This is a genomic window from Streptosporangium carneum (genome assembly GCF_027922005.1).
Taxonomy (GTDB): Bacteria; Actinomycetota; Actinomycetes; order Streptosporangiales; family Streptosporangiaceae; genus Streptosporangium; species Streptosporangium carneum.
In genome coordinates this window covers 170,200-226,525 of record NZ_BSEV01000011.1, presented here as the reverse complement: position 1 = coordinate 226,525, position 56,326 = coordinate 170,200, and the positions used below count along the sequence as shown (strand labels likewise).

55 protein-coding genes (2 of these 55 running past the window's edge) are annotated in these 56,326 nt (G+C 70.3%); 33 read left to right on the top strand and 22 right to left on the bottom strand.

Annotation, left to right across the window (positions count from 1 at the left end):
* The 4 genes from PKF00_RS24115 to pdhA form a co-directional block, all read right to left on the bottom strand.
* On the bottom strand, positions 1–936 hold the 5' end (the start) of the coding sequence (locus tag PKF00_RS24115; protein ID WP_271219897.1) for an ABC transporter ATP-binding protein. 963 nt of this gene lie to the left of the window's left edge; the window shows 936 of its 1,899 coding nt (coding positions 1–936); it begins with the start codon at positions 934–936; the stop codon falls past the left edge of the window.
* Between the two features lie 611 nt (positions 937–1,547).
* On the bottom strand, positions 1,548–3,041 hold the full coding sequence (locus PKF00_RS24110) for a 2-oxo acid dehydrogenase subunit E2 (RefSeq protein ID WP_271219896.1): 1,494 nt from the start codon (positions 3,039–3,041) through the stop codon (positions 1,548–1,550).
* Positions 3,042–3,057: 16 nt separating this feature from the next.
* Positions 3,058–4,041: an alpha-ketoacid dehydrogenase subunit beta gene (locus PKF00_RS24105; protein WP_271219895.1), complete on the bottom strand. Its 984-nt coding sequence runs from the start codon at positions 4,039–4,041 to the stop codon at positions 3,058–3,060.
* Positions 4,038–5,129, bottom strand: coding sequence for a pyruvate dehydrogenase (acetyl-transferring) E1 component subunit alpha (pdhA, locus tag PKF00_RS24100; RefSeq protein ID WP_271219894.1), 1,092 nt, complete (start codon positions 5,127–5,129; stop codon positions 4,038–4,040). Before pdhA ends, PKF00_RS24105 begins: the two co-directional genes overlap by 4 nt.
* Before the next feature lie 393 nt (positions 5,130–5,522).
* Between pdhA and purS the strand changes: the two genes are divergently transcribed.
* The 4 genes from purS (at position 5,523) to purL (ending at position 9,663) form a co-directional block, all read left to right on the top strand.
* A complete protein-coding gene (gene purS / locus PKF00_RS24095) occupies positions 5,523–5,768 on the top strand; it encodes a phosphoribosylformylglycinamidine synthase subunit PurS (RefSeq protein WP_271219893.1) in 246 nt (81 codons plus the stop codon).
* A gap of 174 nt (positions 5,769–5,942) precedes the next feature.
* Positions 5,943–6,386: an ATP-binding protein gene (locus tag PKF00_RS24090; protein WP_271219892.1), complete on the top strand. Its 444-nt coding sequence runs from the start codon at positions 5,943–5,945 to the stop codon at positions 6,384–6,386.
* Positions 6,387–6,700: 314 nt separating this feature from the next.
* Positions 6,701–7,384: a phosphoribosylformylglycinamidine synthase subunit PurQ gene (gene purQ, locus PKF00_RS24085; protein ID WP_271219891.1), complete on the top strand. Its 684-nt coding sequence runs from the start codon at positions 6,701–6,703 to the stop codon at positions 7,382–7,384.
* Positions 7,381–9,663 carry a phosphoribosylformylglycinamidine synthase subunit PurL gene (purL, locus tag PKF00_RS24080; RefSeq protein WP_498073062.1) on the top strand — a complete coding sequence of 761 codons (2,283 nt, stop codon included), beginning with the start codon at positions 7,381–7,383 and terminating at the stop codon, positions 9,661–9,663. Before purQ ends, purL begins: the two co-directional genes overlap by 4 nt.
* A 1,215-nt stretch (positions 9,664–10,878) precedes the next feature.
* Here the strand turns inward: purL and PKF00_RS24075 are convergent.
* Positions 10,879–11,499, bottom strand: a complete 621-nt coding sequence (locus tag PKF00_RS24075; protein WP_271219890.1) for a TetR/AcrR family transcriptional regulator — start codon at positions 11,497–11,499, stop codon at positions 10,879–10,881.
* A 67-nt stretch (positions 11,500–11,566) separates the two neighbouring features.
* On the opposite strand from PKF00_RS24075, the gene PKF00_RS24070 reads away from it, so the two are divergent.
* Both PKF00_RS24070 and PKF00_RS24065 read left to right on the top strand, forming a co-directional pair.
* Positions 11,567–11,857 (top strand): hypothetical protein, encoded by a 291-nt coding sequence (locus PKF00_RS24070; RefSeq protein ID WP_271219889.1) that lies wholly within the window; start codon positions 11,567–11,569, stop codon positions 11,855–11,857.
* Complete coding sequence (locus tag PKF00_RS24065; RefSeq protein ID WP_271219888.1) at positions 11,854–12,039, top strand: hypothetical protein; 186 nt, start codon at positions 11,854–11,856, stop codon at positions 12,037–12,039. The genes PKF00_RS24070 and PKF00_RS24065 overlap by 4 nt, the downstream gene beginning before the upstream one ends.
* Positions 12,040–12,456: 417 nt before the next feature.
* On the opposite strand, the gene PKF00_RS24060 is transcribed toward PKF00_RS24065, so the two are convergent.
* Entirely contained in the window at positions 12,457–13,410 is a 954-nt protein-coding gene (locus PKF00_RS24060; RefSeq protein WP_271219887.1) for a collagen-like domain-containing protein, read from the bottom strand.
* 245 nt (positions 13,411–13,655) lie between these two features.
* Here PKF00_RS24060 and PKF00_RS24055 point away from each other — a divergent pair, with 245 nt between their 5' ends.
* Complete coding sequence (locus PKF00_RS24055) at positions 13,656–15,755, top strand: adenylate/guanylate cyclase domain-containing protein (protein WP_271219886.1); 2,100 nt, start codon at positions 13,656–13,658, stop codon at positions 15,753–15,755.
* Between the two features lie 19 nt (positions 15,756–15,774).
* Here the strand turns inward: PKF00_RS24055 and PKF00_RS24050 are convergent, their stop codons facing one another.
* The gene (locus PKF00_RS24050; RefSeq protein ID WP_271219885.1) at positions 15,775–16,032 is read right to left on the bottom strand and encodes a hypothetical protein; all 258 of its coding nucleotides are present in this window, start codon (positions 16,030–16,032) and stop codon (positions 15,775–15,777) included.
* A gap of 210 nt (positions 16,033–16,242) precedes the next feature.
* Between PKF00_RS24050 and PKF00_RS24045 the strand changes: the two genes are divergently transcribed.
* Together PKF00_RS24045 and PKF00_RS24040 are read left to right on the top strand one after the other, a co-directional pair.
* Positions 16,243–16,911 (top strand): Crp/Fnr family transcriptional regulator, encoded by a 669-nt coding sequence (locus PKF00_RS24045; RefSeq protein WP_271219884.1) that lies wholly within the window; start codon positions 16,243–16,245, stop codon positions 16,909–16,911.
* Positions 16,912–17,224: 313 nt separating this feature from the next.
* Positions 17,225–18,853, top strand: coding sequence for an MFS transporter (locus tag PKF00_RS24040; RefSeq protein WP_271219883.1), 1,629 nt, complete (start codon positions 17,225–17,227; stop codon positions 18,851–18,853).
* A 96-nt stretch (positions 18,854–18,949) separates the two neighbouring features.
* On the opposite strand, the gene PKF00_RS24035 is transcribed toward PKF00_RS24040, so the two are convergent.
* Complete coding sequence (locus tag PKF00_RS24035) at positions 18,950–19,606, bottom strand: TetR/AcrR family transcriptional regulator (RefSeq protein ID WP_271219920.1); 657 nt, start codon at positions 19,604–19,606, stop codon at positions 18,950–18,952.
* An 82-nt stretch (positions 19,607–19,688) separates the two neighbouring features.
* Here PKF00_RS24035 and PKF00_RS24030 point away from each other — a divergent pair, with 82 nt between their 5' ends.
* The gene (locus tag PKF00_RS24030; protein ID WP_271219882.1) at positions 19,689–21,221 is read left to right on the top strand and encodes an MFS transporter; all 1,533 of its coding nucleotides are present in this window, start codon (positions 19,689–19,691) and stop codon (positions 21,219–21,221) included.
* 94 nt (positions 21,222–21,315) lie between these two features.
* On the opposite strand, the gene PKF00_RS24025 is transcribed toward PKF00_RS24030, so the two are convergent.
* Positions 21,316–23,415, bottom strand: a complete 2,100-nt coding sequence (locus PKF00_RS24025) for a PhoX family protein (protein WP_271219881.1) — start codon at positions 23,413–23,415, stop codon at positions 21,316–21,318.
* A 178-nt stretch (positions 23,416–23,593) separates the two neighbouring features.
* On the opposite strand from PKF00_RS24025, the gene PKF00_RS24020 reads away from it, so the two are divergent.
* Entirely contained in the window at positions 23,594–24,040 is a 447-nt protein-coding gene (locus PKF00_RS24020; protein WP_271219880.1) for a sterol carrier family protein, read from the top strand.
* Positions 24,041–24,046: 6 nt separating this feature from the next.
* On the opposite strand, the gene PKF00_RS24015 is transcribed toward PKF00_RS24020, so the two are convergent.
* Positions 24,047–25,612, bottom strand: coding sequence for a DUF4190 domain-containing protein (locus PKF00_RS24015; protein ID WP_271219879.1), 1,566 nt, complete (start codon positions 25,610–25,612; stop codon positions 24,047–24,049).
* Positions 25,613–25,782: 170 nt separating this feature from the next.
* Here PKF00_RS24015 and purF point away from each other — a divergent pair, with 170 nt between their 5' ends.
* Positions 25,783–27,219 (top strand): amidophosphoribosyltransferase, encoded by a 1,437-nt coding sequence (gene purF, locus PKF00_RS24010; RefSeq protein ID WP_271219878.1) that lies wholly within the window; start codon positions 25,783–25,785, stop codon positions 27,217–27,219.
* A 43-nt stretch (positions 27,220–27,262) separates the two neighbouring features.
* Positions 27,263–28,288, top strand: a complete 1,026-nt coding sequence (gene purM, locus PKF00_RS24005; RefSeq protein ID WP_271219877.1) for a phosphoribosylformylglycinamidine cyclo-ligase — start codon at positions 27,263–27,265, stop codon at positions 28,286–28,288.
* Positions 28,289–28,760: 472 nt separating this feature from the next.
* On the opposite strand, the gene PKF00_RS24000 is transcribed toward purM, so the two are convergent.
* Together PKF00_RS24000 and PKF00_RS23995 are read right to left on the bottom strand one after the other, a co-directional pair.
* Positions 28,761–28,994 (bottom strand): DUF3073 domain-containing protein, encoded by a 234-nt coding sequence (locus PKF00_RS24000; RefSeq protein ID WP_271219876.1) that lies wholly within the window; start codon positions 28,992–28,994, stop codon positions 28,761–28,763.
* 150 nt (positions 28,995–29,144) lie between these two features.
* Positions 29,145–30,248: a Leu/Phe/Val dehydrogenase gene (locus PKF00_RS23995; RefSeq protein WP_271219875.1), complete on the bottom strand. Its 1,104-nt coding sequence runs from the start codon at positions 30,246–30,248 to the stop codon at positions 29,145–29,147.
* A 189-nt stretch (positions 30,249–30,437) separates the two neighbouring features.
* Between PKF00_RS23995 and PKF00_RS23990 the strand changes: the two genes are divergently transcribed.
* Together PKF00_RS23990 and bldC are read left to right on the top strand one after the other, a co-directional pair.
* The gene (locus PKF00_RS23990; RefSeq protein WP_271219874.1) at positions 30,438–31,295 is read left to right on the top strand and encodes a DUF8083 family protein; all 858 of its coding nucleotides are present in this window, start codon (positions 30,438–30,440) and stop codon (positions 31,293–31,295) included.
* A 319-nt stretch (positions 31,296–31,614) separates the two neighbouring features.
* Positions 31,615–31,818: a developmental transcriptional regulator BldC gene (gene bldC, locus PKF00_RS23985; protein WP_013133571.1), complete on the top strand. Its 204-nt coding sequence runs from the start codon at positions 31,615–31,617 to the stop codon at positions 31,816–31,818.
* Positions 31,819–31,999: 181 nt separating this feature from the next.
* On the opposite strand, the gene PKF00_RS23980 is transcribed toward bldC, so the two are convergent.
* A complete protein-coding gene (locus tag PKF00_RS23980; RefSeq protein ID WP_271219873.1) occupies positions 32,000–32,689 on the bottom strand; it encodes a TetR/AcrR family transcriptional regulator in 690 nt (229 codons plus the stop codon).
* 138 nt (positions 32,690–32,827) lie between these two features.
* On the opposite strand from PKF00_RS23980, the gene PKF00_RS23975 reads away from it, so the two are divergent.
* The 4 genes from PKF00_RS23975 to PKF00_RS23960 all read left to right on the top strand — a co-directional run bounded on the left by PKF00_RS23975 (position 32,828) and on the right by PKF00_RS23960 (position 36,903).
* Entirely contained in the window at positions 32,828–33,913 is a 1,086-nt protein-coding gene (locus tag PKF00_RS23975; RefSeq protein WP_271219872.1) for a LacI family DNA-binding transcriptional regulator, read from the top strand.
* A 120-nt stretch (positions 33,914–34,033) separates the two neighbouring features.
* Positions 34,034–34,282 carry a hypothetical protein gene (locus PKF00_RS23970; protein WP_271219871.1) on the top strand — a complete coding sequence of 83 codons (249 nt, stop codon included), beginning with the start codon at positions 34,034–34,036 and terminating at the stop codon, positions 34,280–34,282.
* Positions 34,283–34,351: 69 nt separating this feature from the next.
* Complete coding sequence (locus tag PKF00_RS23965; protein ID WP_271219870.1) at positions 34,352–35,218, top strand: N-acetylmuramoyl-L-alanine amidase; 867 nt, start codon at positions 34,352–34,354, stop codon at positions 35,216–35,218.
* Positions 35,219–35,253: 35 nt separating this feature from the next.
* On the top strand, positions 35,254–36,903 hold the full coding sequence (locus PKF00_RS23960; protein ID WP_271219869.1) for a beta-N-acetylhexosaminidase: 1,650 nt from the start codon (positions 35,254–35,256) through the stop codon (positions 36,901–36,903).
* A gap of 289 nt (positions 36,904–37,192) precedes the next feature.
* On the opposite strand, the gene PKF00_RS23955 is transcribed toward PKF00_RS23960, so the two are convergent.
* From PKF00_RS23955 to PKF00_RS23940, 4 genes are all read right to left on the bottom strand, one after another.
* Complete coding sequence (locus tag PKF00_RS23955) at positions 37,193–37,396, bottom strand: heavy-metal-associated domain-containing protein (protein ID WP_271219868.1); 204 nt, start codon at positions 37,394–37,396, stop codon at positions 37,193–37,195.
* Between the two features lie 51 nt (positions 37,397–37,447).
* A complete protein-coding gene (locus PKF00_RS23950) occupies positions 37,448–38,515 on the bottom strand; it encodes a quinone-dependent dihydroorotate dehydrogenase (protein ID WP_271219867.1) in 1,068 nt (355 codons plus the stop codon).
* 329 nt (positions 38,516–38,844) lie between these two features.
* Complete coding sequence (locus PKF00_RS23945) at positions 38,845–39,552, bottom strand: GAF and ANTAR domain-containing protein (protein ID WP_271219866.1); 708 nt, start codon at positions 39,550–39,552, stop codon at positions 38,845–38,847.
* A 45-nt stretch (positions 39,553–39,597) separates the two neighbouring features.
* Positions 39,598–40,065, bottom strand: a complete 468-nt coding sequence (locus tag PKF00_RS23940; RefSeq protein WP_271219865.1) for a GAF domain-containing protein — start codon at positions 40,063–40,065, stop codon at positions 39,598–39,600.
* Between the two features lie 191 nt (positions 40,066–40,256).
* Between PKF00_RS23940 and PKF00_RS23935 the strand changes: the two genes are divergently transcribed.
* The 6 genes from PKF00_RS23935 to PKF00_RS23910 all read left to right on the top strand — a co-directional run bounded on the left by PKF00_RS23935 (position 40,257) and on the right by PKF00_RS23910 (position 44,966).
* Entirely contained in the window at positions 40,257–40,640 is a 384-nt protein-coding gene (locus PKF00_RS23935) for a hypothetical protein (protein WP_271219864.1), read from the top strand.
* Positions 40,641–40,733: 93 nt separating this feature from the next.
* A complete protein-coding gene (locus PKF00_RS23930) occupies positions 40,734–41,480 on the top strand; it encodes a phosphatase PAP2 family protein (protein WP_271219863.1) in 747 nt (248 codons plus the stop codon).
* Between the two features lie 22 nt (positions 41,481–41,502).
* Positions 41,503–42,225 carry a phosphatase PAP2 family protein gene (locus PKF00_RS23925; RefSeq protein ID WP_271219862.1) on the top strand — a complete coding sequence of 241 codons (723 nt, stop codon included), beginning with the start codon at positions 41,503–41,505 and terminating at the stop codon, positions 42,223–42,225.
* 443 nt (positions 42,226–42,668) lie between these two features.
* Positions 42,669–42,881, top strand: coding sequence for a hypothetical protein (locus tag PKF00_RS23920; protein WP_271219861.1), 213 nt, complete (start codon positions 42,669–42,671; stop codon positions 42,879–42,881).
* Between the two features lie 295 nt (positions 42,882–43,176).
* Positions 43,177–43,974: a signal peptidase I gene (lepB, locus tag PKF00_RS23915; protein ID WP_271219860.1), complete on the top strand. Its 798-nt coding sequence runs from the start codon at positions 43,177–43,179 to the stop codon at positions 43,972–43,974.
* Between the two features lie 134 nt (positions 43,975–44,108).
* Positions 44,109–44,966, top strand: coding sequence for a universal stress protein (locus PKF00_RS23910; RefSeq protein WP_271219859.1), 858 nt, complete (start codon positions 44,109–44,111; stop codon positions 44,964–44,966).
* Between the two features lie 119 nt (positions 44,967–45,085).
* Here PKF00_RS23910 and PKF00_RS23905 read toward each other — a convergent pair whose 3' ends face one another.
* The 4 genes from PKF00_RS23905 to PKF00_RS23890 form a co-directional block, all read right to left on the bottom strand.
* The gene (locus PKF00_RS23905) at positions 45,086–47,005 is read right to left on the bottom strand and encodes a glycoside hydrolase family 15 protein (RefSeq protein WP_271219858.1); all 1,920 of its coding nucleotides are present in this window, start codon (positions 47,003–47,005) and stop codon (positions 45,086–45,088) included.
* Positions 47,006–47,171: 166 nt separating this feature from the next.
* Positions 47,172–47,654: a hypothetical protein gene (locus PKF00_RS23900; protein ID WP_271219857.1), complete on the bottom strand. Its 483-nt coding sequence runs from the start codon at positions 47,652–47,654 to the stop codon at positions 47,172–47,174.
* Complete coding sequence (locus PKF00_RS23895; protein ID WP_271219856.1) at positions 47,651–48,037, bottom strand: hypothetical protein; 387 nt, start codon at positions 48,035–48,037, stop codon at positions 47,651–47,653. Before PKF00_RS23895 ends, PKF00_RS23900 begins: the two co-directional genes overlap by 4 nt.
* Positions 48,038–48,311: 274 nt before the next feature.
* Positions 48,312–49,235 carry a hypothetical protein gene (locus PKF00_RS23890; RefSeq protein WP_271219855.1) on the bottom strand — a complete coding sequence of 308 codons (924 nt, stop codon included), beginning with the start codon at positions 49,233–49,235 and terminating at the stop codon, positions 48,312–48,314.
* Positions 49,236–49,723: 488 nt separating this feature from the next.
* Between PKF00_RS23890 and PKF00_RS23885 the strand changes: the two genes are divergently transcribed.
* From PKF00_RS23885 to PKF00_RS23855, 7 genes are all read left to right on the top strand, one after another.
* Entirely contained in the window at positions 49,724–50,218 is a 495-nt protein-coding gene (locus PKF00_RS23885; protein ID WP_271219854.1) for a methylated-DNA--[protein]-cysteine S-methyltransferase, read from the top strand.
* 93 nt (positions 50,219–50,311) lie between these two features.
* A complete protein-coding gene (locus PKF00_RS23880) occupies positions 50,312–50,797 on the top strand; it encodes an RNA polymerase sigma factor (RefSeq protein WP_271219853.1) in 486 nt (161 codons plus the stop codon).
* A complete protein-coding gene (locus PKF00_RS23875) occupies positions 50,794–51,417 on the top strand; it encodes a methylated-DNA--[protein]-cysteine S-methyltransferase (protein ID WP_271219852.1) in 624 nt (207 codons plus the stop codon). Before PKF00_RS23880 ends, PKF00_RS23875 begins: the two co-directional genes overlap by 4 nt.
* Complete coding sequence (locus PKF00_RS23870; RefSeq protein WP_271219851.1) at positions 51,414–52,211, top strand: 2OG-Fe(II) oxygenase; 798 nt, start codon at positions 51,414–51,416, stop codon at positions 52,209–52,211. Before PKF00_RS23875 ends, PKF00_RS23870 begins: the two co-directional genes overlap by 4 nt.
* The gene (locus PKF00_RS23865) at positions 52,208–52,687 is read left to right on the top strand and encodes a type 1 periplasmic-binding domain-containing protein (protein ID WP_271219850.1); all 480 of its coding nucleotides are present in this window, start codon (positions 52,208–52,210) and stop codon (positions 52,685–52,687) included. The genes PKF00_RS23870 and PKF00_RS23865 overlap by 4 nt, the downstream gene beginning before the upstream one ends.
* 75 nt (positions 52,688–52,762) lie before the next feature.
* The gene (locus PKF00_RS23860; protein WP_271219849.1) at positions 52,763–53,479 is read left to right on the top strand and encodes an HAD family hydrolase; all 717 of its coding nucleotides are present in this window, start codon (positions 52,763–52,765) and stop codon (positions 53,477–53,479) included.
* Positions 53,480–53,723: 244 nt separating this feature from the next.
* Positions 53,724–55,148 carry an alkaline phosphatase PhoX gene (locus tag PKF00_RS23855; protein ID WP_271219848.1) on the top strand — a complete coding sequence of 475 codons (1,425 nt, stop codon included), beginning with the start codon at positions 53,724–53,726 and terminating at the stop codon, positions 55,146–55,148.
* 250 nt (positions 55,149–55,398) lie between these two features.
* Here the strand turns inward: PKF00_RS23855 and purN are convergent, their stop codons facing one another.
* Positions 55,399–56,007, bottom strand: a complete 609-nt coding sequence (gene purN, locus PKF00_RS23850) for a phosphoribosylglycinamide formyltransferase (protein ID WP_271219847.1) — start codon at positions 56,005–56,007, stop codon at positions 55,399–55,401.
* Positions 56,008–56,085: 78 nt separating this feature from the next.
* Between purN and PKF00_RS23845 the strand changes: the two genes are divergently transcribed.
* A protein-coding gene (locus tag PKF00_RS23845; protein ID WP_271219846.1) for a hypothetical protein crosses the window boundary here: on the top strand, positions 56,086–56,326 show its 5' portion. The gene runs 14 nt beyond the window's last position; the window shows 241 of its 255 coding nt (coding positions 1–241); the start codon lies at positions 56,086–56,088; the stop codon falls past the right edge of the window.

Genomic DNA, 56,326 nt, shown 5'->3' with positions numbered 1-56,326 from the left:
GACCTGGACGACCGGCCCGTACAGCGCGGAGAGCCTGGCCTGGGCCACGTTGGCCCGCAGCCAGGTGCCGCCTTCCGCGTGCAGCCGTTCCGCCTCGGCCTCCTGGCGGTTGAACGCCTGGACGAGCGACTGGTTGGCCAGCCCCTCCTCGATGACGCTGTTCATGCTTCCGCTGCTGAGCCGTTCACGCGCCGCGGCGTTCCTGAACCTCGACGCGAAGGCCTTGGACGCGATCAGGAACGCGGGGATCATCGCGAACGTCACCAGCGCGAGGTCCCACCGGATGTAGAGGGCCGCTCCGGCGAAGAAGACGACGCTGGCGATCGACGTGAGGAGCCGCACCACACCGGAGCCGACCAGTTCCTCGATGGCCTCGATGTCGTCGGTGAGCCGGGCCATCAGGTCGCCCAGCCTGCGGTTGTCGAAGAAGTCGGGGGTCAACGTCTGCATGTGCGAGAACACCGTGTCGCGTAATCGCAGCAGGAAGCGCTCTCCTCCCAGGGAGGTGGCGTAGGCGCCGGTGAAGGAGGCCAGGCCCGCGACGACCACCAGGCCGAGCCAGGCGAACGCGGGATCCCAGAACGCCCCCAGGTTCTGACCCGCGAGAACCTCGTCCGTGATGTAGCCGAACAGCCTGATCGCGCCGATCTCGCAGAGGGCCGCGACGACCGCCAGCAGCACGCCGAGTGCGAAGAGCCCGCGGAGGCCGCGGGTGTACGGCCAGAAACGCCGGAAGGCCTCCCTGATGGAGACCATGGGCGCGATCTGGGGTGAGGGGTCGGCCTCCGGCTCCGCCCCGTTCGGCGAGGGGGCGGAAAACGAGAACCGGCGGGTGACCCGCCGGTTCCTGTCAGAGGGGGTTACCACCACCAGCCGCCGCCCCAGCCCCAGCCGCCTCTCCAGCCGCCGCATCCGCAACGACGACGACGGCGGCATCCGCCCCAGGCGATCGGAGCGTGGCTTACCGGGAAGACCTTGTCGAGTCTCATCGATTTTCCCTTCTGGCCGACCTTTCGTGAACTTTCAATTTCCGACAATAGCACTCATATGTGTATTAACCACTAAAAACAGGGCGTATTGAAAATGTTTTAACCGGCCGTTCCACAACCTCCTCGAAGAGGATCCGGACGCCTCTCACCGCTACCTCCCAGCAGGTCACGGACATCGCAAAGCAACGAGGCCTTCCCTGAAGCCAAACCCAGGAAAGCCCAAAGACAGAGCATGCGAGCCCCATGGAATCGTCATCGGCCCGAACGGCCGGCGCGCCGCCCCAAACTCCCCGCGAACCTCATAAGTTCTTCATAAGAGAACCCTGAAAGGGCGGTACGGCAAATGAGAAGTCAAAGGAGGACGGTGCGCTCACGCCCTCGACGCGGCCCCCGCCGGAACAGAACGAGCCCGCTCCCCTGTGGGGGGCGGGCTCGTCCGGACAGCGGACCCGCGCGGAGCAGCGGGCTCGCTCGGACACATGGGCCCGCTCAGGGAGCGGGCCCACATGGAAGACAGGCTCACCGTGTTCGCGCGCCGGTCGGGGACGCGCTCACACCTCAGCCCCAGGCGAGCATGCGAAGGGGGTCCTCCAGCATGGCTCCCACGTCGCGCAGGAAGAGCGAGCCCAGCTCGCCGTCCACGATCCGGTGGTCGAAGGAGAGCGCGAGCGTGCACACCTTGCGCGGCACGATCTGCCCGTCCACCACCCAGGGCAGGTCCCTGATCTGCCCGAAGGCCAGAATCGCGGACTCACCGGGGTTGAGGATCGGAGTTCCGGCGTCCACCCCGAACACGCCCACGTTCGTGATCGTGATCGTGCCGCCCGCCATGTCCGACGGTTGCGTGCGGCCCGCCCTCGCGGTCTCGACGAGCGCCCCCAGAGCCCCCGCGAGCTCCGGCAGGGACAGCGCGTGGGCGTCCTTGACGTTGGGGACGAGCAGGCCTCTCGGGGTCGCGGCGGCGATGCCCAGGTTCACCCGGTGCTTGACCACGATCTCCTGGTTCGCCTCGTCCCACGCCGAGTTGATCATCGGGTAGCGGCGGGCGGCGACGAGCACCGCCTTGGCGACCAGGAGCAGCGGCGAGACCTTGACCTCCGCGAAGTCGGCGAGCGCGCGGAGCCGTACGACCGCCTCCATGGTTCCGGTCACGTCCACCTGGAGGAACTCGGTGACGTGCGGCGCGGTGAACGCCGACGCCACCATCGCCTGCGCGGTCGCCTTGCGCACCCCCTTGACGGGGATCCGCTCCTCGTCGGGCTGCGCCGCCCACGCCGCCGGGACGGCGGACGGCGCCGCCTGGCCGGGGGAGCCGACCGCGGAGTGGACGTCGTCCCGGGTGATCGTCCCCTGCGGGCCCGTCCCGCTGAGCGTGCTCAGGTCGACCCCGAGGTCCTTGGCCAGCTTCCGCACCGGAGGCTTGGCCAGTACGGCGACCCGCTCCGCCCGCTGGACCTGCGGCTCGGCGGAGAGCCCGTTGGAAGGCCCGGCGGATGACACGGTGGGGGACACGGCGGGTGATGCGGCGGGCCTGACCGGCGCCTCTGCCTGGGGCCGGGCGTGCGGCTGGACCTGGGGCCGGGCGGGCGGCTCCGCGGAGGGGCCGGCGGGCTGTCCGGCGGCCCCCGCCGACGTCGGCTTGCGGGGGCGGCGCTTCGCCGTTCCCGGCTTGACGCCGTAACCCACCAGGACGGGCTGTCGTTCCTGCTTGGGGACCGTGGGCACCATGTCGTCGGCCAGGGCCTGCCGGTCGTCGGAGACGGTGTCCGCCCCGACGCCCGCGCCCGTGTCCGGGGCGGTCCCCGGGGCCGGGCCGCTGCCGTCGTCGACGGTGATGATCGGCCTGCCGACGTCCACCGTCTCGCCCTCGTCGGCCATCAGGGCGGCGACCACCCCCTCGAACGGGCAGGGCAGCTCGACGACGGCCTTGGCGGTCTCGATCTCCACGATGATCTGGTTGACCTTGACCGTGTCCCCGGGCTTCACGTGCCAGCGGACGATCTCGGCCTCGAGCAGGCCCTCTCCCACGTCGGGGAGCTTGAACTCCTTCATCGTCGCCTCCCCTCCTCTAGAACGCGAACACGCGGTCGACGGCCTCGAGAACCCTGTCCAGGTCCGGGAGGTAGTGGTCCTCGAGCCTTGAGGGCGGGTAGGGCGTGGAGGGCCCGCCGACGCGCAGCACCGGGGCCTCCAGCTTGTAGAAGCACCGCTCGGTGACGCGGGCGGCGATCTCCGCGCCGAACCCGTTGTAGATCGGGGCCTCGTGGACCACGATGCAGCGCCCGGTCCCGCCTACCGACTCGACGACGCGGTCGACGTCCAGCGGGTTGAGCGAGCGCAGGTCGATCACCTCGAGGGACCTGCCGTCCTCCTCCGCCGCCGTCGCGGCCTCCAGGCAGGTCTTCACCATGGGCCCGTAGGCGAGCAGGGTCGCGTCCGTGCCCGGCCGCACCACCTTGGCCTGGTCGAAGGGCGTCCAGTCCGCGGGGGCCGAGGAGGTGTCGACCTCGGCCTTCTCCCAGTAACGCCGCTTCGGCTCGAAGAAGACGACCGGGTCGTCAGAACGGATCGCCTGCTGGAGCATGGTGTAGCCGTCGGCGGGGTTGGAGCAGGCCACGACCCGCAGACCCGCGGTGTGGATGAAGTAGGCCTCCGGCGACTCGCTGTGGTGCTCGACCGCGCCGATGCCTCCGCCGCACGGGATGCGGACCACGACGGGCAGCCTCAGCTTGCCCAGGGAGCGCAGCGGCATCTTGGCGAGCTGGGTGATGATCTGGTCGGCGGCGGGGAAGACGAAGCCGTCGAACTGGATCTCGCAGACGGGGCGGTACCCCCGCAGCGCGAGTCCGATGGCCGTGCCGATGATGCCCGACTCGGCCAACGGGGTGTCGATGACCCGCTGCTCGCCGAAGTCCTTCTGCAGCCCGTCCGTGACCCGGAACACGCCGCCGAGCTTGCCGACGTCCTCGCCCATGACGAGAACCTTGGGGTCGTCCTCCATGGCCCTGCGCATGCCCTCGTTGAGGGCCTTGGCCAGCGTGAGAGTCGTCATCCCTCGAACCCCTCCAGGTAGGCGGCGAACTCGGCTCGCTCCTCGTCCATCAGCCGGTGCGGCTCCGCGTAGACATGGTCGAAGATCGCCAGTGGCTCCGGATCGGGTAGTGCCAGACAGCGTTTGCGCACGTCCTTGCCCAGTTCGTCGGCCTCGGCGTCGACGGCGTCGAAGAAGTCCTGGTCGGCGATCTGGTTCTTGAACATGTAGGCGCGGACCCGCTCGATCGGATCCTTGAGCTTCCACGCCTCCAGCTCGCTCGCCACGCGGTAGCGGGTGGGGTCGTCCGAGGTGGTGTGCGCGCCCATCCGGTAGGTGAACGCCTCGATCAGCATCGGCCCCTGCCCCGACCTGGCGTCGGCCAGCGCCTTGCGGGTGACCGCGAGGCAGGCGAGGACGTCGTTGCCGTCGACCCGGATGCCGGGGAAGCCGAACCCGCTGGCCCTGCGGTACAGCGGGATGCGGGACTGCTTCTCCAGCGGCTCGGAGATGGCCCACTGGTTGTTCTGGCAGAAGAACACGATGGGGGCGTTGAAGACCGAGGCCCAGATGAACGACTCGTTCACGTCGCCCTGGGAGGTGGCGCCGTCGCCGAAGTAGACGATCGTGGCGGCCTCCGCGCCGTCGCGCTGGACGCCCATGGCGTAGCCGACCGCGTGCAGGGTCTGGCTGCCGATGACGATCGTGTAGAGGTGGAAGTTGTGCTCAGCCGGGTCCCATCCGCCGTGGTTGACCCCGCGGAACATGCCTAGCAGGTTCACCGGGTCCACACCCCGGCACCAGGCCACGCCGTGCTCGCGGTAGGTCGGGAAGGCCATGTCGGCGTCGGTCAACGCCCGTCCCGAGCCGATCTGCGCGGCCTCCTGACCGAGCAGGGAGGCCCACAGGCCCAGCTCGCCCTGACGCTGCAGCGCCACGGCCTCCAGGTCGACACGACGCACCAGGACCAGGTCGCGGTAGAGGCCGCGGATTTCCTCGTGGGTCAGATCGATGTCGTAGTCGGGATGCTCGACCCGTTCCCCCTCGGGGGTCAGCAACTGGACGAGTTCCGCAGGTGCTTCCGCACCACGAGGGGCCTCGGCTGTCACGTGCCACTCCTGTGTGCTCGGGGCCGTAGAGACGGGTTCACCACCTCTGTTCGGCCAGTTAGCAGCGCATCCGATCCGACTGGTGGTGGTTCGTCTGCGTTTGTGGACATCGTGGCAGAGGGCACATACCTGTGCGCAAGCCCTGCCCCGGTACCCTTACCGCTCCCCTGTTCCCCGCCTGATCTCCTTTCACCCTCGCACGAACCCCCCGCGGATCCCAGGTGGATACGCACGAACCCTCGCGGATCCCAGGTGGATACGCACGAACCCGCGGGTCCCGGCGGATCGCCGACGGGCCTGTCGCGGACGCGCCGGGACCCGGAGACGAACAGCCCCCGGAGCCCGTTACCCTTGATGCGCCGAACCGTCCCCGCTGCAACCAGGAGGAACACCGTGGCGCGCGTCATCGTCGAGGTCATGCTGAAGCCCGAGATTCTCGACGCGCAGGGCCAGGCGATCGCCCGTGCTCTGCCGCGGCTCGGCTTCTCGGGTGTCTCAGCGGTACGGCAGGGCAAGCGGTTCGAGGTCGAGCTCGAAGGCCCCGCCGACGAGGAGGCCCTCGCGGAGGTGCGGAAGATGGCCGAGACCCTGCTGGCCAACACCGTGATCGAGGACTACCGGGTTACCGTAGAGTCCTAAATTCTCACTTATCACGTAGGTAGATTCCCTACGTCCGGGTAGATCACCCTCTGAGCGTGTCGCAATCCCACAGCTTGACCAACACTAAATAACATTAAGGTTATTTTGCGGTTAGCCCGGATTCCGCGGGGAAACCTTGACAGGGTGACGTCTGACCTCGGGAGGGGGATCCCGGTGGATATCGAGTTCTCGCTGGCTCTGCCAAGAGAGGCCGTCGGCATTCCGATGGTCCGCAAAGCCCTGGGCGACTCGCTGCGGTCACTCGGCGTCACGGAAAGCTGCGTGTCCGACATCCTGCTCGCGGTCACCGAGGGATGCGCGAACGCCGTCCGCCACGGCGGCCCCGCCAACCGCTACGAGGTCGACGTGGCGATCGGGTACGGCCGCTGCGACGTCCGCATCATCGACAGGGGGCAGGGCCTGCTGCGGGTTCCCGAGCAGTACCCTCCCGCCGACACGGAGAACGGCAGAGGCATCCTGATCATGCAGGCCGTGGTCGACGAGATCTTCTTCGGCATCACCCCAGGGCGGGGCACCACCGTGCACCTGCGCAAGCACCTCGACTGGGACGAGGACGCCGCCTTCCTCCGCGACGAGCGCATGCTCGCCGCGGTGTGAAACCCCCCACAGCGCACCGCGCGACACTCCCCGGAAGCGGGCCGCACGACGTGCTCCCCGGGCGTGAGCCGTACGGCGTCCGCCGTCCGCCGCATCGCCCCGCCGCCGTGGCCTCGCAGGTCAAGGCCATCGCCCCGGCCCGCGGGGCAGGACGTCCCGCCGGGACGGTGAGCTGTGCGATCGGCCGGATCCACGCGTGACCTCCCTGTTGTGTCCTCCCTGTCAGGAGCGGATAGCCTGGGCGCACCGCCGCAGACCGATGTCCGACGTGTGAGATGCCGGCGCGGCGCTCGTTTGTGGAGGGGAACGCTGTCATGAGTGCTGCCCGCGTGGGCGTCGTCACTTTTCCCGGAACTCTTGACGATCAGGACGCGGCCCGTGCCGTGCGCCACGCGGGGGGCGAAGCCGTCCCGCTGTGGCACGCCGACCCCGATCTCAAGGGTGTGGACGCGGTCTTCCTGCCCGGCGGGTTCTCCTACGGGGACTACCTGCGGTGCGGGGCGATCTCCAGGTTCGCGCCGCTGATGGAGGAGCTGATCCCCGCGGCGAGGGCCGGGCTCCCCGTTCTGGGCACCTGCAACGGCTTCCAGATCCTCTGCGAGGCCCACCTGCTGCCCGGCGCGCTGATGCGCAACGCCGGACTGCACTACGTCTGCCGTGACCAGGGCATCCGGGTGGAGAACACCGCCACGCCCTGGACCTCCGACTTCGCCGAGGGCCAGGAGATCGTGCTGCCGGTCAAGCACGGCGAGGGCCGCTACGTCGCCGACGAGGCGACGCTGAACGCCCTCGAGGCGGGCGGGCAGGTCGTCTTCCGCTACGTCGGGGGCAACCCCAACGGCTCGCTGAACGACATCGCGGGCATCCGCAACGAGGCGGGCAACATCGTCGGCCTCATGCCCCACCCCGAGCACGCGGTCGAGGACCTCACCGGCGCCCCGAGCACGGACGGCCGAGGGTTCTTCTCCTCCATCCTGAAGAAGCTGGTGACCCTGTGAGCGAGCACGAGGCCCGGGAGCGGGCGACCCTGGACACCGTCAAGCGGGCGCAGGACACCCCGGACGAGCGGCAGCCGTACGCCGAGCTGGGCATGAAGCTCGACGAGTACGACCGGGTCCGCGAGATCCTCGGCCGCAGGCCGACCAGCTCCGAGCTGGCCATCTACAGCGTCATGTGGAGCGAGCACTGCTCCTACAAGTCCTCCAAGGTGCACCTGCGCCAGTTCGGCACCAAGGCCCCCAAGTCGGAGGCCCTGCTGGTCGGCATGGGTGAGAACGCGGGCGTGGTCGACATCGGCGACGGCTGGGCGGCCACCTTCAAGATCGAGTCGCACAACCACCCGTCGTACGTCGAGCCGCACCAGGGCGCGGCGACCGGCGTCGGCGGGATCGTCCGCGACATCATGTCGATGGGCGCCAGGCCGATCGCGGTGATGGACGCCCTGCGCTTCGGCGCGGCCGACGCCCACGACACGCGGCGGGTGCTGCCCGGCGTGGTCGAGGGCATCAGCCACTACGGCAACTGCCTGGGGCTGCCCAACATCGGCGGCGAGGTCGTCTTCGACCCCTGCTACATCGGCAACCCCCTGGTCAACGCGCTGTGCGTCGGCCTGCTCCGCAAGGACCAGATCAAGCTGGCCACCGCTCCGGGGCCGGGCAACAAGGTCGTGCTGTTCGGCGCGCTGACCGGCCCCGACGGCATCGGCGGCGCGTCCGTCCTGGCCTCGGCCACCTTCGAGGACGAGTCGCACGCCAAGCGCCCCAGCGTCCAGGTGGGCGACCCGTTCATGGAGAAGCTGCTGATCGAGTGCTGCCTGGAGCTCTACCAGGCCGACGTGGTCGTGGGCATCCAGGACCTCGGCGCGGCCGGCGTGTCGTGCGCGACCACCGAGCTGGCGGCCAAGGGCACCGGCGGCATGGACGTCAGGCTGGACCTCGTACCGCTGCGCGACCCGTCGCTGCGGCCCGAGGAGATCCTGATGAGCGAGTCGCAGGAGCGCATGATGGCGGTCGTCACGCCCGACGACATCGATGCCTTCATGGCGATCTGCGCCAAGTGGGACATCCCCGCGACCGTGATCGGCGAGGTCACCGACGGCGGACGCCTCGTGATGACCTGGCACGGCGAGACCATCGTCGACATCCCGCCGGGCACGGCGGCCGACGAGGGACCGGTCTACGAGCGGCCCTTCCACGAGCCCGCCGGTCAGGCCGCGCTCAACGCCGACGACCCGGCGCGCCTCCCGCGCCCCGAGGACCTGCGGGCGACGCTGCTCCAGCTGCTCGGCTCGCCGAACCTGGCGTCCAAGGAGTGGGTCACCTCCCAGTACGACCGTTACGTCCGGGGCAACACCGTGCTGGCCCAGCCGGCCGACGCCGGAGTGCTGCGGATCAGCGAGATCATGCCGGGAGCCGAGGAGACGGCCAGGGGCATCGCGCTGTCGACAGACGGCAACGGCCGCTACGCCAGGCTCGACCCGTACGCGGGCGCGCAGCTCGCGCTCGCCGAGGCCTACCGGAACGTGGCGGTGACCGGCGCGACCCCGCTCGCGGTGACCAACTGCCTCAACTTCGGCTCTCCCGAGGACCCCGAGGTCATGTGGCAGTTCGCCGAGGCCACGCGCGGCCTCGCCGACGCCTGCAAGACCCTCGGCGTGCCGGTGACCGGCGGAAACGTCTCCTTCTACAACCAGACGGGATCGACCCCGATCCACCCGACCCCGGTGGTCGGCGTGCTGGGCGTGATCGACGACGTGGCCGGGCGGGTCCGCAGCGGCTTCACCGCCCCGGGCCAGAAGGTCCTGCTGCTCGGCGAGACCGAGGAGGAGTTCGGCGGCTCCGAGTGGGCCCACGTGGCCCACGGCCACCTCGGCGGCCTGCCGCCCAAGGCGGACCTGGAGGCCGAGCGCGCCCTCGCGCTCGTGCTCACCGAGGCCGCCTCCCGCGGCCTGCTGACCGGCTCCCACGACCTGTCCGACGGCGGCCTGGCCATCGCCCTGGCCGAGTCCGCGCTCGCCCAGGGGATCGGCGCGACGGTCGTCCTGCCGGACGGCGACGCGTTCGTCGAGCTGTTCAGCGAGTCGTCCGCCCGCGCGCTGGTGACGGTGGACCCCGAGTCCTTCGACGCCTTCGCCGAGCTGTGCGCCGCCAACGAGCTGCCCTGCCAGTGCCTGGGCACCACCGGCGGCGACGCCCTGGTCGTGGAGAACGTCCTGGAGATCCCGGTCGCCGAGCTCCGGGAGACCCACACCTCCACCCTGCCGGGCATCTTCGGCTGACCCACGTCACGACGAACGCGAGAGGCGTGAGGGGAACGGCTCACCCCGTACCCCTCACCGGCTCCCTCCGAGCCTCTCGCGGGAAGTGGCTCACCATGCCGGCCGGGACACCCCGGCCGGCACGCACACCCCTGGCGTCGTCATGTGATCCGTGGACCATTCCACGGGAGACGCACGACGGGCGAGACCGTCACCGAGTGCGGTATCCGCGAGTGTCGCGAGGAAGCCGGCCCTGAGATCGGAGCCACGGGTTTCGCAGGGGGCTTCCCCGACCTCGGGCGCGTGATCGTCCACATGCGCGGAGACAGGGTCGACGAAGCACGGCCGGCGGCCGCCGGCGCACAACCGAATTCGGCCTTTTCAGTTCACGCAGGACAGAGAAGGATCACCTACCCGGGCAGGCGTTCTGCGGGATCCTCGTGTTGTCCGGGCCGAACGGAGATCCTTCGAATCCAAGGCCTGTCCAGTAGACGCCGAAAGCCGCCTGAGGCTGCTCGTTCCCGGCTCGGACCACGAACAACTCCGAAACATACTGCTGACCGTCCATCGTCCTGCCGCGAAGCTCCAGCAGCCACCCGCCTTCGGACGGACCTTTCCGAGGGATGCGCGCCGCTCGTGCCACTTGGGGCTTGTCGCCGGGAAGCAGACACCATTTGAGAGCGTCGTTCAAGAGTGTCGCGCACGTCCCGGCACCGATTGGTCCACCGGGGACAGCCGTCACTCCGCGCGACCTTCACCGAAACCTGACGCCCGGTAGTGCGCGGGGAACCCGTCTCCCCTTTCCAGTGGGTGCTCACCTTAACGACTTCAGGGCAGCCGTAGACGCGCTGTTCTTCGCAGTGGTCGCAGCACTGCCGACCGCGTAAACTCTGTCAGCTTGAATTTCCGTCGTTCTTCAGCACGAAACGCTTGCGGCAGGGCTCTTCCCAGAAGTCGCCGCAGGTCTTCCTTGCCGCACGGTGATTGTGATACCGCTCGACCGCCGAAGGGCCGGCGGTCCGTTCGGCGCGAACACTTGACGTCATCCCGCGAATACCGGCTGGTCGATGTCCAGGTTCTGATCCTGAAGGACGAGCTCGACCATGGGACCGCCACGCACGACCATCGAGGTTGATCCTGTGGCGTCATAGGCCCTGACTGCACTGACTGTCGCGGCAAACCGACTCACGAGATCAGAGCGACGCTCGCCGCGGCCGTTGCCGTAACGGGCCTCGATCAGCCGGTCAGGTCGTCGAGGTGGGCCTGAAGGACCCGAACGCACTTTTCCGGGCTGAGCACCTCGGGATGCAGCACCGTGTTGAGGCTGAGGCCGTCCAGCAGCGAGCTCAGCCGTTCGGTCTCGACGTCGGCGTCCAGGCCGGGCCGAAGCGCTCCCGTGTCCTCCATGCGGACGAGGATCCGCCTGACGAGGGCTCTCGTGCCGACGGCGGACCTGCGCGCGAGCTCGGCGTCGATCGCGGGGTGGGTCCTGGCGGCCGCGACGAAGTCGATGAAGACGGCGACCTCGGCACGGCGGGTCTCGTCGAGGGGGAGCAGTTCGGAGAGCAGGCCGGCGGTCAGGCTTCGCCGCTGTTCGCGGGTGAGAGCGCTCACGTCCCCCATTTCGTCGACACGGCGCAGCAGCCGGTCGCTCACCCGGTCGAGCATCGCCTGCATCGCGAAGCTCATGAGCTCCTGCTGGTTGGCGAAGTAGTGCCGGAGCGAACCGATGTTGAGTCCGGCCTCGTCCGCGACGGCGCGCAGCGACGCCCGCTGGAGGCCGTCGCGGAGGACGACTCTGAACAGCGCGTCGACCACGTCGTTCCGCCGGGCGACCGGATCCACCTGCTTGGGCACGACCTCTTTTTATCACACCTGTGATACCTTCTATTTATCACAGCCGTGATAAATAGAAGGAGGAGCCGTGGAAACGGTGCTCAACCTGCTGCTCATCAGATTCGGCGTGATCGTCGGCGCCCTCGTGGTGCTCGCCCTGATCCTGTTCGCCGTCGCCGTGGCGCTCAAACGCCGGGGCGGGATCGACCGGGCCCGCCGGTACGCCGAGCCGGTGGCCCGGGCCGTCGCCCGGCGTCTGGCCGACCGCGACACCGCGCGCCCCGGTCGCGGCGCGTCCCGCGGAGGCCTGGCCGGGGACGTGGTCCGAGCCGTCGCCCGACACCTCGACGACGATCGACGCGGGAACGGTGACCGATGACCGACCACCTGCCGCACACGCTGACGGACGGGGACGAAGGCTCCGAGCTCCTTCGCCACCTGCTCTCCGATTTTCTGATCAAAGGGGTCATCGTGGTCGTCGCCCTGCTCGTCCTGGCAGTGGGCATGGCGGCCATCTGGAAGGCGGTCGGGAAGGGCGGCGCCCGTGACGGCGACCGATGAGACGCCGAAGCCCTGGACGGACCCGTAGACGGACCCACGGATGGACCCGTGGACGAACCCATGGACGGACCCATGGACGGAGACAGCCGGGGCGAGTGACGACCTCGCCGAGGAAGGTGAACGCGCCGCGGACGAGGAGGATCGTTCCGTCCCGCGCGGCCGGTTCGGGAAAAGCGAAAGGCCCCTCCCGGAGTGCGGCCCGGGGAGGGACCTTTCTGGTCTCACGTACGGCACACGCCGTACGGCTTCTTCGCGCGTCCGCGAGAGCTCGTTCGCCTCGGGCTCGCCCTCACACGCACGAGCCCACGCGGGCTTCACCCGCCCGGCCCACGGACAGGGACAGGGACGGGGACGGGGACGGGGACGGGAGGGCCTCCCGGGGCTGGCCGGGAGGCCCTCCGTGGCACGTTCCCGGGGTCAGGAAAGGCAGATCACGTAGACGGTGCCGCTGAAGTTCTTGCCGGACACGGTCCAGCCGGTCGGAGCGCCGCTGGAGGCGTTGGGAGCGCTCGCGTAGATCTGCCCCGAGCCCGAGTAGCCGCCGGACTCGCCGCTGTAGCCGCCGCCGGTGGCCTTGCCCGAGGAGCAGGTCACGCTCTTGGAGCCGCCCTGGCCGCCGAAGTTGAAGGAGGCGGTGCTGACGCTGACGGTGCCGGCGCCGCCGGACTCACCCTTGGGTCCCTGAGGACCCTGCGGACCCGCCGGGCCCTGCGGACCGGTGGCACCCTTCTCGCCCTGCTTGCCGGGAGCGCCGTCCTGGCCGTCCTTGCCGTCCTTGCCGGGGAGGCCCGGCTTGCCGTCGTGGCCGTCGTGGCCGTCCTTGCCCGGAAGACCCGGCTTGCCGTCGTGGCCGTCCTTACCGGGAAGACCCGGCTTGCCGTCCTGGCCATCCTTACCAGGGAGACCCGGCTTGCCGTCGTGGCCGTCCTTACCGGGAAGACCCGGCTTGCCGTCCTGGCCATCCTTGCCCGGAAGACCCGGCTTGCCGTCCTGGCCATCCTTACCGGGAAGACCCGGCTTGCCGTCCTGGCCATCCTTACCGGGGACGCCCTGGTCGCCCTTCGGGCCCTGCGGACCGGTCTGGCCCCGGACGCCGTCCTTGCCCGGCGCGCCCTGCGGCCCGCGGGGGCCGGGGCCGCTGATGGTCTCGCTGCTGCTACCGCTTCCCCAGGTCACCCGGACCTCGGTTGGCTTGCACACCGCCGACGGATTCACGATCCGCGCGTAGCGCGTCTTCTTGTTCACACAAGCGTGAATCTCGGAGCCGGCCGTGGCGGCGACGGCGCTGCCGCCCACGGTCAACATGGTTCCGGCCAGCACTCCGACGGCCACGACACTGAGCGTGCGGGCGCCCGGCAACTTGAAAGCCACGGGGCTTTCCTTTCTGCAACACCAGAGTCTGGTGTGATGAGAGTGGTACGCGTAGTACACGTTTCAATCGTTCCAAGGGTTGTCCTGCGAAACATCACGTTTCGGCCTCAGAACGCTGTATACGAACCTCCTGACCGTGTCAGCTGTCTGCGGGATAATCGGATCCGTTCGGGGGAACCCCGCCCGCCGGGCGTGGGCGGACGCGTTGAGGAGCCCCGCGGGGTTCCCATGACACGGAGGACGCCGTGCCGAGGAACGACCCGAGGACCACGCCGTTCGAAGACCGGGTGAGGAACGGGGAGCCCGCGAGGGTCCGGCCCGTCGGCGCGGGACCCGCCGGACGGCGACCGTACCTCCCTCCGGCCACCCATCCGGTCCGCGCCCTGGTCTGGGCGATCCACCTGGCACTGCCCCTGGCCGGGCTGTGGCTGCTGCTCGCCAGGCCCGCCCTGAACGCGAAATGGCAGGACAACCTCAGTCACTTCTGGCTGATCCTCGTCGTGGCCGGGGTCAACGTGGTCCTCGGCACCATGATCGGTCAGGCCTCGGCCAGGCGGGCGGACGCCCGGCTGCTGCTGGTCTCGCTGGTCTTCCTGAGCACCGCCGGATTCTTCCTGATCCACGGGCTGACCACGCCGAAGGTCATCATCCAGTGGCCCAACTACGGGTTCGAGCTGTCCCAGCCCGTCGGACTGCTCATGGCCTCGGTGTTCGCCTTCGCCTCCGCGCTGCCGTTGAACGAGCGGGCGGCCCGTGCCGTGCTGGCGTCGCAGGCCTGGCTGCGCGGCGGCCTCGTCCTGTTGCTCGCCGGCTGGACGGCCGCCTCGCTGCTGCCTGACCTCACCCCGCTGAGCGCCCGGTCCCCCGCGCACGGGGCCGGGCTCGGCGGCCTCGAACTGCTCGGGATCGCGCTGTACGGCGCGGCGACGGCGTTGATGTTCCAGCTGCACCGAAGACGTCCGGCGGCCATGCTGATCAGCCTGGTCACCGCGTACGCCCTGCTGGCCGAGGCGATGGCGGCCGGGATGTCCCACCTCAACTGGCACCTGTCATGGTGGTTGTGGCACGTGCTGCTGACCCTGGCCTTCCTGTTCGTCGCCTACAGCGCCCACCTGCAGTTCAGGCGCGAGGGCTCCAGCGCGGGCCTGTTCGACGCGGTGGCGCTGGCGGAGACCGTCCAGCGGATCAGGGACGAGTACGAGGACGCGCTCGAGGAGCTCGTCGGCCACCTCCGCCGCAGGGCCGACACAAGGGTCCCGGTCGCGACCAGACTGGCGGGCAAGTTCGGGCTCACCGAGGGCCAGGCCGCGGTGCTCGACCGGGCGGGCGAGGCGCTGGCCGACGAGCGGGAGGTCTCGGAGCGGCTCGCCGCGCTGGTCGAGCTGGGCAACACGGCCCGCGTCGGCCTGCCGGAGCGCGAGCTGCTCACCCAGGGCCTGGAGCGGGTACGGCGCGCCTACGGGGACGTGCGCGTCGCCCTGGTCTCCGACGGGCGGATCACCCTGCGCTCGGGGGAGTACGGCGCGCGCGACTTCTCGGGCGACGCCCCCGTACGGCTCGGCGGGACGGTCGTCCACCCGTTGACCGTGAAAGGGCGGCTCGCGGGCGCGCTGGAGGTGCCGGTCGGCAGGACCAGACAGGACGAGGCACTCGCCGCCACGCTCGCGAGCCAGCTGTCCATCTCCCTGGAGAACGCCAGGCTCTACCAGGAGTTGTCGACGCTGTTCCGCCAGTACATGTCCCCGGACGTGGCGAACGCGCTGCTCGCCGACCCGAGAACGGCCGCGCTCGGAGGGGAGCTGGTCGAGCTGACCGCGCTCTTCGCCGACCTGAAGGGGTTCACGAGCTTCTCGGAGCGGGCGACGCCGGGGGAGATCGTCGAGATGCTGAACCGCTACCACTCGGCGGCTGTGCCCCTGATCCTCGGCAACGGCGGCACGATCGTGCAGTTCGTCGGCGACGCGCTGCTGGCGCTGTTCAACGCCCCCGCCCGGCAGGCCGACCACGCCACGGCCGCGGCCAGGGCGGCCCTGGCCATGCAGAAGGCGGCGGAGGAGATCGCGGCGGGAACGCCGGGCTACCCGAGGTTCAGGATCGGGATCAACACCGGTCTCGCGCTGGTCGGCAACATCGGCAGCCCCGAGCTGCGCGGGTTCAACGCGATGGGTGACTGCGTGAACGTGGCCGCCCGCCTGGAGGGCGTCGCCGAGCCGGGAACCGTCGTGATCGGCCAGAGCACCCTCGACCTGATCGGCCCCGGCGCCACGGTGCGTCCCCTGGGCGGTCTCTCCCTCAAGGGCAAACAACAGCCCGTCCACGCCTACGTCCTGACCCGCCTGCCGTGAGGCCACGAATCGGCGGACGTCACCTCCCCAGCCCCGGTGAAGTGGCGGCCGCGACCGATGCCCGCCGTGTCGAGCGCCGCGCATCCGCGCCGATCAGGTCCGCGACACCTCCCACCGCACCGGCGCCGTGAAAGGACCGAACCACAGCACAGATGTACGAGCGCCACACATCCACGCCGATCAGATCCATGACACCTCCCACCACACCCGCGCCGTGAAAGGACCGAACCACAGCACAGATGTACGAGCGCCACACATCCACGCCGATCAGATCCATGACACCTCCCACCACACCCGCGCCGTGAAGCGACCGAACCACAGCGCAGATGTACGAGCGCCGCGTCCCGGACATGGCCCGCGGCTCCCACTGACCGACGGGTCCCATGACACCGCCCGCGCGGACGATGACGTGGGCTGTGGAGGCGTGTCGTGGCGGAGGCCGTGGCGGCATAATCGACAGCGCCATGCCGCCAGCCAGGAGGTGCCCATGAGCGCGACCCCGGAGCCGGGCGAGTTCGCCACCCAGCTCACGGCCGAGGAGGTCGCCGCGCTGTACGCGGTGGGCAGGCCCAGAAGGTGGGACAGGGGCGAGACGGTGTGCGCCGAGGGCGACGTCGCCGACTGGGTGCTGCTGCTGACCTCGGGGCGTGTCAAGGTCTCCTCGCACACCGCGAGCGGGACCGAGGTCGTCCTCGCGGTGCGCGGCCCTGGAGCGCTGCTCGGCGAGTTCGCCGTCATCGACGGCCTGCCCAGGTCGGCCACGGTCACCGCGCTCGAGCCGGTCGAGGGCATCACGGTTCGTGACTTCCCCGGCTATCTGCGGGAGCACGGCCGGGTCGCCGTCCTGTTGATGCAGACGCTGATCGGCAAGATGCGCGACGCCGACCGCAAACGGATCGAGTACGGCGCGTTCGACACCACGGGCAGGGTCGCGACCCGGCTGATCGAGCTGGCCGAGCGGTACGGCGAGCCCGTCAACGGCGGGGTCAGGGTGACCCTGCCGCTCTCCCAGGACGAGCTGGCCGGATGGACCGGTGCCTCCCGTGAGGCGGTCAGCAAGGCCCTGCGCTCGCTGCGGGACCGCGGCCTGATCGAGACGGGCCGCCGTCGCGTGATCATCCACGACATGGAAGGACTGCGCAGACGCGCCCGGTGACCTCAGGGTCCGGTGACCTCAGGGTCCGGTGACCTCAGGGTCCGGTGACCTCAGGGTCCGGTGTCTTTGAAGTCCGGTGGCCTCAAGGTCCGCTGATCTCGGAGTCCGTGACCTGGAGTCCGTGATCTCAGAGTTCGCTGACCTCGGAGTCCGTGACCCCGGAGACCACGACCTCAGAGTTCGCTGACCTTGGAGTCCGTGACCCCAAGACCGGTGGCCCCGGAGTCCGTGACCTCGGAGTTCGGCGGTCTCTGAGTCCCACCTGGTGAGCCTGCCCCGTCGTTGAAAACGGGCATAGTTCACACTGAGGGATATGGTCGCCATTCCCCCGGACGTGCCAGGTTCTCCCGAATACACCCTCAAGCTCCGCTACGCATGGCGTGTCTGCTCGGTGGCCAGCCTCGGAATGCTGCTCATCGGCATCTCCGGCAGCACGCTCAACGTGGCGCTTCCCGAGGTCGTCAGGCACTTCCACGCCGACGCGTTCGCCTCGGGGTGGATCCTGCTGGCGTTCCTGCTCGTCAACACCGCGTCCTTGGTCTTCTTCGGACGGGTGGCCGACCTGCTCGGACGCAAGGAGGTCTATCTGGCGGGATTCGCCCTCTTCGCGGTCGCGTCTCTGCTGGCGGGCCTGTCGCCCGGGGTCTGGTTCCTGATCGCGATGCGGGTGATCCAGGCCGTCGGGGCGGCGATGATCCTGGCCAACGGGACAGTGATCATCACCGACGCCTTCCCTCCTGACCGGCTCAGCCAGGGCATGGGCGTCTACATCGGCACCCTCTCGGTCGCCCAGCTCACCGGCCCCACCCTGGGGGGTCTCGTCGCCCAGGCCGCCGGGTGGCAGTGGATCTTCTGGGTGAACGTGCCCCCCGCACTGGTGGCCGTCGTCTGGGGCGGGTTCACCCTCCACAGGCTTCCTCGGGGCCCGCGTGAGCCGGTGGACGCGCTGGGCAACATCCTCGTGTTCGCCCTGCTGTCGGCCGCGCTCGTCACGCTGTCCGAGGCGGGGTCCCGGGGGCTGTCCAGTCCCGTCGTGATCGTGGGCGCCGTCGTCGTCGCGGCCCTGACCCCGGCCCTGTTCGTCGTCGAGCGCAGGGTGTCGCATCCGGTGCTCGACGTGCGGCTGTTCGGCCAGCGCATGCTGGCCTTCGCCAACCTCGCCTCCTTCTGCAGCGCGCTGGCCCGCGCGGCGCTGATCCTGCTCGTCGCGCTCTACTTCCAGGCGGCCAGGGGCGTCGACTCCGTCACCGCCGCCCTGAGCGTGCTCCCGCTCCCGATCGGCCTGGGAATCGCCTCACCGATCGCGGGCGCGCTCGGCCGCCGGATCTCCCCGTACGCGCTGTCGGTCGGCGGCGCGCTGGTGAGCACCGCGGGCCTGGCCATGCTGATGCTGACCACGGATCCGGCGACGCCGTACTGGATCGTGGGCACGGGACTGCTGCTGTGCGGCTGCGGCAACGGCGCCTTCCTGACCGGGAACACCACGCAGGTCATGGCCGCGCTGCCGTCCGGGAGCCTCGGGGTGGTGAACGGCTTCCGGTTGATGATCATCAACGTCGGGGTCGTGCTCAGCGTCGCGGTCACGCTGAGCGTCCTGACCAGCGCGGTCACCCCCGAACTGCGCGCCCAGGTCTACGCGGGGACGCTGTCCAGCGTGTCGCCGGTGGCCGTCGGACAGCTCATGGACGGCTTCCAGAGGACGTACGCCGTGCTGTTCGCCGTCGCGCTCACGGGCGTCCTGGCGTCCGTCCTGTCCAGACCCACCCGGTCCGGCCCCACACCGCCCGAATCCGCTCCGCCCGGACCCTCGGGGTCCACCGGTGCCGCGGTCGCCATGACCGGCACGGACCCGGTCGCCATGACCGGCTCGGACCCTGTCGCGTCGGGGGCCGACGGAGCCCCGGTCCCACGGCGGGCCGACGGGAACCCCGCCTCACGGTAGGAGGACACGGACCTCACACGGCAGGAGGGCACAGGTCCCACGGGCGCGGGCCTCAGGGGCGCGGACTTCACGGGCGCGGGTCCAGGGGCGCGGACCTCACGCGCGGCGTTCCGCCAGTGTCTCGATGCCGTTCATCAGGAGATCGACCCCGAAGGTGTCGTAGAGCTCCGTGCTGCAGCCCTCGACGAGCGGGGCCGCCATCTCCACGATGTGCGGGTAGACGTCCTGCGGGAGCGACTGCAGGGTGATCCGCTTGACGCGCGCGGCCTCCCTCCCCTCCTTCGACGTGACGCCCGCCTTCCGGTTCACCTGGCCCGCGGAGAGCGCGATCGCCCCCTGGAGGAGGTACTTGGAGATCAGGCAGCTCTCCTCGTAGGTGAACCCGGCCTTCCTGCACAGGCCGAGGGCGGTGTTCCACACGTGCAGGAAGTGCGGCACCTCCATGTGGTCGACCTCCTCGAGCACGGACACGGCGCAGGGGTGGCGTCGCAGCACGCGGACCAGGCCCGCGACGAGCTCACGAAGCTGCTCCTGCCACGGCCTGACGGGATCCTCCGTGACCACGAAGCCGTGGACCAGGTGGTCGGCCAGGCCGACGATCAGCTGCTCCTTGTTCTTGAAATGCCAGTAGAGCGCCATCGGGGTGACACCCAGGTCCTGGGCGAGTCGCCTGATCGTCACCGCCTGGAGTCCTTCGTCGTCACCGATCAGCAGCGCCCGCTCGACGACCGCCTCACGGGTCAGTTTTCCCATCACGGTTGACAACTATACGCCGTACAAGTTCAACTGTGCGTCGTACATGTACACCGTATAAGTACGCCGTATAGGAGTGGAAGTGACGGCTGACCGCAGATGGTGGGCGCTGGGAGCGATCTCGCTCGCCACCTTCATGACGTATCTCGACAACAACGTGGTGAACGTCGCGCTGCCGACGATCCAACGGGATCTCGGGCTGAGCATCTCCGGTCTGGAGTGGATCGTCAGCGGCTACATCCTGGTCTTCGCCGGGCTGATGCTGGTCGGCGGACGCCTGGCGGACGTCTTCGGACGGCGGCGGATCTTCATGATCGGGCTCGGCGTCTTCACGGCGGCGTCGCTCGCCGCAGGACTGGCCTCCGACGGCGCCGTCCTGATCACCGCCAGGGCGGTGCAGGGCGTCGGGGCCGCGCTCCTGACGCCGACCGCGCTCGCCCTGCTCAGATCGGTCTTCTCCGACGAGAGGGAACGGGCGACGGCGATCGGCCTGTGGAGCTCGGTCGGCGCGCTCGCGCTGGCCCTGGGGCCGCTGACCGGCGGGTTCATCAGCGAGCACGCCCGGTGGGGCTGGATCTACCTGATCAACGTCCCCGTCGGCCTCGTGACGTTCGCGCTGGGCCTCTGGGCGATCAGGACAACCCCGCAGGAGCGGGTACGGCGCGGCCTGGACGTCCCCGGGCTGGCCACGTCGAGCCTCGCGCTGTTCGCGCTGACCTACGCGCTCATCGAGGGAGAACGGGCCGGATGGACCTCTCCGGAGATCCTGGGCTCGCTGGGACTGGCCGTCGCCTCCGCGCTGGCCTTCGGAGTGATCGAGGTCAGGAGCCGGGAGCCGATGATCGACCTGTCGCTGTTCAGGTCGCGGGTGGTCAGCGGGGGCATGCTCTCGACGGGGCTGTGGGCGTTCGGCGTGTTCGGGATCTACTTCTTCACCGCGCTGTACCTGCAGAACGCGCTGGGATTCTCCCCCCTCGAGGCCGGGGGGTCGTTCGTGCCGATGGCGCTGGTGATGGCCGTGACCGCCGCCGTCGCCCCCAGGATCAGCGGCGTCCTCGGGACCGCGACGACCGTGGCGACCGGACTGCTGCTGATGTCCGGGGCGGTCTTCGGGATCTCCTTCGTCGGAGAGGGCGGCCGGTTCGGGGACCTGCTGCCGTGGTTCCTGGTCTACGGTCTGGGCGGAGGCCTCCTCGTGCCGCTCACCACGGCCATCTTGGGCACGCTGCCCGCCGAGCGCGCCGGAGTCGCCTCGGGTGTGCTGAACGTCTCACGGGAGGTCTTCGGCCTGCTCGGGATCACGGTTCTCGGGGCGATCCTCAACGGCAGGCAGACCTCGCTCGTGGCGGACGGCGTGCAGCCGCTGACGGCCTTCCTTGAGGCGTACCAGTCGACCCTGGTGATCTCGGCGGCGATCGTGCTGGTCGGGGTGCCGGTGAGCCTGTTCTCCCTGCGCCGGACCGGATCCGAGTCCGGGTCCGGGTCCGGGTCCGGGTCCGTCGAAGGATCCGTCGAGGAGGCCGTCGCCGCCGAAGGGCCCGTCCGGGCGTCCGCCATACCGGTGGCACGGGGAACGCGGGAGAACCGGGGACGGCGGGAGGCGCTCGAGAGGTGAGAAGAAGGGCGGTACCGCCTGCGCCCGTCCCCCGGACCCCGCCCAGAGGATGGCTCACGCCTTCTTCGAGGGAAGGGCGCAGGCGGTACCGGGATCAGGAGCCGACCTTCCTGCCCTGCCTGTGCCAGGTGACCACGACGGCGGGCCTGGGCTGGCTGGCGCCGCCGTCGGGCCAGTGGCTGGTCGGCGCCTCGGGGGTGGCTCCGTTGGTCTCGCCGGGGTGCTGGATGGCCGTGAAGACGCTGCGCTGGTCGGGGCTGACGAAGGGACCGCAGGTCTCCGCGCCGACCGGGACGCTCAGGAACTGCTTGAGGTGGCCGCGCTCGGGGCCGCGCACCGGCATGGCGAACAGGCCGTCGTTCGCGCCGAGCTGGTTGCCGTCCGTGGAGATCCAGAGGTTGCCCTCGGCGTCGAAGGCGACGTTGTCCGGGCAGGAGATCGGCGAGACCTTGGTCTTGTCGAACCCGCCGAAGTAGGTCGAGGGGTCGTTCGGGTCGCCGCAGACCAGCGGCAGGGACCAGGCGAAGGTCGTCGCGCCCGCGTCGTCGCGCAGTTCCGTGATCTCCAGGATGTGGCCGTGCTTGTTCGACGGGCGCGGGTTGGCCTCGTCCACCTGGGCGGGGGTCCTGTTGGTGTTGTTGGTCAGGGCCACGTAGACGCCCCCGGTGACCGGGTTGCGCTCCACGTCCTCGGGGCGGTCCATCTTGGTCGCGCCGACCTTGTCGGCCGCCACGCGGGTGTAGACGAGGACCTCCTGGGCGGTCATGCCCGGCACGTGCGAGACGTCACCGGTCACCAGCGGGATCCACTGCCCCGAGCCGTCGAACCGGCCGTCGGCGGGGAGCCTGCCGCTGCCGTCGATCTCCGCCGCCGGACTGTCGCCGGTGAACTTCGCCACGTACAGCGTGCCCTCGTCCAGCAGGGTCCGGTTGTGGCGGTCGAAGCCGGGGATGTAGCGCTTCTTCGAGACGAACTTGTAGACGTACTCGAAGCGGGAGTCGTCACCCATGTAGGCCACGACCCTGCCGTCCCTGGCCAGGGTGGTGGTCGCGCCCTCGTGGGCCAGCCTGCCCAGGGCGGTGCGCTTGACCGGGGTCGAGTCGGGGTCGAACGGGTCGATCTCCACGATCCAGCCGAACCGGTTGACCTCGTTGGGGTGCCTGGCCAGGTCGAAACGCTCCTCGACCCGGTCGAACCTGCGGTTGCCGCTCGGGACGCCGGTCGTGGGGCTCACGCCGTACCGGGAGAGGAAGGGCTTCTGCGCCTCGGGCACGCCGTTGCCGTTGACGAAGTACTGGTTGAAGTTCTCCTCGCCGCTCAGCACCGTCCCCCACGGGGTGGTGCCGCCCGCGCAGTTGTTGAGGGTGCCGACCGGGGTGGTGCCCGCCGGGTCCGCGGAGGTCTTCAGCAGGTCGCCGCCCGCGGCGGGGCCGGTGAACCTCATCGGGGTCTGCGCGGTGACGCGGCGGTTGTAGCGGCGGCGTCCCCGCGTGACCAGCTTCCACTGGCCCGTCCTGCCGACCCGCTCGACCTCGACCACCGAGCCGCCGTGCGCCGCCAGCGCGATCCTGATCTGCTCCTCGGTCGCGGCGTCGCCGTTGGTGTAGCCGCGGAACATGAGGTTCTCGTCGGTGTACTCGTGGTTGACCCAGAGCAGGCCGCGCTGGGCGCCCAGCGGGAAGAAGGCGACGAAGTCGTTGTTGTAGCCGAACTGCGCGGCCTGCGCGGCCGCGGTCTGGTTCTCGAAGTCGAACGCGGGCGCGCCGGGCAGCACCGGGTCGCCCCAGCGCACGACGGGCGCCGTCTCGTATCCCTCGGGGACCGTCACCTTGTCGTCGGTGTTCGGCCGGACGGCGGTGAAGCCGAGTCCGCCCCGGCCGCCGTGGCCGAACCCGAGGGTCTCCGCGTCCGCCTGCGCCGCCGCCTCCGCGCCGGGGCCCGAGGCCGCGAACGCGGGGGCCGCCGCGGAGACCCCGGCGCCGATCGCGAGAGCGCCGAGGGCGCCCGCGCGCAGCAGCCCACGGCGGGACACCGCCTCGGCGACCACGTCGCCGAAGTAGACGTTCTCGCTGGTGTTCTGCACGTCGTGGGCGCACTGGTTACCGCAGCGGAACTGACAGGTCAACGCGCTGCGGCCACCCTTGTGAGGGGTCGTGAGCAGCGGCAGCGGTCTGCGCGGTGACAGGTTCGCCACAGGATCCTCCAAGGGTGGACGCGATCGTTCGGGCCGGACGCTACGTGCGCCAGTGGAACCGGAGGTGAACGACGTTTGCCGGTCCGATGAACCGTTTGTCGCGATCGCCCGGAGTCGTGCGCACCGAGGGACGAGGACGGAGGATGAGGGCCGGGGGAACGCGCGGCATGATGGGAACGTGCCGCCTCACAAGCCAGACCCCGCCAAGGTCCGCGCCGCGCTGGACGCCCAGCTGGTCGTGCTCGACGAGCCCTCCTACGACGGCCCGGGAGGGCTCGCCGACCTCCTCGGGGCGTGTGTCGCGGTGGTGCTGCGGGCCTACGGGCGCGGGATCCGCCCCGAGCGGGAGATCACCCGCTTCGCCGTACGGCACCTGCTCGACCTGCTGGCCACCGCGGCTCCCGGGCGGACCGTCGAGGTGCGGGTCCCGCCGTACGCCGCGGTGCAGTGCGTCGAGGGCCCCCGGCACACCAGGGGCACCCCGCCGAACGTGGTCGAGACCGACGCTCTCACCTGGCTCGAGCTGGCCACCGGCCGGCTGACGTGGGCGGAGGCGACGGCCGCCGGGAAGATCGCGGCGAGCGGGAGCAGGGCCGACCTGTCCGACTACCTGCCCGTCCGCTAGCGACCGTCACGGCACGTTCTCGACCTGGACTCCGAAACGATCCTCGATGCAGCGCTGCTGGAGCTCGGGCGGCAGGTTAACGCAGTCGCCGACCTTGCTGTAGAACCAGCTCAGCAACGCCACGGCGATGACCAGGGTCAGCACGCTCAGCACGATCCCCGCCCAGGCCCTGCCCCGGTTGGAGTGCTTGACGAGCGCCACGATGCCGATGATCAGTCCGACGATGGCCGTCAGCACGCCGATGCCGCACACCACGAGCAGGAAGATGCTCACGATGCCCAGGACGAGCGACGCGGTGCCGAGCCCTCCGCTCCGAGGACGCTCCCACTGCTGCCCCGGAGGCGCCGGGTACGGCGTCGCGCCCGGATAGCCGGGCCCTCCGGGATACCCGGGACCTCCCGGCGAGAGCGGAGCCTGGTACGGCGGGCCCTGCTGGGACCCGTACGGCTGTCCCTGCGCGGACGGGGACGCGTACGGCTGTCCCTGCGCGGACGGGGACCCGTACGGCTGGTCCGGCGCGGACGGGGACGCGTACGGCTGGCCGCCCGGGGGCTCCTGCCTGCCCGGATACCCCTGCTCCCCCGCGGGCTCCTGCCCGGACGGCGTCCGCCCCTCGACCGGGCTCTGCCCGTAGGGCGGTGTCTGCCCCTCCGAGGGATCCCACTGCGAGGAGGAGGCGGCCGGCGTGGCGGGAGACGGTGTGGTGGGAGACGGTGTGGGTGTGGTGGGAGACGGTGTGGTGGAGGACGGCGGCTGGGGCCGGTCCTCCGGCCGCTCCGACCGGCTCGCGTGGGCGCCGGTCCCGCCCTGCCCGCCGTACGGGCTGGCCCCGGGGACGCTCTCGCCGGGACGCGGGAACCCGCCCTGTGCTCCTCCCCCGCCGGGAGCCTGGAACCCGCCGGGAGCGCCCTCGCCGGGAGCCTGGAAGCCGCCGGGACCCTGGAGCCCACCGGGAGCACCCGCACCGGGAGCCTGAGATCCGTCGGCGGCGCTCTCATCGGGGGCCTGGAAGCCGCCGGGAGCGCCCTCTCCGGAAGGACGGGAGGCCGCGGGGAGGTCCTCGGCCGGGGTCGGCGGGTCGTAGCGGGACGGCCTGGCGGCGCTCGACGGCGCGTCCAGGCCCTCGGCCCCTTCCTGCCCTCCGGCTGTCCACCTCTCCCCCGCGCCCTCCTCGGGGGCGCTCTCCCACCCCGGGTAGGCGGGCGGGGTCGCGCCGGGCACCGTGTAGGGCGGCTGCGCGCTCTCCTCGGGGACGCCGGGCGATCCGAACGCCACCGTGGCGTCCGGTTCCGCCTGGACGGGCTGGGGGATCTCAGGGGCGGTCGGCACGTCCGGGTGGCGCGGCAGCGAGGGCTCGCCGGGCGTGGAGATCGGCTGCCCGGGGGGTGTCTCCCCAGGGACGGGGCCGTGCGGCTCCGGAGGCCACGGAGCGGGCTCCTCCGGCTCGCCGGGAACCGTTGTCTCCTCCCCGGCGCCGGGGGGTCGTTCCTGGGCCGCTCCCTCCCCTTCTGGCCGCCGGTCCCTCGGCTCCCGCCGCGGGTCAGGCTGGTTCGGGTCCTCAGGTGTTGTCACGTCCGCTCTCCCGAGGTGTAGGCATGCCGGATACTCACACTCCCCCGGCCCTTTCCCCTGAAACAGGCCGACACGGCAAAACACTGACGATTGTTCGGTAACAGTGATACAGAACGCCGGACACAACCCCCGGGTTCGAGCAGCGAGAAGCCCGACCTAGACTGAAGCATGTGCTGAAGGGCGACGGCCAGCTGAGCCATGACCTTGACCCCCGTGACCAACCCCCGAAGGACGCGTGCGGCGTCTTCGGCGTCTGGGCACCTGGGGAGGAAGTCTCCAAACTCACCTACTACGGGCTGTACGCGTTGCAGCACCGCGGCCAGGAGTCCGCGGGCATCGCGGTCAGCGAGGGCAGCCGCATTCTCGTCTACAAGGACATGGGTCTGGTGGCCCAGGTCTTCGACGAGTCGATCCTCGGAACTCTCCGCGGCCACCTGGCGATCGGGCACTGCCGCTACTCGACCACCGGGTCGAGCGTCTGGGAGAACGCCCAGCCGACGCTGAGCTCGACCGAGGAGGGCGGCCTCGCGCTCGCCCACAACGGAAACCTGATCAACACTGCGGAGCTGTCCCGGCGGCTCGCCCCCGGCTCGACCAGGGCGACCACCGACACCGAGGTGCTGACGTCGCTGCTGGCCCAGGACCGCAGCCAGCCCATCGAGGACGCGGCAGCCGAGCTTCTCCCCCAGGTCAAGGGCGCCTACTCCCTCGTCTTCATGGACGAGAAGACCCTGTACGCCGCCCGTGACCCGCAGGGCATCCGCCCGCTGGTGCTGGGCCGTCTCGAGCGCGGCTGGGTGGTCGCCTCGGAGACCGCCGCGCTGGACATCGTCGGCGCCGTCTTCGTCCGCGAGATCGAGCCGGGCGAGCTGCTCACCATCGACGAGCGCGGCGTCCGCTCCCGCAAGTTCGCGGTCGCCGACCCGAAGGGCTGCCTGTTCGAGTACGTCTACCTCGCCCGCCCCGACACCACGATCGCCGGGCGCGGCGTGCAGACCACCCGCGTCGAGGTCGGCCGCGTGCTGGCCCGCGAGCACCCCGTCGAGGCCGACCTGGTCATCCCGACGCCCGAGTCGGGCACCCCGGCCGCCGTCGGCTACGCCGAGGAGAGCGGGATCCCGTACGGCCAGGGCCTGGTCAAGAACTCCTACGTCGGCCGGACCTTCATCCAGCCGTCCCAGACGATCCGGCAGCTCGGCATCCGGCTCAAGCTCAACCCGCTGAAGGAGGTCGTCGCGGGCAAGCGCCTGGTCGTCGTCGACGACTCCATCGTGCGCGGCAACACCCAGCGGGCGATCGTCAAGATGCTGCGCGAGGCGGGCGCCAGGGAGGTCCACGTCCGGATCTCCTCTCCGCCGGTCTCCTGGCCGTGCTTCTACGGCATCGACTTCGCCACCAGGGCCGAGCTGATCGCCGGTTCGCTCAGCGTCGAGGAGATCCGCGCCTCTCTCGGCGCCGACTCCCTCGGATACATCTCGATCGAGGGCCTGACCGCGGCCACCACGATCCCCGCGGAGCGGCTCTGCCGCGCGTGCTTCGACGGCACGTACCCCATCGCCGTCGACCAGGACAACGTGGGCAAGTACGTCCTGGAGGCCAAGCTGTGAGCCTCCGAAGCGTCTTGGTCACAGCACCGGCCAGGGAGGACTCATGACCAGCTACGCCGCCGCCGGCGTGGACATCGACGCGGGTGAGCGCGCCGTCGAGCTGATGAAGTCGAAGGTCGCGCGTTCCAGGCGGCCCGAGGTCGTCGACGACGCCAGCGGCTTCGCCGGCCTGTTCGACGCCTCGGCCCTGCTGAGTTACCGCCGGCCGCTGCTGACCACCTCGACCGACGGCGTCGGCACGAAGGTCATGCTGGCGCAGGCCCTGGGCAAGCACGACACGATCGGCGTCGACCTGGTCGGCATGGTCGTGGACGACCTGGTGGTCTGCGGCGCGGAGCCGCTCTTCATGACCGACTACATCGCCTGCGGGAAGGTCGTCCCCGAGCGGATCGCCGAGATCGTCGGCGGCGTCGCGGAAGGCTGCCGACTGGCGGGCTGCGCCCTCATCGGCGGCGAGACCGCGGAGCACCCGGGAGCCATGGGCGCCGACGAGTACGACCTGGCGGGCGCCGCGACCGGCGTGGTCGAGGCCGACCGGATGCTCGGCCGTGACCGGGTCCGCGAGGGCGACGTGGTGCTGGCGCTGGCCTCTTCCGGCGTGCACTCCAACGGCTACTCGCTGGTCAGGCACATCATCAAGCTCGCCGGTCTGTCCCTGGAGGACCAGCCTGCCGAGCTCGGCCGCACGCTCGGCGAGGAGCTGCTCGAACCGACCAGGATCTACTCCCTGGACTGTCTGGAGCTGGCCCGCGCGACGGAGGTGCACGCCTACGCGCACATCACCGGCGGCGGTCTGGAGGGCAACCTGTCGCGTTCCCTCCCGCCGACGCTGGACGCGCTGCTCGACCGCTCCTCCTGGACCCCGCCCGCCGTCTTCGAGGTGCTCGCGGGCCACGGGAAGGTCGCCCAGGCCGACATGGACCGCACCTTCAACCTGGGTGTGGGCATGGCGGCCGTCGTGGCCGCGGACGCCGTGGACCCGGCTCTGGCCCTGCTCCGCGAGCGCGGCCTGCCCGCCTGGGTGCTCGGCGAGATCGTCCCCGGCACAGGCCAGGCCCGCTACCGCTGAACCTCCCGGCACAGGCGGGCCCACCTCCGGAGACCCTCCGGGCACAGGCGGGCCCGCCCCCGCCCCGACGTCCTGTCCGTCGTCCGGGCGCCGGTACGGTGAGCAGCGGCGGCGGGCGAGTCGGCGGCGCGCAGGTCGGTGGCGCATGGGCCGGTGGCGCGCAGGTCGGGGGTGTGTGATCCCGAAGACCGTGGGCGAGGCCGAGCGGAGGGGGACGCCGCGCAGAGGACACGCGGCTGACAAGGGATCCCGAAAGGACACGGGAGAAGACACACGGAGGCGAGCGGTGCGCGGGGACGTCGTCCCGGCGCCGGGAAGACCGTCGTGACCGGGCGCGGAAACCGTGGCCGGGTGCGGAAACGACAGAAGCGCTCCGGGCTACCGGAGCGCTGCCAGGAACCGCAGTGCGGAGAAAACACCCGGTGGCTTCTCGACCACCGGGTGTTCTCGCTCACACTCGTTGTGAAGCCGCCTAACGTCGGCCGGACGTCCCGTCGTCGCGGTCGTCTCCGGAGCCGAAGTCATCGGCGTAATCGGCGTACCGATCAGCCAGTTCATCGTAGGAGTCGTTGGCGTCGTCATTGTGGTTGGAGTCGTCTCTGACTCCGAGCTCGTCGCGAAGACGCTCAAGATCAGTGCCACCGCTGTTGTACTTCAGCTGGCGAGCAACCTTGACCTGCTTGGCCTTTGCTCGGCCGCGCCCCATTGGCTCGACCCCCTCGTGTGGGGTCGTGCCCGACCCCTCGTCGCTAACGCACCACGCACTGACGCCACCTGACTTGAGGCGTCAGCTCTCGTTCGACTACAACCGTACCTGTTTTACGCCCGGCTCGGTACGCCGTATGGGCGTGAGGGGCTAGCGGCCCAGCCAAATGCCCCTAATTCGCCCGACTTCCGACATTCTGCGCTCCGCTAGCCTATCGGCTGCGACGGCCGGCGGGATGCCATCCTCAGCCGCCGTCGCGAAGATCTTGAGAGTCGTGTCGTAGATCTGGGTGGCCTTTGCCTTCGCACGGTCCATGTCGAACCCGTGGATCTCGTCGGCCACCTGGATGACGCCGCCGGAGTTGACCACGTAGTCGGGGGCGTAGAGGATCCCGCGGTCGGCGAGCTCCTTCTCCACTCCCGGGTGCGCCAGCTGGTTGTTGGCCCCGCCGCACACGATCCCGGCGCGCAGCCTGGCGACCGTCTCGTCGTCCAGCGCCCCGCCGAGGGCGCACGGCGCGTAGACGTCGATGTCGGCCCCGGTGAGCGCGAGCTGGTCGGCGACCACCTCGACCTGGGGGTGCCGCTGACGGACCCGCTCGACGGCCTGCTCGCTCACGTCGCAGATCACGACCTCGGCGCCGTCCTCGACGAGGTGGTCGACCAGGCGGTGCCCCACCTTGCCGACGCCCTCGACGCCGACCCTCCTGCCGTGCAGCGTCGGCGCGCCGTAGACGTGCTCGGCCGCGGCCCGCATGCCCTGGAACACTCCGAACGCGGTCAGGATCGAGGAGTCGCCCGCGCCGCCGTTCGCCCGGGTGCGCCCGGTCACGTAGGAGCTCTCGCGGGCCACGATGTCCATGTCCTCGCTGTAGGTGCCGACGTCGCAGGCGGTGAAGTAACGTCCCCCGAGGGACTGCACGAACCTGCCGTAGGCGCGCAGCAGCGCCTCGCTCTTGTCCGTGGCGGGGTCGCCGATGATGACGGCCTTGCCCCCGCCGAGGTCGAGACCGGCCAGGGCGTTCTTGTAGGCCATCGCCCGCGAGAGGTTGAGCACGTCGGCCAGGGCCGCCTGCTCGCTGCCGTAGGGGTAGAACCTGGTGCCGCCCAGGCTCGGGCCGAGGGCGGTGTTGTAGATCGCGATGATCGCGTGGAGGCCGCTGCGCTCGTCGGAGCAGAAGATGACCTGCTCGTGCTTGGCCTGGCCGCTTACTGGGCTCGCGTCCTTGTGGGACAGCCCGAAGACGTCGGTCACGGTGGTGGCTCCCGGTCGTCCGGTCCGCCGCTCCGTTGCGGCGGAAATCAGTCTCAGCGTAACCAGAAGTCCCGCCGGAACCACGGGCGAAAGCCCGCCTTCTCACCAGCCGAGACACGAGAAGCGACGCCACGGCCCACACGAGGTCGATACCGGACAACAGCAGGTCCTTCATGACACGATGCGGTCGTGCTGCCCTATGCCGCGTACCTCCGTGTCTACGAACCGCTGACCGCGTTCACCCCGCCGGAACGTTCCTCGTGGGCCGCCTACGCCGAGGCCACAGACAGGCCCCGGCGCGCGAGCGCGCTCCACGCCGAGCACGGCGAGGCCGTACGTCGCCTCCTGGGGGTGCCGCCGTCCCCCGCCCCCGCCCAGGAGAGCCCCAACGCCTATCTGAGGCGCGTCGAGAACGTTCTCTACATCTGCCCCTGGCAGAGCAGACTGAGGTCCTGGCTGGCCTTCTCGCGCTTCCGGGGAGCGACCCCGGCGAGGCTGATGGAACGGTTCGTGCCGATCTCCGTCGCCGAGCAGACGGCCGACGACTTCGACAGGTTCAAGCGGCGCGGCGGCTCCGCGGCGCTCCGCACCCACATCCGCACCTCGACATGGCACGTTCCCACGTCATGGTTCGTCCCCTTCGACGGCAACGAACGCTGGCTGGTCCTCGACGGAGAGGGAGGCCCGGACGGCACGACGACCACCCGGAACCTGATCTACGTGACCTCCATGGCCCACGCCAGGCGGCGCACCGCCCGCGCCCTGCAGATCATCCGCAGGCAGGTCGGCGAGGTCGCGGTGACCGCGGAGGTCGAGGAGGTGGCGCGCTGGCTGGAGGAGTTCCACCCGCACTCGCTCGTCGAGCTCGACTACGGCGGCATCGTCCACCTCATGGGGGACGACACGCTCCAGGACGACCAGTCCGTGGCGGAGATCTCGACGGCCCTGACAGGTCTGGAGAACGGCGAGGAAGAGTTGGCCTTCGCCATGTACCAGCGGGTGATTCTCCGCTGGAGATCAATACAACTTCTCGAATCAGCAAACTGAGTCGCAAATCATCCCTCTGACCTGCATAAGTAGGTTGGTCGATGACCGGCGACACGTCTACGAACTGAGTAGTTTGCCGTTTTCACTGCGATACCACGAAACGTGTCGCTAGAATCACCGAGCGTGACAACAACAGGTGCACAAGAGAGATGAGTCACTCAAAGGCTCGCCAATCGCTCTACGTGGCTGTATGGTCACATCGGGTGATGCCGCATATGGTCCGAACAGCCGCACGCAAGGGGCCATAGGGGGACATCCGTGACAAGCGTCAAGTCGCAGGATCGCTGTCGCCGGTCCACATGGAGGAGAGGCCGCACAAATGTCAGCTCGTACACCCGAGGCAGAGCCGCTGCTCACCCCGGCGGAGGTCGCAACCATGTTCCGGGTCGATCCCAAGACCGTCACCCGGTGGGCGAAGGCGGGCAAGCTCACGTCCATCCGCACTCTGGGTGGGCACCGCCGCTACCGGGAGACCGAGGTTCGCGCACTGCTCGCGGGGATTCCGCAGCAGCGCTCCGAGTAAGACGGGGGCCGTCACGGACCTAGGGGGGATCCAAATGCGCGCTCACCACGTGGGCGCGTAAGGCCACACGGGTTATGTGGGGAGCGGCGTCGCCCGCCCGGCGCCGCCCCACATCGTCCCGTACGGCTCCCGCCGACCCCGCCGACGCGGTCCGCCGGCGCGTCCCGCCCCCCGAGGGCGACTACCGCGCGTGATCGTGGACCAGGTTCTCCAGCAGCTGCCCGGCCTGCGGATCGCGGTTCGCGGCCACTCCGAGCAGCGCCACCATGTGCTCGGTCAGCATGCGCTCAAGCGCCCGCCGTTCGATGTCCCGGTGCTCCAGCCAGTCGAGGCCCGCCGTCTCCACCGAGGCGATCCACGAACGCAGCGTGACACGCAGCGCGGGTCCCGGCTCCTCGACGCGCATCTGCCTCGTGATGAGGCGGAAGAGCCTGCGCCTGACGCCGTCGACGATCTCCCCGATCTCACCGCTGCGGTTGGCCGGTCCGCCCCTGAGCAGCGCCTCGAAGCCCGCCGCGTGCTCCTCGACGAAGTCGAAGTAACGCGTCAGCCCTCTGGCCAGCTCCTCGAGCGGGCGACCGCCGCCATGGGGCTGGAGCCGCGCCTCGAGCTGGGCCGCCGCGCTTCTCAGCGCCGCGACGTAGAGCTCCTGCTTGCCGCCGAAGTAGTGGTAGACCAGGGCCCTCGACGCGCCCGCCGCCGAGGCCACGTCGTCGATGGAGACGTCCTCGGCCTCCCGCCTGCTGAACAGTTCGAGCGCCGCCGCCATGAGTTCTTCGCGACGCCGGTCGACGCTGAGCCTGCGCCGCGCGGGACGCGCGCTCTCCGCCGCGGGCTTGCCCCGCCTGCCGCCCCCGGATGTCGACCCCACACCGCGCACACTATCGGAGTCGATCGCGGGCGGCGGAGAGAGCAAGATCAGAGTTCCCTTGGGCCGAAGCCGTACCTCATTCGGAACTCGATCGTTTTGAGTGACAGGTGCCCATCCACCACATCCCGGGGGAGAGCAATGTCAGGACCACCGGTCAACACCACCGTCACCCGAGCCCGCGAGCTGCCGGCCACCGTCCTGCAGGACGGAGGCGGGCCACGCCCGCGTCCCACGATCCGCAACGTGGCCGAACGCGCCGGTGTCTCCAAATCACTGGTGTCGCTCGTGCTGCGCGGATCGCCGCACGTCAGCGAGCACCGCAGGCAAGCGGTGCTCCAGGCGGCCAGAGAGCTGGGCTACCGGCCGAACGCGGTCGCGCGAAGCCTCGTCGAAGGCCGCACCCACCTGGTCGGGGCGCTCGTCGCCGACCTGCACAACCCGTTCTACGCCGAGTTCCTGGACGGCCTGCAGGAGAGCCTGCACGGCGACGGGCTCAGGCTGCTCATCGGCAACAGCCAGTGGGACCCCGCGTTCGAGGACGAGGCCGTCGAGGCGTTCCTCGAACTACGGGTGGACGGCCTCGTCCTGCTCGGCATCGCGCCGACCAGCGAGACGCTCATCGAGGCCACCGGCTACACGCCGACGGTCGTGGTCGGCGAGCGCGACATCGAGCTGGGCGGCGTGGACATCGTCGTGGACGACGACCAGCTCGGCGCCCGCCTGGCCATCGACCACCTCGTGGACCTCGGCCACCGCAGGATCGCCCACATCGAGGGCGCCCGCTCCTCCTCCGGCCGCTTCCGGTGCGAGGGCTACCTGGTGGCGATGCGCAGGCACGCGCTGGCGCCGTACATCATGGTCGAACAGGGCGAGTGCACGGAGGAGGGCGGCGCGGAGGCCGCGCGCAAACTGCTGACCCGCGACCCCCGCCCGACCGCGATCTTCGCCGCGAACGACACGGTGGCGATCGGGGTCCTCGCCGCCGCGGCGGAACTGGGCCTGCGGGTGCCCGAGGACCTCTCGGTCGTCGGGTACGACAACACCCACCTCGCGGGAACCCAGCCGATCTCGCTGACCACCGTCGACCAGCCCCGCAGGGCCATGGGCCGTTCGGCGGCGGCGCTGCTGAGCGACCGGATCGGCGACCCGGGCAAGTCCTCGCGCCTGCGTGAGGTCACCCCCCAGCTGGTCGTACGGCGTAGCACGGGCCCCGCGCAGGCGTGAGGAGCCTGCCTGGAGCGTTACATCGCGCCCAGGCAGGCTCAAGATCTCGTCAAAACCGGGTCAACCCTCGACGTGGCGACGACGTCCAGGTGTTGACTCCGGTGTGACGAGGGGGTAACAATGCGTGATCCTGAACTGGTTTCATGCGCTCAGCGCGCGGCCGCCGAGCTCGAGCGGGCGTGGGCGCACTGGCGGGCCGCCCGAGGGCGGAGCGGCGACGCGGGGGCCGAATCCGTCGCGAGTTACGTGGCCCATTCGATCGACCATCCCTGGGGGCGTCCGCGCGTGGTCCTCGGGCTGGACGCGGAGGACGCCAGGGAGCTCGCGTCCCTCCTGCAGAAGCAGGAAATCGGAGAACACGTCTGGTGATAACGGCTTGGTCACGACGTCGGGCCACGTAAGTTTGGGTGGTTGACGGTTCCTTCGAGGAGGATGAGCGTGACCAGCAGAGCACTCGTGGCCACTGTCGCCCTGTGCGGCCTGAGCGTCGCCGCCTGCGGCGGCACGGCCGACGGCACCGGCGCGGGCCCGGCGGTCGGCGGGCCCGCCTCCCGAGCGGCGAGTCCGGCGAGCCAGACGACCGAGGCGCCCAAGAGCGCGCAGGAGACCCCGCAGACCCCGGCGACGGGCGGAGGCGTTCCTGCCAGGCCGCTGAGCGGCAAGGTCGTGGTCATCGACCCCGGTCACAACGGTCAGAACTACCGGCATCCCGCGCAGATCAACAAGCAGGTCAACGTCCTGACCCAGTGGAAGGCCTGCGACACCACCGGCACGGCGACCCCGAGCGGCTACACCGAGCCGGCCTTCACCTGGGACGTCTCCCAGCGCCTGGCCAAGATCCTCAAGGCCAGGGGCGCGACGGTGAAGCTCACCCGCCCCGACAACGCGGGCGTGGGCCCGTGCATCACCGAGCGGGCGGCGATCGGCAACGAGGCCAAGGCCGACGCGGCGATCTCGATCCACGGCGACGGGTCGGGCAGCGCCAACCACGGCTTCCACATCATCATGCCGAAGAGGATCAACGGCCCGGTCGACCCGGTGGTCGGGGCGTCCAGGAAGCTCGGCCTGGCGGTGCGCGACGCCTACAAGTCCGGCACCGGCACGGCCTACTCCACCTACATCGGGACCAAGGCCCTCGACTTCCGCAACGACCTCGGCGGCCTGAACCTCTCCACGGTCCCGAAGATCTTCATCGAGTGCGGAAACATGAAGAACTCCGGCGACGCGGCCAACATGCAGAGCCCGGCGTTCCGCCAGAAGGCCGCCACCGCACTGGCCAACGGTCTACAGAACTATCTCAAGTAATGCGCGATCTTGCCCAATTTGGCATGATCTGATGCATGAATGCGCTGCTGCCACGTCCTGTCGCCTTCGAAACCACCGCTGACTCCTTCGAGCTCTCCCCCGGCACCTCCGTCTCCGGTCCCGCCGAGCTGGTGGACGCGGTACGGCTGGCACTCGCCGTGCTCGACCTGCGCCCCACCGCCTCCGCCCCGGAGCCGGGAACGATCACGGTCGAGCACGACCCGTCCCTCGGCCACGAGGCCTACCGGCTGGAGGTGACGGGGCAGGGGGTGCGGATCTCGGCCGGAGACCGCTCGGGAGCGTTCTACGCCGGCCAGACGCTGCGGCAGCTGCTCCCCGACGGGGCGTTCCGCACCGTGGCCAGGGGCGGGTGGAGCGTTCCCGGATGCCGGGTCGAGGACGCCCCGCGCCTGTCGTGGCGCGGCGTCCACCTCGACGTCGCACGGCACTTCCTGCCCAAGCGCGAGGTGCTCAGGATGGTCGACCTCATGGCCGTCCACAAGCTCAACCGCCTCCACCTGCACCTGGTCGACGACCAGGGGTGGCGGGTCGAGAGCAGGGTCGCCCCCAGGCTGCACGAGGTCGGCTCGCACCGGCCGCGCACGATCGTCGGCCACCACGAGGACGACCCGGTCTACGACGAGATCCCGCACGGCGGCTACTACACGCTGGACGACCTGGCGGAGATCTCCGACTACGCCCGTGCCAGGGCCGTGACGATCGTGCCCGAGATCGACGTGCCGGGGCACGCCTCCGCGCTCCTGGCCGCCTATCCCTCGCTCGACGCGCGGGCGACGGACGGCAGGACCCCCGAGCCGTTCACCGTGCTGGACCGCTGGGGCATCTCACCGGCGATCATGTCGCCCCTCCCGTCGACCGTCGACTTCCTGATCGCCGTCATCGACGAGATCCTCGCGGCGCTCGGCGAGACCCCGTACGTGCACATCGGCGGCGACGAGTGCGTGCTCGACGACTGGGCCTCCTCCCCCGAGATCATGGCCTTCCAGGCCGCACAGGGGCTGGAGAGCCTGAGCGACCTGCACGCCTGGTTCCTGCGCAGACTGGCGGACCTGCTGGCCGAGCGGGGCAGCAGGGCGGTCGTGTGGGACGAGGCGTTCGTCAGCGGCATGCTGCGGGCGGACACGATCGTGATGCCGTGGCGCGGCCCCGGAGTGGCGCAGCGCGCCGCGGAGGCCGGGCACGACGTGGTGCAGACCCCCGTCTTCCCCCTGTACCTCGACTACGCGGAGGCCGCCTCGGAGGAGGAGCCGCTCGCCATCGGCGAGACCACCACCGTCGCCGACGTCGCCGCCTACGAGCCCGCACCGGGGTCGTGGCCGGCCGCGGCGCGCGAACGGGTTCTCGGGGCGCAGTTCCAGCTGTGGAGCGAACGCCTGCCGGACGCCAGGGCCGTCGACTACCGGGCGTGGCCGAGGGGCTGCGCGCTGGCCGAGGTCGTCTGGTCGGGCCTGGCGGGCTCCGGCTTCGACGCGCGGCTCGAACGGCACCTGGGCAGGCTGGACGCGCTGGGAGTCGAGTACCGCCCGCTGACCGGACCGCGCCCGTGGCAGCTCGGCGGAGCGGGCCCCCGCCGCCACCGCCCCGGATTCGTCAAGGTGGACGAGGTCATGAAGCACCTGGAGGAGCTGACCCACGTGGCGGACTCGACCAGGCCGAGCCTGTGACACCTCGGCTCACCGCCCACCGGAGGACGTGACGGCGTCACGGCGGTGAGGTGGCCGCGCCCGAGGGGCGTGGAGGGACGGGCAGCGCCCCGGTCGGCGGGTGGCGACGACCGGGGCGGAGCCGTACGGGATCGGCGTCGTGCGGCCCAGAGGCGGTCGTACGGACCTGGACGGGGCCGTGCGGGCCGGGACGGGGCCGTGCGGGCCGGGACGGGGCCGTGCGGGCCGGGAGAGACGGCTGTGCGGGCCGAGGAGCGGCCGCGCGGGCCGGGGAAGCCGAGGGGGCGGGTCAGCCCGCCACCTGGTAGCCGGCCTCCTCGATGGCGGCGCGGACGGCCGCGTCGTCGAGGGCGTCGCCGGAGACGTCGACCCGGCCGCTCTCCAGGTCGACGTCGACCCCGGTGACGCCGGGGACCTCGCCGACCTCCTCCTTGACCGAGCTCACACAGTGCCCGCAGGTCATGCCGGTGACGGTGTAGGTGGTCACGCTCATCACGCCTCCAGTGTCCGAATCTCGTCGATGTTACCCACCCAGGGTATCGACTCAGCTCGCGGTACGGCCGATGATCTCGCGCAGATCGGTGACGCCGTGGCGGCGCATCCGGCGGGCCAGGTCACGGTGGATGCGCCAGGCCCAGAAGGGGCCCTCGTAGATGAAGGCGCTGTACCCCTGGACCAGGGTGGCCCCGGCGAGCAGGCGCTCCCAGACGTCGTCGACGTCCTCGACGCCGCCGACGGAGACGAGCACCAGGCGGTCGCCGACCCTGCTCCTGAGCCTGCGCAGCACCTCCAGTGAGCGGGCCTTCAGCGGGCGTCCCGAGAGACCGCCGGTCTCGGTGCTGCTCACGGCCTCGCGGCTGATCGTGGTGTTGGTCGCGATGACGCCGTCGAGCCCGAGCTCGAGCGCCAGGTCGGCGACGGCGTCCACGTCCTCGTCCGCCAGGTCCGGTGCGATCTTGACCAGCAGCGGGGTGCGCTTCGGGGTGCCGTCCGCGACCTCCTTGACCGCCCGCAGCAGAGGGCGCAGCAGCTCGACGGCCTGCAGGTTGCGCAGGCCCGGGGTGTTCGGCGAGCTGACGTTGACCACCAGGTAGTCGGCGAGCGCGGCCAGCTCCTTGGCGCCGGCCACGTAGTCGTGAACGGCCTCCGCCTCGGGCACGACCTTGGTCTTGCCGATGTTGACGCCCACGACGGCGGGAACTCCGCGGGTCCTGCCGAGCGCCTTGGCGGCGGCGCTCGCGCCCGCGTTGTTGAAGCCCATCCGGTTGATGAGCGCCCGATCCCCCGGCAGGCGGAACAGCCGGGGCCTGGCGTTGCCCGGCTGGGCGTGCGCGGTGATCGTGCCCACCTCGACATGGCTGAAGCCGAGCGCCGACAAGGCCTCCGCGCAACGCGCGTCCTTGTCGAACCCCGCGGCCAGCCCGAACGGGCCGGGAAAGTGCACGCCGAAGGCCTGCACGCGCAGAAGAGGGTCGCGAGGGGCGAGCCTGCGGTGGACGAGCCTCTTGACCACCGGCGCGACCGAGAGAAGGCGGAGCGCGCCGACCACCAGATGGTGCGCGTCCTCGGGGTCGAGGCGGCTGAGGAGCTGCGTGAACACGAATCGATACATCACCGATCAGGGTAGTCCCCCGGCGGGGCGCGGCTCGCGCCGACCGCTCCACCCGCCCGGAACACCGGAAACGTCCGGGACACCGGAAACGCCCGGGACACCGGAAACGCCGGGAAGTCCGGGAACGGAGGACGCCGGGCAGGCCGGGGAACCAGGAGCGCCGGGAATCCCGGAGCCGAGAACATCGGAAACGCCGGGGAACCCACGAACCAGGGCGCCGGGAAAACCGGGAACCGGACACGCCGGGAAACCCGGGAACACCAGGAAACCCGGGGACCCCGGGAGACCGGGAGCGCCGGGGACCCCGGGGGGCGGGGGCGCCGGCGCGGTCACCGCAGCTCTCCCGCCGCCTCTCCGAGCACCTCCGCGGCCAGGTCGGCCACCCTGCGCCTGCTGTCCCTCGCCTGCTTGCGCAGCCCGGTGAAGGCCTGGGCGGCGGTGAGGTCGTGCTTGCCCATGAGATAGCCGATGGCCCGCTCGATGACGACCCGGTAGTCCAGGGCGTACTGGAGCTGGTCGGCGAGGGCGCTCTTCTCCTCGGCGGCCATCGCGGCGGTGAGAAGTTGCTCGATCACGTCGGCGTAGGCGTAGAGCGCCTGGATATCCGACTCGTCCCACTCGTACGGCTGGGACTGGTAGACGTTCAGCGTGCCGACCGGCTCCCCGCCGAGCCGCACCGGCACTCCCGCGACCGCCCTGACCTCGGGATGGAGCCGGTCGGCCAGCTTCGGCCAGCGGGGATCGGAGTGCACGTCCGAGGCCGTCACCGCGGTGTTCTCCTCATAGGCCGACACGCACGGCCCCTGTCCCAGGTGCAACTGGGCGTCCTCCAGGCTGCGCCCCCTGGCGTCGGTCGCGACCAGGTAACGCAGGTCCTTGCCCTCCTCAGCAAACATCAGACCCGCACCGGAGTAGCCGAACAGCGAGTCCACGACGTCCACAGCTCTCTCCAACTGGTGGACTATGCCCGTCGTGGACGACGTCGTCCTGAGCCTTCTCAGGCTGGCGACCAGCGCCTCCGGATCAATGTGAGTCATATGTTTGGCGCCTTCCAGCGTCGACCTGATTACTTGACATGGGCACTACGACTTCCCAGAAGTCGAAGATTTATGGGCGAGGACCTGCAGGACCATCACCATCAGCTCGCCAAGGCGCTCCCCCGCCCTGACCTTCGCGGGCTGCCATTCGTGGCTGGTCCGGTCGTAGAAACTGAGGGTGCCGATCAGCCGGTCGTCCGCGCGCAGGGGCACGGAGAGGACCGCGTGGATCTCCGAGACCTGGGCCGCCAGGCCGGGGAAACCGAGAGGACGGGCCGCGTGGAGGTCGTCGACCGCCATGTCCGCGCCGTGGGCCAGGGTCTCGACGGCCGGACCCGAACCGGTCCGCTCCTGCGCGAGCTCCAGCCGTCTGCCGTCGTCGTCGGAGCCCGCGACCGCGCGCGGCCGGTCGCGGTCGTCGAACAGGGTCAGCGTCGCGCCGTCGGTGCCGAGAACGTCCGCGAGAGCGCCCAGGGTCCGGTCGACCAGCCCGCGCTCAAACCCTTCGCCCATGCCCATGGGGCTCCCCCCGAGTCGCTGAGGTAGCTCCGCGGACACAGGGCGGAATGATCTGCGGCTCGCAGCCTAGTGCCGCGCGACGAGTCCGGCCAAGCGGTTCTCACGTCACCGGCCCGGCAGGGGCCGTATATTGCCGTCAATAGATCGTTAAGCGTTCGGCAAACTGGGGGCGGCAGGGTGTGGACATGAACATCCTGTCACGTTCGGCCATCATCCGCCGCCGCCGCGCCCTGGTGCACATCGTGCTCCGCGACATGGCCGAAACCGGCGACACCTCGGTCCCCCCGTGGTGGGAGCCCGACATCCAGCAAGAGTTCGGCGGCCTGAGCGGGTTCCTCGCCGAGCTGAGCCGCCAGTGGTGGACCGCCTACGCCGCGCACCTGGACGCGCTGATCGAACTCGGCTCCGACGATCCCGCGCGGGCGTGGGCGGACGTGGCGGAGCAGATGCCGCAGCTGCGGGCCGTGCTCGACTCCTACGCCGACGAGTCCGCCCTGGCAGAGGCCGAGCGACGGCACTGCGACGTGCTGCGCTGGACCACCCGGCGCGAGAGCCGCCACGCCGCTTGAAGGACGCGTCGGGACACCGCCCCGGAGACCGGCCCCTGAGAGGTTCGCGTGCCGCCGTAGGCATATCCGCCCGCGATCGGGTAGCGATGAACAATGGTCAGGTCACTCAACCACCGCAGCCGTCAGGACTCGGACCGCCGCCTGGGAGTGCGGCTCACGGTCGCGGTGGCGGCCGTCGCGCTGTTCTCCGTGCCGTTCGTCCTGCTGCTGGTGCTCGTGATGTCCTCCTTCGAGCCGCTGAACGACTTCGACGAGGGCATCGCCCAGCGGTTGCACGCGTACGCGCTGGCCGATCTCGACTACGCGCGTTTCCTCAACGTCGCGACCGAGGTGTTCGGTCCGAACCCGTGGCGCGTGCTCGTGGTGGCCGCGGCGGTCTGGGCCTGGTTCCGCGGAGCGCGACGGCTGGCGGTCTGGGCGGTCGTCACGATCACCGTCAGCGGTCTGCTGAACCTCGCGATCAAGGAGATCGTCAATCGGGCACGGCCCGTCCTGCCCGATCCGGTCTCGTGGGCGCCCGGCGCGTCGTTCCCCTCGGGACACGCGATGGCGGTGGCGACGGGGACGTGCGTGCTCGTGCTCATGCTGCTGCCACGGGTGAGGAGCCTGGCCGCCCGGCTCTCCCTCTGGGCCGTCGCGGCGGCCCTGACGGTCTTCGTCGCCTACACGCGGGTCGCGCTCGGCGTCCACTGGTTCAGCGACGTGATCGCGGGGATGGCGCTGGGCGTGGTGGTGGTCGCGGGGACGGTCGCGGGGTTCGAGAAGTGGCGGCGGGACGAGGGACGCAGGCCCGCCGAACCGCACAAGGAAGGCGTGGAGCCCGAGGCGTTCCGACAGTGAGATCTCGGGTAGCCGGGACGCCATGTCGAAACCGTCGTTCGATCTCAAGGGCGCGCTGCGCCTGATCCTGCTCCCCCTGGCGGTCATGGCCGTGCTGACGATCGGCGTCGGGCTCCTGATCACCAAAGTCCTGCAGACGACGACCCTCGTCGCGAACGACGAGGGGGTCAACGAGCAGCTGGCCAACGGCCGCACCGACGTCCTGAACACCATCACGGACAAGCTGACCGGTCTGTCCGACATGCCGACGATCATCATCGCCACCGCGGCGCTCCTGATCCTCTTCAGGCTGGTGTTCAAGCGCTGGAACGAGTCGGCGTTCCTGGTGCTGGCGGTGTTCTCCCAGTCCGCGATCTTCCTGCTGGCGACCGTCTTCGCCCAGCGCAAGCGGCCCCTCGTCCAGCACCTGGACCCCGCTCCCCCCACCTCCAGCTTCCCCTCGGGGCACACCAGCGCCGCGGTCGCCTTCTACTGCGGGCTCGCCCTGGTGCTGACCCTGCACACCCACCGCTACAAGGCCCTGAACGTGCTGTGGTGGCTGGTCGGTCTGGCGATCCCGCTGGGCATCGCCTACTCCCGGATGTACCGCGGGATGCACCACCTGAGCGACGTGAGCTGGGGCGTGCTGCTCGGCCTCGTCTGCGTCGCGGTCGCGGCCAACGCGCTGCTGTTCAGGCCGGTGCTGACGGACGGGCCGGAGAGGAAACAGGAGCGGAAGAAGGACGACCGGCTCGCGACCGCGTAGCGTTCCCCTCGGAACGGCGTTCCCCGCGAGGGCGGCCTCCGGATCGGGGTGAGCGCGACGGATTCTGACAAAGATCAGCAATGAGCGCCGTCAATCTAGTGATATGCCACCCTTTACTGCTTTTCCCCCTCGAAGACAGGAGAAGTAGAGGAAGATACCCTCAAAAAGGTTTGTCTTCACGATCATCATCGCTCACCTCGCCCGACCTCCATAAAGCTCGCGCGCCATGAAACGACAATGGCCGTCACAGTCCCGTGATAGACGGGACAAGATCCACAAATACCTCCCAAGTGTCACAATCTGTGCATTTTAAGCTACTTTACGCTACGCAGTAGGATAGAAGTCCCGATTGGGAGATTAAGGTCTTCCTTCCGGGATAGGAGCAGCCAGCCGGCCGGACTCAGAGGCGTTCGACGGCTACCCTCACGGAAGGAAGCCGTCCCATGGATCGTCAGCCGATTGTCTGCAATACCTGCACGGGTGTTCTCCTCACCAAGGACTCCCGCGACTACACCCCTCACCGTGGCCGTCTGATCGTCACGAACGGATACTGCGCCTGCCCGCCCGCCGCGGCCGCCGTCGCCGAGCCCGCCGCGCAGCTCCAGCCGCAGGCCGAGCAGCAGCCGGTCAGCGAGACGGCGATGGTGAACGCCTGAGCGCGTCCCGCGCTCGCGAAGCGGACCCCCGACCCCGCCGACCGGTCCGCTTCGCACGGCCCGCCGCCTCGCGGGTCCGGTTCCCGGCTCGGCCGGCCGGACCCCGCGACGCGGCCACGGCCCCGTCGCCCGCCCCGGCCGAGCGATGAGGCGGCCACTGTCGTGACACCCGGCCGTCTCGACGCGAAGCGCCTGAAGTAGGCATGATCTAGTCTCGTCAGCGAGAAACCTATGAGGCCGGGGGCAGGGGAGACGCCGCCCCGCCGGGGACGGGGTGCGCGTGGTCGCGGAGGACATGGAGCAGCCGGCCCAAAAGGCTTCGAAGAAGGCCCCGAAGAAGGGCTCCCTCTGGCGGGAGCTTCCCATCATGGTCGCGGTCGCGCTTCTGCTGGCCCTGCTGATCAAGACTTTCATCGTCCAGGCGTTCTACATCCCGTCCGGGTCGATGGAGAACACGCTTCTGATCAACGACCAGGTCCTGGTGAACAAGCTCGTCTACCGGGTCCGCGACATCGAGCGCGGCGACGTGGTCGTCTTCGCCGGGGTGGACTCCTGGAAGGGGGAGGCCGAGTTCGAGGAGCCGTCCAACCCGGTGACGGGAGCCCTGAGGTGGGTCGGCTCCGTCTTCGGCCTGGTCCCCGGAGAGCGCGATTTCATCAAGCGGGTCATCGGCCTGCCCGGGGACAAGGTGAAGTGCTGCGACGCCAAGGGCCGCCTCACGGTCAACGGGGTCCCGCTCGTCGAGGACTACCTGTATCCAGGGGACAAGCCGTCGGAGATTCCGTTCGAGATCACGGTGCCGCAGGGACGCCTGTGGGTGATGGGCGACCACCGCTTCGTCTCGTCCGACTCCCGTTTCCACCAGCGTGACCCCGGCGGCGGCGCGATCCCCCAGGAGCAGGTGATCGGCCGCGCCTTCGTGATCGTGTGGCCCTTCTCCCACGCCACCACGCTCCCCATCCCCGACACCTTCTCCCAGCCCGCGCTGAGGGCCGCGGAGATCGTCGGCTCCGAGGCCCCGCTCGTTCTCGGACTCGCGGGAGCGGTCCCCCTGATGCACTGGCGCCGCCGCAGGCTACGCCGCCGCGCCTAGCCTGACCTGCGCTCTCGCCGACGCAAGCGGGCCGTAAGACGGGAAAGCTCTTGGGCGTGGTGCTCGCCACAGCCGGGGAAATGGGACAAGGATGGAGGTAGGGGCACAGGGGGCAACAGGGGGAGGCAACCGCGATGCGAGACAGCGGTGACGAGCGGCCTGTGGTCGTGGGATACGACGGGTCGAAACCAAGCGAGCGGGCTCTCAGATGGGCCGTCGAGGAGGCGCGGCTGCGCTTCGTCCCCCTGGTCGTCTGTCACGCCTGGCAGTGGCCCTACAAGACGCCGCCGACCTCCCCCGACAGTCTGGAGGCCGTACGGCGCATGGGCCAGCACGTGCTCGACAGGGGGGTGAGCCTGGCGCGCGGCCTCGCCCCGCGCCTGGAGGTCCGGCCACGCCTGGAGACCGGGTCGCCCTCGGTCGTCCTGATGGGCGAGTCGGGCGTCGCGGACCTGGTCGTGGTCGGCCGTCGCGGATCGGGCGGCTTCGAGGAACTGCAGATCGGCTCGACCGCGGTCCAGCTCGCCGCGCACGCGTACTGCCCGGTGGCCGTCGTCAAGGAGCAGTTCCGTCCCCGCGTCGACCTCGTGGTCGTGGGGGTGGACGGCGCGGCCCCCGAACGGCCCGAGCTCGGGCTGGCCTTCGAGGAGGCGCGGCTGCGCAAGGCTCCGCTACGGGCGATCTGCCTGGGCACGGAGGACACCGTGGGCGACGGGGACATCCGGGAGGTCGCGGCCCACTTCCACAGGGCCGTCGCGGTGTGGGAGGAGAAGTATCCCGAGGTGACCGTGGAGACCCTGGTCGAGGAGGTCTCCCTGGTCGCGGCGCTCCAGCACGCGGCCGAGGAGGCGGACGTGGTGATCATCGGTGACCGTTACCGGAGCGACCCGGTCGAGCTGCCGCTCGGGCTGGTCTGCCAGGCGGTGCTGCGGGGAGCGCCCAGCACGGTCATGGTGGTCGCCTCGCACAGGTCCGCCACGTCCTCACGGTGACCGCGCGGCGGCCGCCCGGCCGGCCGCGCCCCCGCCCGGCCGGCCGCCGTGCCGGATCGGGCGGCCGCTCCACGTCTGTCACGCCGCCCGCCATGCCGCCCGCCATGCCGGCGAACCCGTCACAGCGACTCGGAGGCGGGCCCCTGCCACGTCCTCCCGCCGAACCTGCCGCGCTCGGCCCTGATGATGTGGATGACCGCGTTGATGAGGGCCAGGTGGGTGAAGGCCTGGGGGAAGTTGCCCAGGTGGCGTCCGCTGACCGGATCGATCTCCTCGGCGTAGAGGCCGAGCGGGCTGGCGAAGGAGAGCACCTTCTCGCAGAGCCTGCGGGCCCTCGGGTGCTCCCCGATCTCCGTCAGGGCGGAGACGAGCCAGAACGAGCAGATCGTGAAGGTTCCCTCCTCTCCCAGCAGGCCGTCGTCGGTCTCCTTCGGCAGGTAGCGCAGGACCAGGTCGTCCACGGCCAGCTCGTCGGCGACGGCCAGGACGGTGTTGCGGACCCGGGGGTCGTCAGGCGGCAGGAAGCCGACCAGCGGGATGAGCAGGAGCGAGGCGTCGAGGGCGTCGGTTTCGTAGTGCTGCTTGAAGATCCCCCGGTCGCTGACGCCGTTGGCGCACACGTCGGCGTGGATCTCGTCGGCGATCTCCTGCCAGCGCGCCGCCAGGCCCATGTCCTGGCGCAGTCTGGCGAGCCGCGCTCCCCTGTCCGTGGCGACCCAGCACATGACCTTCGACGAGGTGAAGTGCTTGGGCTCGCCGCGCACCTCCCAGATGCCCCGGTCCGGTTCGCGCCAGTATCTGATGGCGGATTCGACCTGCCGTTTCAGGATGGGCCAGATCCGCTCGTCCAGGCGGTCCCGGGAACGGGTGTGGATGTAGAAGGAGTCGAGGACCGCTCCCCAGACGTCGTTCTGCCGGTGGTCGTAGGCGGCGTTGCCGACGCGCACCGGACTGGAACCCTCGTAGCCGTCGAGGTTGTCGAGAATGCGCTCCTGAAGGTCGCGCTCGCCGTCGACGCCGTACATGACCTGCAGCTCGTCGTCGCGCTCCGCGACGTCGGCGATGAACCAGAAGAAGTCGTCCGCCTCCCAGTCGAACCCCAGCGTGTACAGGCCCCAGAGGGCGAACGTCGAGTCCCGTATCCAGCTGTAGCGGTAGTCCCAGTTGCGGTCCCCGCCCGGCACCTCCGGCAGGGAGGTGGTGGCCGCCGCGATCAGCGCGCCGCTCGGAGCGAAGGCCAGGCCCTTCAGGGTGAGCGCGCTGCGCTCCAGGAAGCTCCGCCACGGATGGTCGGGGAAGTCTCCCCTGGCGAGCCAGTGCTGCCAGTGGTGGGCGGTCCACACGAGCCTGCCGTAGGCCTCCTCGAAGGTGTACGGCGGCTCGTGCGAGGTCCAGGTCAGCGCGCAGAAACGGGTGTCGCCCTCGCGCAGCAGGGTGCGCGCCGTCGCCCGCGCGGCCTCGAACCCCAGCCGCATGTCGGTGGTGAGCTTGAGCTCCAGACTCACCCCGTCGGCCCTGGCGACGCCCTGGTGGTATCCCCTGTCGGCGTAGGACCACCGGGCCGGCACGCGGCCGTAGTCGAACACCGGTTCGCAGTCCAGCGTGACCTGAACCTCACCGCTGACGCAGCGCACCGTGCGCAACAGCACGTGGCTGGCGTCGTAGTCGGTCGGCGCCCTGCGGTGGGTGTGGGAGAGCTCGTCGTCGTGATGCCACGGGCCGATGACCAGCAGGTCACGCACGATGATCCAGCCGGTCGGGGTGCCCCAGCTCGTCTCCAGCACCATGGTGCCGGGGAGGTAGCGGCGCGCGGCGGGCACCCTCAGGTCGGCGGGACCGAGCCGGAAGCCCCCCGCGTCGCGGTCCAGGATGGCGGCGAACACGCTGGGTGAGTCCATCCGGGGCAGGCACAGCCACTCGACGTTCCCGCTCGGCGCCACCAGGGCGGTGGCCTCGCAGTCGGACAGAAAGGCGTAGTCCGCGATCGGAGGGAACGGAGAACAGTCGTAGAAAACGCCTGCCGAGGAATTCACCGTCATGCGATGACCTGCTTTCCCCAGAGACACCGCCACACCCCCACTTTAGGCATGAAAGCGCAGGTAAGGAAGGGTTCCGCCAGGCGGAAGGCCTCCTTCGCCGAGGCCTGGTCGCACCCGCTGCCGGGCCTCCGCACACCGTCGCGCCCCGGCCCCGCCCACCCTTCCGTCAGCCCTTGCGTCCCGGCCCGGCCGTCGGGCCCCGCGTCCCCGGCCTGCGGATCAGGGACGCGAGAAGCAGGACGAGCGCGGTCTGGGCGAGCGCGCCCGGCGCGAGGGACGGAGCCGGTCCCACCGACTTGGTGAAGGCGTACCACCAGCGGAGCGTGACGGGCAGGCTCTCCCAGGTGGCGGCGTAGCGCTGGTCGAGGGGGCCCGCGCCGTAGTTGGCCGCCACGTGCGCGTAGACGCCGAACACCGCGGCCAGCAGTACGGCCAGCGAGAGCGCCCTGGCCACGGCGACCCCCCTCGGCGAGTCCCGGAAGGCGACGAGCGCGACCGCGACGGCGAGGAGGACCAGCGCCCCCCAGGCGACCAGTTGCTCCCAGTTCTTCCAGTGCTGCTCGGTGGCGAGTTCGAAGGCGGTGCCGAGAATCCCGAGCACGGTCACACCGATGAGACCGCCACGCAGCACCGGGAGGCGGCCGCTCACGGAGTCAGTGCCGAGACGATCTTGTCGACGGTCTCCTCGCCGGGGTTGTACTTGGCGAGGTTCTCACGGAGCGAGGTGAGGTCGGGGTCGTCCGCGGCGTACGGCCGGTATTCGACGACCTCCTCGGCCCACCGCTCGGGGTTGGGCACGCCCGCGGCCCTGAGCGCCTCGGCGATCTCGGCCTCGCTCGCGGTGTTCGCCGAGACCTTCTTGACCTGTGTGGATCCGCCCGGGGCCGACGAGGGCACGGCCCCGCTCGTGGCGGGGGCGGGGGAGGCCGGAGCCGAGGGAGAGGCCTGGGTCGTGGGAGATCCGCCGCAGGCGGCGAGGAAGGAGCAGGCGAGGAGCACCGCCGCGGCCGGTTTTGTTTTCGCTGGTTTCACTGTGAACCGTCCTGTATTCGAGTCTTCGTGCTTCGAAGGCTGGCCGGACCGTCTCAGACGAACCTCGATGAGGCATGAGAACCGGATGAGAACGAAGCCGTTTCGGCCGGCCGTTCCGCCCCCTTCCCGTCCATCAAATCCTTCGGCGTCGCGCGGCCGGTCACAGGGGTGACGGAAAGACAACGATGACGCCTGGAACGCGACACCGCACGACGAGCGGAAAGGCCACGCGGCGGAGCGGACACGACGCCCGGGAAAGGGGCCCGCGTGGCGCTCAGACGCCGTCCGCCACGGGAAGGGGGAGCCTGAGTTTTCTCAGCGCGGCGGCGAACTCCTCAGCCGGGTCGCCCATGTAGCTCCACGGAGCGGAGCGTCCGACGCGGTTGCCCACCCGCCCCAGGTGCCAGGCCGCGAGGTCGTGCGTGACGGCGTCGCGCATGAAGATCGCACCGAACAGATGATGGGCCTCGATGTCCCGGGGGTGCTGCTCGGCGTGGGCCGTCCAGCGACGCTCCGCCTCCTTCAGCTCGCCGACGATCTGTTCGGAGAAGTACTTCATGCCGAACTTCACATAGGCCATCATCCTGTTCTCCGCCACGAGGCGGCGCTCCTCGGCGAGGAGATGCTCCAGGTGCGCGAGCGCCAGCATCGCCGTGAGCGGGTGCCCCTCGGGCGCGAGCGAGACCGCCGTGCGGGCGTGAGCGAACATCTCCTCGTGGGAGCCGCCCCACTTCACGCTCAGGGACTGCAGCCTGGCCCAGTAGGCGGAGAACAGCGTAAGGGACCTGGCGGTGAGCTCCTCCCAGATCACGTCCTGTTCCACACGGTCGAACTGCATGCCCATGGCGAACCAGATCATGGACTCCCAGGGCACGGGGTCGGCGGGCCGCAGTCTGGCCGCCTCCATGAGGGGCTCGTAGGCGCCGGACAGGGTCGCGAAGAACATCTTGAACCGGTCGTCGTCGACGGTGTCCGCGAAACTGCCGCCGCGGATGACCCACGCCTCGTCGACGACGGTACGGCCGAGCCACAGCAGGATGTCCGCCCTGTCGGGCGCCCCGTCGAGCATCTCGGCGATTCCCTGGCTCCTGCCGACCGCGGCGCGGCTGAGCGCGTCGAGCCTCAGCGAGCGCAGCTCGGGGTCGCGATGCGTCTCGCCGAGAAGGACGACTCCCGCGTTCAGATAACCCTCTTCCACCGCCTCGACGGCGGCGTCAAGAGCGACGTCTTTCCACGCGCGTCCCACAACGAAGGTGCCACCGACGGGCTGTCCGCCCTTCCGGCGCCGGAAGATTCTCATAGAAGGCCATGTTTAGCACTTCGCGTTTGCTCAGGCGATCGAAAAACGCAAGACTGGCTATCAGTCACTAGTACGGCATACCGGAAATACAGCTTTAGGTAGTGATTCGTTATGGAATCCGGGTCGAAGTAATCCGAGGCCGCCCTTCACCCGTGCGAGCACGCCGATTCGGGTGTGACGACGCGGAGCAGGAAAGCGACGCGTCTGACCCTTTTGAAGGTCCGAACGCCGAACGTCTGAATACCCGAACGTAACCGTCGTCTGGAAACCGGTGCGCGCATGACGCCGCCGAGGCGCGACATCGCGGGCGGCGCGGAAACCCGAACGGTCGACCTCACGTTCCGGCCTCCCCGGGCGTCTACCGGGCAGAGGAACGGAAGGAGAGCATGATGAGAACCCACACGCTGATCGACTCGCCGATGGGGACGCTGACCCTCGTCGCCACGGACGGCGTGCTGAGCGGCCTGTACATGGAGCAGCATCTGCGCATGCCCGACCCTTCGACCTTCGGCCCCCGGGTCGGGCACGGGTTCGAGGAGACAGTCGAACAGCTCGCGGAGTACTTCGCCGGGCTGCGCCGGGAGTTCACGGTGCCGGTGCGGCTCGAGGGCGGCGACTTCCAGCGGCGCGTCTGGGATGTGCTGAGGACCATCCCCTACGGCCAGAGATGGAGCTACACCCGGGTGGCGGACGCGATCGGCAGGCCGGACCGGGTCCGCGCCGTGGGCGCGGCGAACGCCAGGAACCCGGTCGCGGTGATCGTGCCCTGCCACCGGGTCGTCGGCGGCGACGGCGCTCTGACGGGCTTCTCCGGCGGGCTCGCGCGCAAGGGCTTCCTGCTCGAACTGGAGTCGCCCGCGCGGCAGGGGTCGCTGTTCTGAGGAACGCGGCCTGACATCCCGCGGTTCCGACACGTTCGCCTCCACCACGGGATCGCGACCTCACATCCGGTGGACCTGACACGTTTACCAGATGTGAGACAGCAACCCTTCGAAGTGATCGTGGCCAGGTACGGGCCGATGGTGCTGCGCGTGTGCCGTGCCGTGCTGGGTCACACGGCCACCGCAGAGGACGCCTGGTCCGAGACGTTCCTGGCGGCCATGCAGGCCTATCCGGAGCTGCGGCCGGACAGCAACGTCGAGGCGTGGCTGGTCACGATCGCCCACCGCAAGGCCGTCGACCAGGTTCGCGCCGAGTCCCGGCGGGCGATCCCGACCGAACGGGTTCCCGAGACGCCCAGCGTCGACGGGCTGCCCGGCGGCGAGGAACGCGACCTGCTGGACGAGCTCAGGGCCCTGCCGCTCAAACAGCGCCAGACCATCGCCTACCACTACCTCGCGGGCCTGCCGTACGCGGAGGTGGCCGAGGTGGTCGGCGGCAGCGCGGAGGCGGCCCGCAGAGCCGCGGCGGACGGCATCGCCGCCCTGCGCAGGACCTACCGGAAAGGAGAGGCCCGATGATGACCACGAGCCGACCGTCGGCTGACGGCGACCTGTTCGCCGCCCTGCCCCTGGTCGACGAGGAGACCCAGGCGCGGCTGCACGCCCGCCTCGCGGCCGCCGCGGACCGGGCGGGCATCCTGGACGTCGCCTACCGCACCGTGGACACCCCTGTCGGATCGCTGCTGCTGGCCGCGACCGGTGAGGGCCTGGTGCGCGTGGCCTACGCCAGGGAGGACCACGAGAAGGTCCTGGAGCAGCTGGCCGCGGGCGTCAGCCCGCGTGTGCTGCGCGCCCCCGCGCGCCTCGACGGCGCGGCCAGGGAGCTGGAGGAGTACTTCGCGGGCCGGCGCCGCCTGTTCGACCTGCCGCTGGACCTCCGGCTCGCGCGCGGCTTCCGCCGTACCGTGCTGTCGCGTCTGCGGGAGATCGGCTATGGCGCGACCGCGAGTTACGCGACCGTCGCCGAGGCGGCGGGCAGCCCCAGGGCGGTGCGCGCCGTCGGCACGGCGTGCGCGACCAACCCGCTGCCGATCGTGGTGCCCTGCCACCGCGTGGTACGCAGCGACGGCGCCATCGGCCAGTACGTCGGCGGCGTCGAGACGAAGAGGATCCTGCTCGGACTGGAGGCGACGGCATGAGCGGCACGACCACGACCGGCACCCCCGCGGTGGGCGCGGCGGGGACCGGCGAGCCCCTGACACGGGAGGCCTCGATCGACCTGACGGCGGACCCGGCGATCCGGGTCGGCCAGATCGACTGGGCGGCGGTGGCCGAGGAGCTCGACACGCACGGATGCGCTCTGACGCCGCGGATCCTCACCTCCGCCGAGTGCGCGGACGTCTCCGGTCTGTACGACGAGACCGGTCGTTTCCGGTCGACCGTCGACATGGCCCGCCACCGGTTCGGATCCGGCCAGTACCGCTACTTCGACCACCCGTTCCCCGACCTGGTCGGGCGGCTGCGGCAGGCGTTCTACCCCCGTCTGCTGCCTGTCGCCCGCGCCTGGGCGGCCAGACTCGGCAGGGCCGCGCCGTGGCCGGACGACCTGGGAGAATGGCTGGAGATGTGTCACGCCGCAGGTCAGAGACGACCGACACCGATCCTGCTGCGGTACCGCGAGGGCGACTGGAACGCACTGCACCGCGACCTCTACGGAGACCTGGTGTTCCCGCTGCAGGTCGTGATCGGCCTGAACGAACCCGGCGTCGACCACACCGGCGGGGAGTTCCTGCTGGTCGAGCAGCGGCCCAGGGCGCAGTCCCGGGGCACCTCGACCCTGCTCGGACAGGGGCGGGCGCTGGTCTTCACCACCCGGGACCGTCCGGTGCGCTCCGCGCGCGGCTGGTCGGCGGCCCCGGTCCGTCACGGGGTCAGCACGGTTCGCTCGGGTGTCCGCCACACCCTGGGCCTGGTCTTCCACGACGCGACATGACACGCCCCGTCCGGCACACCCGGGCCGAGCTGGACGCGTTGGTCGAGCTGGTCCGCGCGGCCAGGCCCCGCCTCGCGGTCCTCACCCTGGGGCACGGCCGCGACGCCGCCTCCCGCGCCGCCGTACAGGCCTTCGCCCGCGAGTGGGAGGCCGGGGGCGGACAGGTCCTGGCCGTCGTCGACTGGCCAGAACAGGCCGCCTCCTGGCTGCGCCCCGCCCGGCGCATGACAGCGGGCTCCCCTGACGGCTGGGTGGTCGCGGGAGCGGCGTCGGGGTGGGCGCAGATGAGCCGCCGCCTGCGGCACAGCACCGACTGGGATCCCGCCAGGACGTACGGCTTCGCAGGCCTGGACGACGCCCGCGTCGTGGAGCTGGCCGGGCCGGGCACCCTGGAGGGCATGCGCGGCGTCGCGTCCGACGCGAGCACGTGGGAGATCGGCGACCCCCGGGACAGGCCCTACCGGCCGTCCCGCTGACCGGCCGCCGGACGCCCCGGGAATCGACGATCATGGAATGAACGGTCAGGACGTCGACGATGGGCAAGGAGGGCCATGGCCCGGACGATCAAAGGGATCCTGTTCGACCTCGACGGCACGCTGGTCGACCACGACACGGCCGCCGCCTCGGCGTTCACGGCGGCGCTGAAGGCGGTCGCCGGATCGGCGGAGGTCGATCACGAGGCGGCGCGGCGGCGCTGGTCGGAGCTCGAACATCACGCCATGGACCGCTACCTCGCGGGTGAGCTCACCTTCACGGGACAACGCCGCCTGCGCATCACGACCCTCGCCGCCGAGTTCGGCCTGGGAAGCTGGCAGGAGCGGGAGGCGGACGCCTGGTTCGCGGGCTACCTGCGCCACTACGAATCCGCGTGGCGGGTCTTCCCTGACGTCATGGCGAGCCTCGACGCGCTGGTGGACGGGCGGCCCTGGCTTCGGCTGGGGATTCTCACCAACGGGGAGGCCGCCCAGCAACGCGACAAGGTCCGCCGGGTCGGCCTGGACACGGCGCTGCCCGTGCTGATCGCCTCCAGCGACATCGGCGTCGCCAAGCCCGCGCCGGAGAGCTTCCACGCGGCCTGCGAGACGATCCGCCTGCGCCCGTCCGAGGTGGCCTACGTCGGGGACCGGCTCGACACCGACGCCACCGCCGCGAGGGCGGCAGGGCTGTACGGCGTCTGGCTGAACCGTGGGGGAGGTCCCGCGCGGACGGACCTGCCCGTCGTGCGCTCCCTCGGGGAACTCCCCGCCCTCCTGACCTCCCCGGCCTGACACCCCGAGATCCGCCGCCGGGGCGAGAGCGGCCTTCCGAAGGGCCCCGGGCGGCGGCTCGGCCCCGGCGGGCTCCACATTCGGGAAACGTTCGGTAATCATGGGAGCACGAACCGGAATTCCAGCTCAGGATCGAGCGTTCGCCTCACGTTCACTTCGGTGACCGCATCAGGGAAAGGACCGTTCAGACCGGAGGACTTGAGTCCCAGTGCTACCTTCCCAAAAGTGCGAAAAAGGTACCCCTATGACTTCCCCGATCTCTCGCCGTGACCTGCTGCGTTCCGGGGCCGCGGGCGGCCTGGGCATTGCCATCATCGGCAGCGTCGAGGCCATCGCCGGCCCCGCCGCCGCCCAGGCCGCCCAGACCGGTCTCAAAGCGGCAGGATACGGTCCCGTCATCCCCGACCCGGCCGGCCTGCTCGCCCTCCCCCGCGGCTTCTCCTACAAGATCGTCGCTCAGGCGGGGAAGACGCTGCTCGAGTCGGGGGAGCCGACGCCGAGCGACGCCGACGGCACCGGCTTCTTCCAGGGGCGCAACGGCTCCTCCGTCCTGGTCAACAACCACGAGATCGGCGGCGGTGAGCCGTACCCCGTGCCGGCCCTGCCGGGTCTGACCTACGACCCCGGCGCGCACGGTGGCACCACCAACATCGAGGTCGACAGGCGCGGAAACCGCGTCCGCGAGTACGTCAGCGTGGCCGGCACGCACAACAACTGCGCGGGCGGCATCACCCCGTGGAACACCTGGCTGACGTGCGAGGAGACCGAGCAGCGCGCGGGCGGAGCGTTCCAGAAGGACCACGGGTACGTCTTCGAGGTCGACCCGTTCGACCGCGACGCCAACCTCGACCCGGTGCCGCTGAAGTTCCTCGGCCGGTTCTCGCACGAGGCCGTCGCGGTCGACCCGCGCACCTCGGCGATCTACGAGACCGAGGACGCGGGCGGGCCGAACGGTCTGTACTTCCGCTGGACCCCGCCCAGGCACTTCCGCGGCCGCAAGGGCGCGCTCCGGGCGCTCGCGCTCAGCCAGGACGGCGCGACCGCGGGCACCCTGGAGGCCATGAGCTGCTTCAAGGGCAGCAAGCACATCGGCGACCTGTCCGAGGCCACCCAGCCGGGCACCCGCTACAGGGTGCAGTGGGTCCCCGTGCCCGACCGTGACGCGGCGACGGTCTCCGTGCGCAAGCAGTTCACCAACGACCAGGTGACCCGCGCCCGCAAGCTCGAGGGCGCCTGGTGGGGGGACGGCGGCGCCTACTTCGTCTCCAGCTACGCCCGCACCAGCGACGGCAGCGTCAACGAGCACGACGGACAGGTGTGGTTCTACGACCCCAGGTCAGAGACCGTCACCCTCAAGACGATCTTCGGAGTCAATCCCGACCCCACGCAGGACACCGACTACGACGGGCCCGACAACATCACGGTCTCGCCGTACGGAGGCGTCATCCTGGCCGAGGACGGCGAGGGACTGTCGCACCTGGTCGGCGTCACCAAGCAGGGCAAGGCCTACCCGATAGCCCGCAACCAGCTCAACGACAGCGAGTTCACCGGCCCGACCTTCAGCGCGGACGGCAGGATCCTGTTCGCCAACATCCAGTCTCCCGGCTACGTGTTCGCGATCACCGGTCCCTGGGGCCGTCAGGACGACCACGGCCACGGCCACCCCTGACCCGCACCGTCGCACCGGCCACCGCACGACCGCGCCCGCCCCGCCGTCCCGAGCCGTCGAAGGCCGGGACGGCGGGGCGGGCGCGGTCATGTCTGTCGTGCCGGCGGCCGTCACGATCGCCTCGGGTCGCGACCACGAGAACCATGAAGACCAGACGCTTCATGGCCGAAGACTACTGTCGGCACCATCTTTCTGACAGGCAGACAATTCCATCACCACACCCTCATTCATCGGGCAGATGAGCCTTCTGTCATGAGTCACGGAAGTCACTCAGAAAGACGCCGCGGGTGGCCACGTCGTGAACAACGGCCGGCAGGAGGATGTGTTCGGCGGCCAGAACTCGCTCGGCCAGGCTCTCGGGGGTGTCGGCGGGCAGGACGGGGACCTCCTGCCGCGCGATGACCGGCCCCTCGTCGTATTCGGCGGTCACCAGGTGAACGGACGCGCCCGACACCGTGTCGCCCGCTTCCAGGACAGCCCGATGGACGTTCAGCCCGTACATCCCCTGCCCGCCGTGCCTGGGCAGGAGAGCGGGATGGACGTTGAGGACGCGCCCGTCGTAGGCGGCGAGAGCGGCGGGACCGACCTTCTTCATGTAGCCGGCGGTGACGATCAGATCGATGTCGTGCCGACGCAGGGCCGCGAGCATCGCCTGGTCGAGCGCGTCCGCGTCCGGGTGGGTGCGTCCGGAAAGGTGCGCGTGGGGGATGCCGTGCTCCCGGGCGTACTCCAGCGCTCCCGACGAGCCGTTGTTGCTGACGACCAGATCGACGGTGAACGCGTCCGGCCGCTGGGCGGCGTGCAGCGCGCGCAGGTTGGTGCCGGTGTGCGAGGCCAGTACTGCGATCTTCAACGGCATACCGAGATCATCTCAGAGCGCCCCCCGGGGACGCCTCCACCGCCGTTCGCCTCCTGCCACTCCGACACCGTCGTGGCCATGAGAAGCGGTTCGGTGATCGCGCAAGGGACGTCCGCGGAAATGATGACGGCGGAGATGCTCAACACGGCATACGACCGTGACGGCCGGCGTCTGGACGGCGGAGCGGAGCATCCGGCCGCGAAGACCTGGAATGTGACGATGACGACGTATTCAAACGCGCTTCGTAATCACCTCTGCGAACGAAAATGGGGCGCGTCCGCCAAAATCGCGAAAACGATTTCAAGGATTCTTTTATCAC

What these genes read in the sequence shown, in the direction of transcription:
- PKF00_RS24110 (WP_271219896.1), bottom strand. Translation starts at nt 3,041, where the DNA reads ATGAAGGAGTTCAAGCTCCCCGACGTGGGAGAGGGCCTGCTCGAGGCC.
- PKF00_RS24105 (WP_271219895.1), bottom strand. Translation starts at nt 4,041, where the DNA reads ATGACGACTCTCACGCTGGCCAAGGCCCTCAACGAGGGCATGCGCAGG.
- purQ (WP_271219891.1), top strand. Translation starts at nt 6,701, where the DNA reads ATGAGTGCTGCCCGCGTGGGCGTCGTCACTTTTCCCGGAACTCTTGAC.
- PKF00_RS24065 (WP_271219888.1), top strand. Translation starts at nt 11,854, where the DNA reads ATGACCGACCACCTGCCGCACACGCTGACGGACGGGGACGAAGGCTCC.
- PKF00_RS24050 (WP_271219885.1), bottom strand. Translation starts at nt 16,032, where the DNA reads ATGGATCTGATCGGCGTGGATGTGTGGCGCTCGTACATCTGTGCTGTG.
- PKF00_RS24045 (WP_271219884.1), top strand. Translation starts at nt 16,243, where the DNA reads ATGAGCGCGACCCCGGAGCCGGGCGAGTTCGCCACCCAGCTCACGGCC.
- PKF00_RS24040 (WP_271219883.1), top strand. Translation starts at nt 17,225, where the DNA reads ATGGTCGCCATTCCCCCGGACGTGCCAGGTTCTCCCGAATACACCCTC.
- PKF00_RS24035 (WP_271219920.1), bottom strand. Translation starts at nt 19,606, where the DNA reads ATGGGAAAACTGACCCGTGAGGCGGTCGTCGAGCGGGCGCTGCTGATC.
- purM (WP_271219877.1), top strand. Translation starts at nt 27,263, where the DNA reads ATGACCAGCTACGCCGCCGCCGGCGTGGACATCGACGCGGGTGAGCGC.
- PKF00_RS24000 (WP_271219876.1), bottom strand. Translation starts at nt 28,994, where the DNA reads ATGGGGCGCGGCCGAGCAAAGGCCAAGCAGGTCAAGGTTGCTCGCCAG.
- bldC (WP_013133571.1), top strand. Translation starts at nt 31,615, where the DNA reads ATGTCAGCTCGTACACCCGAGGCAGAGCCGCTGCTCACCCCGGCGGAG.
- PKF00_RS23975 (WP_271219872.1), top strand. Translation starts at nt 32,828, where the DNA reads ATGTCAGGACCACCGGTCAACACCACCGTCACCCGAGCCCGCGAGCTG.
- PKF00_RS23970 (WP_271219871.1), top strand. Translation starts at nt 34,034, where the DNA reads ATGCGTGATCCTGAACTGGTTTCATGCGCTCAGCGCGCGGCCGCCGAG.
- PKF00_RS23960 (WP_271219869.1), top strand. Translation starts at nt 35,254, where the DNA reads ATGAATGCGCTGCTGCCACGTCCTGTCGCCTTCGAAACCACCGCTGAC.
- PKF00_RS23955 (WP_271219868.1), bottom strand. Translation starts at nt 37,396, where the DNA reads ATGAGCGTGACCACCTACACCGTCACCGGCATGACCTGCGGGCACTGT.
- PKF00_RS23950 (WP_271219867.1), bottom strand. Translation starts at nt 38,515, where the DNA reads ATGTATCGATTCGTGTTCACGCAGCTCCTCAGCCGCCTCGACCCCGAG.
- PKF00_RS23945 (WP_271219866.1), bottom strand. Translation starts at nt 39,552, where the DNA reads ATGACTCACATTGATCCGGAGGCGCTGGTCGCCAGCCTGAGAAGGCTC.
- PKF00_RS23940 (WP_271219865.1), bottom strand. Translation starts at nt 40,065, where the DNA reads ATGGGCGAAGGGTTTGAGCGCGGGCTGGTCGACCGGACCCTGGGCGCT.
- PKF00_RS23935 (WP_271219864.1), top strand. Translation starts at nt 40,257, where the DNA reads ATGAACATCCTGTCACGTTCGGCCATCATCCGCCGCCGCCGCGCCCTG.
- PKF00_RS23930 (WP_271219863.1), top strand. Translation starts at nt 40,734, where the DNA reads ATGGTCAGGTCACTCAACCACCGCAGCCGTCAGGACTCGGACCGCCGC.
- PKF00_RS23925 (WP_271219862.1), top strand. Translation starts at nt 41,503, where the DNA reads ATGTCGAAACCGTCGTTCGATCTCAAGGGCGCGCTGCGCCTGATCCTG.
- PKF00_RS23920 (WP_271219861.1), top strand. Translation starts at nt 42,669, where the DNA reads ATGGATCGTCAGCCGATTGTCTGCAATACCTGCACGGGTGTTCTCCTC.
- lepB (WP_271219860.1), top strand. Translation starts at nt 43,177, where the DNA reads ATGGAGCAGCCGGCCCAAAAGGCTTCGAAGAAGGCCCCGAAGAAGGGC.
- PKF00_RS23910 (WP_271219859.1), top strand. Translation starts at nt 44,109, where the DNA reads ATGCGAGACAGCGGTGACGAGCGGCCTGTGGTCGTGGGATACGACGGG.
- PKF00_RS23905 (WP_271219858.1), bottom strand. Translation starts at nt 47,005, where the DNA reads ATGACGGTGAATTCCTCGGCAGGCGTTTTCTACGACTGTTCTCCGTTC.
- PKF00_RS23885 (WP_271219854.1), top strand. Translation starts at nt 49,724, where the DNA reads ATGATGAGAACCCACACGCTGATCGACTCGCCGATGGGGACGCTGACC.
- PKF00_RS23875 (WP_271219852.1), top strand. Translation starts at nt 50,794, where the DNA reads ATGATGACCACGAGCCGACCGTCGGCTGACGGCGACCTGTTCGCCGCC.
- PKF00_RS23870 (WP_271219851.1), top strand. Translation starts at nt 51,414, where the DNA reads ATGAGCGGCACGACCACGACCGGCACCCCCGCGGTGGGCGCGGCGGGG.
- PKF00_RS23865 (WP_271219850.1), top strand. Translation starts at nt 52,208, where the DNA reads ATGACACGCCCCGTCCGGCACACCCGGGCCGAGCTGGACGCGTTGGTC.
- PKF00_RS23860 (WP_271219849.1), top strand. Translation starts at nt 52,763, where the DNA reads ATGGCCCGGACGATCAAAGGGATCCTGTTCGACCTCGACGGCACGCTG.
- PKF00_RS23855 (WP_271219848.1), top strand. Translation starts at nt 53,724, where the DNA reads ATGACTTCCCCGATCTCTCGCCGTGACCTGCTGCGTTCCGGGGCCGCG.
- purN (WP_271219847.1), bottom strand. Translation starts at nt 56,007, where the DNA reads ATGCCGTTGAAGATCGCAGTACTGGCCTCGCACACCGGCACCAACCTG.